A 57671-nucleotide genomic window follows, 5' to 3' on the forward strand; every position below is an offset into this window, starting at 1 on the left:
CCCCCCCCCCCCCCCCCCCCCCCCCCCCCCCCCCCCCCCCCCCCCCCCCCCCCCCCCCCCCCCACCCGCCCCCCCCCCCCCCCCCCCCCCCGGCGGGGGGGGGGGGGGCCCCCCGGGGCCCCCCCCCCCCCGCCGGCCATGCCGGACCGGTCACCCCGACCGGACCGCATCGTGTCTCACGCGGGAACGATGTTCACCAGCTTCGGCGCCCGCACGATGACCTTGCGGATGCCCGCGCCGGCCAGCGCGGCGACCACGCGCTCGTCGCCCAGGGCCGCCTTCTCCAGCTCCTCGTCGGAGATGGTCGGCGGGACCTCCAGGCGGGCCTTGACCTTGCCCTTGATCTGCACGACGCAGGTCACGGTCTCGTCGACGACGTACGCGGGGTCGGCGACCGGGAAGTCCTGGTGGACGACCGATTCGGTGCGGCCCAGCTTGCGCCACAGCTCCTCGGCGATGTGCGGGGCCAGCGGGGCGACCAGCAGCACCAGGCGCTCGGCGACGGACCGCGACACGGGGCCCGCGGCCTTGGTCAGGTGGTTGTTCAGCTCGGTGATCTTGGCGATGGCGGTGTTGAACCGCATGCCGTCCAGGTCCTGGCGCACGCCGTCGATCGCCTTGTGCAGCGCCCGCAGGGTGTCCTCGTCGGGCTCGGCGTCGGTGACGGTCACCTCGCCGGTGGCCTCGTCGACGATCAGGCGCCACATGCGCTGCAGCAGCCGGTACTGGCCGACGACGGCGCGGGTGTCCCAGGGGCGTGAGACGTCCAGGGGGCCCATCGCCATCTCGTACAGGCGCAGCGTGTCGGCGCCGTACTCCTCGCAGATCTCGTCCGGAGTGACGGCGTTCTTCAGGGACTTGCCCATCTTGCCCAGTTCGCGCTTGACCGGTTCGCCCTCGAAGAAGAACGTGCCGTCGCGCTCCTCGACCTCGGCGGCGGGGACCGGGAAGCCGCGGCTGTCGCGGTAGACGTAGGCCTGGATCATGCCCTGGTTGAACAGCTTGTGGAACGGTTCGGCGGACGAGATGTGGCCCAGGTCGAACAGGACCTTCGACCAGAAGCGGGCGTACAGCAGGTGCAGCACGGCGTGCTCGGCGCCGCCTACGTAGAGGTCGACGCCGCCGGTGGGCTGACCCTCGCGGGGGCCCATCCAGTAGCGCTCGGCGTCGGGGGCGACCAGCTGCTCGCTGTTGCGCGGGTCCAGGTAGCGCAGTTCGTACCAGCACGAACCGGCCCAGTTGGGCATGGTGTTGGTCTCGCGGCGGTAGCGGCGAGGTCCGGTGCCGTCGCCCAGGTCCAGGGTGACGTCGACCCAGTCCTCGTTGCGGGACAGCGGGGTCTCCGGAGAGGTGTGCGCGTCGTCCGGGTCGAAGGTGCGCGGGCTGTAGTCGTCGACCTCCGGCAGCTCCAGGGGCAGCATGGACTCGGGCAGCGAGTGGGCCACGCCGTCCTCGTCGTAGACGATCGGGAAGGGCTCGCCCCAGTAGCGCTGGCGGCTGAACAGCCAGTCGCGCAGGCGGAAGTTGACGGTGCCCCGGCCGATGCCCTTGCGCTCCAGCCACTCCGTGATGCGCGCCTTGGCCTCGACGACCACCAGGCCGTCCAGGGTGACGTCGGCCCCGGCGGAGTTGATGATCTTCGCTTCGTAGGAGTCGAAGGAGTCGTCCCATGTGGACGGGTCGGTGCCGCGATCGTCCGAGGGCTCGACGACGCAGCGCATCGGCAGCTCGAAGGCGCGCGCGAAGGCGAAGTCGCGGGAGTCGTGCGCGGGGACGGCCATGATCGCGCCGGTGCCGTAGCCCATCAGGACGTAGTCGGCGATGAAGACCGGGACCTGCTCGCCGCTGACGGGGTTCGTCGCGTACGCGCCGGTGAAGACGCCGGTCTTCTCCTTGGCGTCGGCCTGGCGCTCGACGTCGGACTTGGCGGCGGCGAAGGCGCGGTACTTGGCGACGGCTTCGGCGGGGGTGGCGTGGCCGCCCGTCCAGACGTCGTGGGTGCCCTCGGGCCAGGCGGCGGGGACGATGGTGTCGACCAGCTCGTGCTCGGGCGCCAGGACCATGTAGGTGGCGCCGAACAGGGTGTCCTGGCGGGTGGTGAAGACGGTGATGGCGTCGTCTACGGAGCCGACAGAGCCGACGGGGAAGTCGACGCGCGCGCCTTCGGAGCGGCCGATCCAGTTGCGCTGCTGCAGCTTGATGGCCTCGGGCCAGTCCAGCGCGTCCAGGTCGTCCAGGAGGCGGTCGGCGTAGGCGGTGATGCGCATGTTCCACTGGCGCAGCTTGGCCTTGAAGACGGGGAAGTTGCCGCGCTCGGAGCGGCCGTCGGCGGTGACTTCCTCGTTCGCCAGGACGGTGCCCAGGCCCGGGCACCAGTTGACGGGGGCGTCGGAGGCGTACGCCAGGCGGAAGCCGCTCAGGACGTCGGCGCGCTCCTTGGCGTCCAGGGCGTGCCACGCGCGCGTGGAGTCCGGTACGGCGCGTTCACCGCTGTCGAACTGGGCGATCAGGTCGGCGATGGGGCGGGCCTTCCTCGCCTCGTCGTCGTACCAGGAGTTGAAGATCTGCAGGAAGATCCACTGGGTCCACTTGTAGTAGTCCGGGTCGATCGTCGCGAAGGAGCGGCGCTTGTCGTGGCCCAGGCCCAGGGCGCGCAGCTGTGCCTTCATGTTCTCGATGTTGGCTTCGGTGGACACGCGCGGGTGCGTGCCGGTCTGCACGGCGTACTGCTCGGCGGGCAGGCCGAAGGCGTCGAAGCCCAGGGAGTGCAGGACGTTGTGGCCCGTCATGCGCTGGAAGCGGGCGAAGACGTCGGTGGCGATGTAGCCCAGGGGGTGGCCGACGTGCAGGCCCGCACCCGAGGGGTACGGGAACATGTCCATGATGAACTTCTTGGGGCGTGCGACGAGGGCCGGGTCGCCGGCCAGGTCGCCGCTCGGGTTGGGCGCCTCGTACGTGCCGTTCGCGTCCCAGAAGTCCTGCCAGCGTGCCTCGATCTCGGCTGCCAGGGCGGCCGTGTAGCGGTGCGGGGCGGCTGCCTCGGCGGCGGGGGCGCCTCCCGCGCCGGCCGCGCCCTCAGCAGTGGCGGAGGAATTCGTCTCGCTCATGGTCCTCAAAGCTCCATCGATCGTCTCTGCCTGCGGAAATGGCCGGACGGCCAAATAAAAATGCCCCTCGCACAGGAGGGGACGCCGCGCCGATTCCGACCGCGCTCACTGGGCGGTCGGGACTGATCAGCGCGGCCCGCTAAGCAGAAGGCGTACGGCACGCATGGCGTCAGGGTACCGCAGCGCTCCGGAGCCGGGCCACGCGCTTTGTCCGTATCCCCGGCACCCCCGACACCCCACCCATGGCCAAGGATTACTCCGCGTACCGCCCACTATCGGGGCAACACCAAGATCGAGTCGCGCTTTGATAACAACGCAATAACTCAAACCACGTACCCATCGGTATGGCTCGACTTAGCATGCGGCGACCGAACCATTTCGGAGTCGCCCCCATGAACCCTCTGAACCCGCACCGCAACAGCCGCACAGGCCCCGCGGCACCGGCAACACCGCCGCGGCGCTCCCCCTCGCCACGGCGTTCCGCCCCGGCGTCCGCGCCCTTCCCGCCGCCCGCACCGGACGCGGCACCGGCGTTCTCCCCCTTCCGCGCGCCGGGCAGAGCGGCCCGCGGCGTCGTCACCACGGCCGCGCTGCTGCTGATACCCCTGCTCGTGTTCGCGGGCGGCGACGACTTCCGCGCCGCACTGGACTTCACCACCGGCGTCCTGTCGCTGGTGGCCCTGACGGCGTCGGTGATGTGGGGCCTGGTCGCCTCCGACCGGCTCTTCCTGCGCTCGCGCCAGCGACTGCTCGCCCAGGCCGTGCACCGGGCCACGGCGGTCGCGTCCGTGGGCTTCCTGCTGCTGCACGGCACCGTGAAGCTCGCCCTGGACCATGTGTCCTTCGTGGGCGCCCTGGTGCCCTTCGGGCTCGGCTTCACGGGCGGCGACGGGCTCATCGGCCTGGGCTCGCTCGCCGGGCTCCTGATGATCACCACCAGCGTCACCGGCGCCCTGCGCAGCGCCTTCGCCTCACCGGTCCAGGTCGCCTCCCGGTGGCGCGCGCTGCACATGCTGGCCTACCCGGCCTGGTGCGCGGCCCTGATCCACGGCCTGTACGCGGGCCGCCCGCCGAAGCCGTGGGTGGTGGTCCTGTACTGCCTGTGCCTGATCGCCGTGGCCGGGGCGGTGGCGCTGCGCGCGGCGCCGCGTCCGGTCAAGCGCAAGGTGGCCGCCCGCATCTTCGCCCTCCTCGAACCCGACGCCCGGCCCGCGCCCGAGCGCGCCCGCCGCCGCGAGGCCCCCGCGCCCACCCGTGACACCGCGTCCGCACCGCTGCCCGGCACCGCGTCGGGCCGCGCCGCCCCCGCGGCCGACCAGCCCCCGGTCGTCGGCATCGCCGCCGCCTACCGCGCGCTGGCCGCCCCCTCCGACCCCGACTCCGCGCTGCCCCTGGACCTCCAGCCGACCGAGGTCCTGCCCACCATGACCCCCCGCTGGCCGGCCCCCTCCCCGCCCCCTCCGGCCGAAGCACCCTCGGCACCGTTGCCGTACGACTCCTTGGACGACGGCTACGACTCCGTAGACATCGGTTACGGGCCGGCGGGCAGTGGCGGCCGCCGCGACTTCCAGGACACACAGCACGACTACGGAGACAGGGGTTTCGGCTCCGGGGACACCGACCCGTACGGCACCTCGTACGACACCGGCCCTCAGCCCGCCTACCACCCGCCCGTGCACGATCCCCTGCCCGTGCCCGACCCCGTCCACGACGACGGCCCCGCCACCCAACAGCTCACCGGCCCCTTCCAGGCGCCCAGCACCGGCGAACCCTGGAACGCGTCCACCGGAGGCAGCAAGTGAACGCGTCACTGCCCGACGTCCCCGAAGTCCGCGTCGTCGGGCTTCCGCTGCTGACGTCGGGCTTCGATCTGGTCGAGCGGCTCGACCTGGCCATGCACCTGAAGGTGCACGGCCCCCTGGAACCCATCGCGGGCGAACAGCTCGCCACGCTGGCCGAGCAGATCTCGCTGCGCGGCCGCGGCGGCGCGGGCTTCCCGTTCGCCAAGAAGCTGCGGGCGGTCGCCGAGGCCGCGATCCGGCGGGGTGTGCGGCCCGTGGTCGTCATCAACGGCAGCGAGGACGAGCCGGCGTGCCGCAAGGACACCGTGCTGATCAACCGCGCCCCGCACCTCATCCTGGACGGCGCGCTGCTCGCCGCCGAGGCGCTGGGCGCGCGCACGCTCGTCGTCGGCGTGACCCGGGACTCCACGGAGGCCTCGATGCAGGCGGCGCTCGCCGAGCGCGGACTGAGCAACCGGCGCGGATCGATCCTCCGCGCGCGCGTGCAGCGCAATCCCGTGCGCATGGTCACCGGTGAGTCCTCGGCCCTGGTGCGCTCCGCCGACGGCGGGCCGCCGCTGCCTCCGGGGCGCAAGGTGCGCACGTCCGACTCCGGTGTGGGCGGCGCGCCGACGCTCCTGTCGAACGCGGAGACCTTCGCGCAGCTGGCGGTCGCCGCCCGCATCGGCGCGGAGCGCTACCGGCGCACCGGACTGCGCGACGAACCGGGCACGGTGCTTCTGACCCTCTCCGGAGCCGTCGCCCGGCCGATGGTCGTGGAGGCCCCGACGGGCGTGCCCCTCCGGTACGTTCTGCAGCTCGCCGGTGCTCCCCCGCTGCCGCAGGGCGTCCTCACGGGCGGGTATCACGGCAAGTGGCTGGACGCGGTCACCGCGCACGACGCGGTCGTGTCCAGGGCGTCCCTGGAGGCCTGCGGGGGCGCGCTCGGCGCGGGCGCGATCCTGCCGCTCGGCCCGGGCACGTGTCCGCTGGGCGAGGCCCTGCACGTGGCGAACTGGCTGGCCGCGGAGAGCGCCGGTCAGTGCGGGCCCTGCTATCTGGGGCTCCCGGCCGCCGCGCGGGGCCTCGCCGACGTCCTGGACGGTGGCGGGCCCACCGCTCTGGAGGCGCTGCGCGAGGTGACGCGGGCGGTGAAGCGGAGGGGTGCGTGCAAGCATCCGGACGGTTCGGCGGCGTTCCTGGAGTCGACGATCGCGGCGTTCACGGACGATCTCGCCGCGCACGTCCTCGGCGACGGGTGCGGGCGTCCCGTGGAGGGCGTTCTGCCGCTCCAGGACGACAGCCCTCAGGGGCAGGGGTCGAGCGGCCGCAAGCTCGCCGTCGACTGGACGCTGTGCCAGGGCCACGGCCTGTGCGCGGACATCGTGCCCGAGCTGATCCAGCTGGGCCCGGACGGCTTCCCCGCGGTCGCGGAGGCCGCCGTGCCGCGCTACTCCGAAGCGCGCGCCCAGCGCGCGGTGCGCCGCTGCCCCGCGCTGGCCCTGCGCATCGAGGAGGCCCCCGCGGCGATCCCGGCGCAGGCGCCGTCGCCGGGCCTGCCGATGCTGCCTCGGGGCCGCGGGCGCAGGGCGCTCGGCAGCGGGCGGTGAGGACGGCGAGGACGGCGAGGACGGCGATGACGGCGATGACGCGCTGAACGTTCTCTACGGGGAGGACCTGGGGTGTGTGCCCCGGGGGTTCTCCCCGTAGAGGCCCGAGTGCTCTCCGCACATGCCGGGCCGGCCCTCTCCGTACAAGCCCCGGGAACACGAAAAAGCGGGCCACCCGATCCGGGTGGCCCGCTCATTCACTGTGGAGCTAAGGAGAATTGAACTCCTGACCTCCTGCATGCCATGCAGGCGCTCTACCAACTGAGCTATAGCCCCTTGTTGCTGCTCCGCCCGGTTTCCCCGGCGGCTCCGCAAACATTACACGGTCACCCCCGGGGTCCACCAAATCGTTTCCGTCCCGGACACCCGAGGTCACTACGGTCCGGCCTCGTGTCCGTGATCGCCACCGCTGTCATACGCCGCCGGGTCCCCCTGGCCGCCGGGGTCTGTCTGCTCTCCTTCGTCTCCTTCTGGGCCGCGCAGCGAGCGGCCGACGTCTCGATGATCGACCTGTGGGTCTACCGCGCGGAGGGCCAGGCCGCGCGCGCGGGCGCCGACCTGTACGCGCTGCGCGCCACCGAGTACGACCTGCCCATGACGTACCCGCCGTTCGCGGCGTTGCTGTTCACTCCGCTGACGCTGCTGGATCCGGTGGACCTGCGGCCGCTCGCCACGCTGGCGAACCTGCTGCTCCTGTTCGCCGTCGTGCGGCTGTCCCTGCGCCTCGCGGGGGCGTGGCGGCACACGCGCGTGGAGACGGCTCTGTGGGTGTCGGCGGTCGCTGTCTGGGCGGAGCCGGTGTGGACGACGCTGCGCTACGGGCAGGTGAATCTGCTGCTCGCCGTGCTGGTGCTGTGGGGGCTTACGCGGCGCCCCGATCACCGGTGGGCGGGGGTGGGCATCGGGTTGGCCGCGGCGGTCAAGCTGACGCCCGGCCTGTTCGCGGTCTTCCTGCTCCTGGTGGGTGCCGTGGCGGGCGTACGCGGGGGTGTGTGGCGGCCCGCCGTGCGGCACGCGTGCGTGGCGGCCGCCGCGTTCCTGGGGGCGACGCTCGTCGCGGCCGTGGTACTGCCGGACGACTCCCGGAACTTCTGGACCCGGGTGGTCTTCGAGGCGGGCCGGGCGGGGCGGGCGGAGAACACCGCGAACCAGTCGGTGCGCGGGGTGCTCGCGCGGCTGCTGCACACCCCGGAGCCGGGCGTCTGGTGGGCGGCCGTGGCGGCGGTGGTCTGCGTGGCGGGGCTCGCCGTGGCGGTGGCCGCGGCGGCACGCGGGGAGCGGGCCTGGGGCGCGGTCGCCTGTGCGGCGACCGCGCTGCTCGTGAGCCCGGTGTCGTGGTCGCACCACTGGGTGTGGTGCGTGCCGATGGCGGTGCTGCTGTGGACGCGTGCGGCGCGGTGGGGCGGCCGGGGGCGGTGGGCGGCGGCCGGGGGCCTCGCGCTGGTGTTCTGCTCGTACGCGCTGTGGTGGGTGCCGCACCGCCCCGGGCGGCCTGAACTCGCCCAGAACTTTGGCGAGATGACGCTGTCGGCGGTCTATCCGCTGGCCGCTGTCGGCTTCCTGGCGGTCGCCGCGGCCGTCGCTCTGGGGTACCCGCGCTCGGACCGGGAAAGCCGCGCGCGGGGTCGGGGCGGCCCCGCGGAGGGCTCGGGCGGGGGCTCAGGGGCTCGGGGACGCCTCAGGCGGTGGCGAACGAGTAGAAGCGCTTGAGGGTGCAGTGCTCGTCGAGCAGGCGGCCGTAGATCGGCTCCCCTTCGAGTTCGCGGTACGTCTCGATGGGGTCGCCCTTTATGATCAGCGCCCGCGCGCACTCCTCGCACCAGTACTGGTAGTCCGGGTTGACCGGCTCCATGTCGCGGACGATCGGCGTACCGCTGCCGCACCAGTCGCATTTACGCCTGTGTGCACCCATCGATCAGCTCCAGCTGTGGCCGCAGGCGGTGCACACGTAACTGACTCCGCCGTTGTCACCGAGGACTTGAGCCACGTGGGCCGAACCGCAGGAAGGGCAGTGGAGGAGCGTGGCATCGCCGACCTGTATGTCCGCCACTTCGAAGAGGCCCCCGGCCTCTTCGAGGATGCTCGCAGGCATCGCGCTCTCCCTCCCGTCGGGTCACCGTCGGCGCTTTGGTGCAGTCCCCTTCCGGCCCCGTCGATTCTGCCACGACCACGGCGAGACGGTCAGCGACGCATACGTACCAGTCCGGACACGGCCCCCAGGGCGGCCGCCGCGGCGAGCGCGTAGAAGCTCACCAGGAGCGCGTCCGCCGATGAATACGCCCCAGGAGCCCCCTGTGACTCAATCCGGGCGAGGAAAATCGCGCCGAAGACGGCGACTCCGGTGAGCTGTCCGAGCTGGGTGACGGTGGCCAGGAAACCACTGGCGTCCGCCGCGTCCTCGGGCCGTACGGTCGCGAGGGCGCGCGTGAGGGTCGGGCTGAAGCCGAGCGCGAGCCCAAGGCCGCCGCCCACGAACGCCACGTACAGCCAAAGACCGCCGTCGCCGCCGTCCCGCAGCAGCAGGCCCACGGCGACGCACGACAGGGCCGCGAGGGCGAACCCGCCCGGGATCAGTGCCCGTTGCAGGGCCGCGGGCCACTTGCGCCACGTCAGACCGACGACTCCGAAGACGATCGCGGACGGGGCGAACGTCAGGCCCGCGCGCAGCGCGCTGTAGCCGAGGCCGCCCTGCACGTGCAGGGACAGCACGAACAGGAACCCGGAGTTGACCGCCATCACCGCGGCGAGCCGGAACACGGCGAGGCCCATGCCCGGCACCCTCAGGACCCGCGGCGAGATCAGCGGCGCCCCGCCGCGCCGGGCGAGCCGCGCCTCGTACCGGCAGAACAGCGCGAAGAGCACGACGGCGGTGCCGAGGGACACCCACGTCCACAGCGGCCAGCCCTCCTGCTCGCCGAGGACCAGGGGCACCGTGAACGCCGAGACGGCGGAGCCGAGCAGCACGAGTCCTGGCAGGTCGAGCCCGCGCGCCCGGCCCGCGTCACCGCGGTCGTCGCGGGGCAGCACGCGGGCGGCGACGAACAGCAGGGCCACGCCGACCGGCACGTTCACCAGGAACACCGGGCGCCAGCCGGTGCCGAACAGGTCGGCGCTGACGAGGACGCCGCCGACGACCTGCCCGGCGGCGGCGCCGGTGGCGAGGACCGCCGAGTACGCGCCGAGCGCCTTCATCCGGGCCTCGCCGGTGAAGTTCCGCTGGATGAGGCTGAGCACCTGCGGGATGAGGACGGCGGAGCCCGCGCCCTGCAGGAGCCGGAACGCGATCAGCTGGCCGGTGCTCTGGCTCAGCCCGCAGGCGAGCGACGCGGCCGTGAAGACGGCGAGCCCGACGAGGTAGACCCGGCGGTGGCCGAGCCGTTCGCCGAGGCGCGCGCCGGTGATCAGCAGGACGGCGTACGTGATGGTGTAACCGGCGATGACGAGTTGCAGCCCGGCGCCGGACGCGTGCAGTTCCTCGCGGATCGTGGGCGCGGCGACGTTGACGATGAACACGTCGAGCAGCGCCATGAACTGGGCGGTGAGCACGGCCGCGAGGAGCCGTCCGGGGCGGATGTCAGTGCCGGGGGCTTTACTGGATCCAGGAGTTGGGGCGGAGGTCGCCGCGGGTGGGGTCGTAGTGGTCATGCCCCCGAGCGTGGCCGCGGGCGGGTACAGGTAGTGAGAGCCCGCCGATGCTGGTACTGACAGCACCTGGCAAGGTCGGTGACGGGGACGCACGATGGGGGACGTGACGACGATGGACATGACGGGGACACCTCGCGCGGTGCCGTCCACCCGCGCGCCCTCCCGGCGGCGCCTCGAGCTGGCCGCGTTCCTGCGGGGCCGCAGAGCCCGGGTCACCCCGGCCGACGTGGGCATGCCGCCGGGCCCCCGGCGCCGCACGCCGGGCCTGCGCCGCGAGGAGGTCGCCCAGCTCTCCGGCGTCGGTGTGACGTGGTACACGTGGCTGGAGCAGGGCCGCCCCATCAACGCCTCCGCCCAGGTCCTGGACGCCGTCGCGCGCACGCTGCGCCTGGACACGGCGGAGCGCGAGCACCTGTACGACCTGGCGGAGGTGCCGTACGCCGCGCGGCACGAGGCGGCCGTGCGGAGCGTGGGCCCGGAGGTGCAGGGCATCATCGACGCCCTGGACCCGCACCCGGCGGTGGTCTACAACACGCGGTACGACATCCTCGCCACCAACCCCGCCTACAGAGACCTCTTCCTGGTCCCGCCGATCGAGGCGATAGGCGTGGAGAACGTGCTGTGGACGCTGTTCGTCGTGCCGGAGAAGCACTGTCCGCTGGTCTTCAGGGACTCGGAGCTGCCGGTGATGGTGGCGACGCTGCGCGGGGAGTACGGCCGGCATGTGGGCGAGCCCGCGTGGGAGAACTTCATCCGGGAACTGTCCCTGGCCAGCCCGGAGTTCGCGCGGATGTGGGCGAGCGGCTATGTGGTGCCGCCGGGGCCGCGGGTGAAGACGTTCTGGCACGAGGCGGTCGGTGAGCTGCGGATGACGTCGGTGTCGCTGTCGATCAACGGCATGCCGGACTGCCGCATCGTGGCGTACACGCCGGACGACGAGGAGACGAAGGAGCGGACGGCCAGGCTGCGCGGGCTGCGCCGCGACGACGCGTGAGCAGCGGGCGCGCGTGAGCAACGGGCACCGGACATGACGAAAGCGACGCGGCTCACGTTTCCCGTGAGCACACGCCGCTTCTCGTGTGAGTGGAGCTAAGGAGAATTGAACTCCTGACCTCCTGCATGCCATGCAGGCGCTCTACCAACTGAGCTATAGCCCCTTGCGTTCTTCCCGCTCGGCGGGCGAACAAGAAGAACTTTAGCCTGCGACCTGCCCGAATGTGAAATCCGGTCCCCGACCCCGGTGACCTGGGCTTCCGCCGGGACACGCCGGAGGCTAGTCGTCGTCTCCGAGCACCGGCTCGGGCAGCGTGCCCGCGTTGTGCTCGAGCAGGCGCCAGCCGCGCGCGCCCTGGCCGAGGACCGACCAGCAGCAGTTGGAGAGCCCGCCCAGGCCCTCCCAGTGGTGCGGCTCCAGGCCGAGGAGGCGGCCGATGGTGGTGCGGATGGTGCCGCCGTGGCTGGCGACGACCAGCGTGCCGTTGTCGGGCAGCTTCTCCGCGTGCCGCAGCACGACCGGGGCGGCGCGGTCGGCCACCTCGGTCTCCAGCTCACCGCCGCCGCGGCGCACCGGCTCGCCGCGCTTCCACGCGGCGTACTGCTCGCCGTGCCGGGCGATGATCTCGTCGTGGGTCAGGCCCTGCCAGGCCCCGGCGTAGGTCTCGCGCAGGGCCTCGTCGTGCGTGACGTCGAGGCCCGTGACGGCGGCCAGCTCGGCGGCGGTGGCCGCGGCCCGCCTGAGGTCGGACGCGATGATCGCGTCCGGCTTCAGGGAGGCGAGCAGCCGGGCGGCGCGCCGGGCCTGGCCGAGGCCGACGTCGGTCAGCTCGATGTCCGTGGTGCCCTGGAAGCGGCGCTCCAGGTTCCAGGCGGTCTGGCCGTGCCGCCACAGGATGATCCGGCAGCCGCGGTTGCTCACCGCAGCTCACCGCCCAGCTCGCGCAGGGCTCCGGCCTCCTCGGCGGCCTGCTGCCGGTCGGCGTACTCGGCGGCCTTGCCGCGGGTGGCCTTGGCCTCGGCGGGCAGCTCGATCTCGGGGCAGTCCTTCCACAGGCGCTCGAGGGCGTAGAAGACGCGCTCCTCGCTGTGCTGGACGTGCACGACGATGTCGACGTAGTCGAGGAGGACCCAGCGGGCCTCGCGGTCGCCCTCGCGGCGCACCGGCTTGGCGCCGAGCTCCTTGTTGAGGCGCTCCTCGATCTCGTCGACGATCGACTTGACCTGGCGGTCGTTGGGCGCGGAGGCGAGCAGGAAGGCGTCCGTGATCGACAGCACGTCGCTGACGTCGTACGCGATGATGTCGTGCGCGAGCTTGTCGGCGGCCGCCTGGGCGGCGACGGTGATGAGCTCGGTGGAGCGGTCCGTGGCGGTCACAAGAGAGCTTTCCTTCAGATGGGCAATACCCGTCAAGGGTCTCACGGACCGCCCATGGGTCCCCAGAAGATTGTTTCGACCACTCCGGGACCGCGCCTAGTAGTCCCCGCCGAGCACCACAGACACGTCCGCGTTCGGGGCCGTCTTGCCCTTGGTGACCGCGCCGGTGGGCAGGCCGAGGGTCTTGGCGACCTCCTGCGCCTCCGCCTTCTTGCCCGCGTCGGCGTAGGTGACCTGCGACGATGCCGCCGAGCTGGCGGAGCCGCCGTCGACGAAGGTGTAGCCGCCATTGACCAGTGCGATGCGGGCCTTCTCCGTGGAGTCCTTGTCGCCGGTGGCGTTGCGCACGCCGACCCGGACGGCCGCGCCCTGCTCGGGGCTCTTCACGGCGCCGCCGAGCACGTCCTTGACCACGCTGGTGCTGGCCTTCTCGGTCAGCGTCCCGTCGTCCTGGACGGGGAGGAGCGCGGTGGCGTAGTCGCCGCCCTTGGCGCGGTCGGCGAGCTTGGCGAGGAACGTGCCGAGGTCCTTCTCCTTCAGCGACGGGTCGAGGATCTGCGCGAGCGACTGCACGGTGACGGTCGCGGCCTGCGGGTCGGACGACAGCTTGCGCAGCACGCCCTGCATGACCTGCCCGAACCGGGTGAGCTGCGCGGTCTCGGCCTCGCCGGAGGCGCGGTAGGTGGCGTAGGCGACGGCCATCGGCCCGCTGAGGGTCTGCTGCTCGCCCTTCTTGACGAGCGGCGCCTCGCCCTTCTTCTTCGCCTTCGGGTCGGGGACGTCGGCGTTGGTGTCGATGTCGATGTTGCCGACGAGTTCGACGAGGTTGTTGAGGTAGGGGGTGTCCAGGCGCCAGGTGCCCTCGACGTGGGTGCCGAGTGCGGTGTCGATCTCCTCGCGGGTGCCGGTCGAGCCGTCGTCCTCGACGGACTTGGCGAGCGTCGTCGCGCTGCCGTCGTCGCCGGTCAGGGCCAGGGAGTCGGGGAGCAGGACGGTGCTGCCGCGCTTGGTGGTGGTGTTGTTCACGAGCAGTGCCGTGGAGGTGCCGCCGCCCTTGGTGTTGTGCAGGTGGACGACGATCACGTCGCGCTTCTGGGGGCCGGCGGCGGCCTGCCCGCCGGACTTCTCGTCCGAGCCGCCGGGCAGCTTGCCCGCGGACCACAGATAGCCGGCGCCGCCGACGACCGCCAGCGCGAGCACGGCGACCAGGGCGACCACGCGCGAGCGCCCGCGCCGCTTGGCCTCCTCGCGGCGCTCGGTGCGGCTCTCGGTGAACTTGAGCCAGTCGATGACGTCTTCGGATTCCTCGTCCGGCTCCTCTATGAACGAGAACTGCTCGGTGCGGTACTCGGGCGCTTCGCCGCCCTCGTGCGGCCGCTCCGGCCCGGCTTCCTGCTCCGGGGAAGGCTGTGGGGTCTGCTGTGGGGACGGCTGCGGGGACTGCTGTGCGTACGACGGCTGTTGATACGCCGACTGCTGCGGCTGCTGTGGCTGCTGCTGCGCCTGGGGCTGGTACGACTGCTGCTGCGGAACCCACCCGGTCTGCTCCCGGGTGTCGTACGCCGACGGCGGCACCGCCGCCTGCTGCCCGGTCGAGCCCTCCGCCGCGTACGGGTCGTAGCCGTACCCCTGCGGCTGCTGCTGCGGGGCGTACGTGTCATAGCCGGGCGCCGCCTGCGGGGGCACCTGGGGCTGCTGTTGCACCAGTTGGTACACCGGCCGCCCGTACTCGTCGTACCCGACGACCTCGTACTGGTCCGCCGCGTCACCCGCGTACTGACCCGCGTACGGGTCCTGGCCCGCGTAGGGGTCGTACTGTCGGTCGTTCACCGGTGCCCCTCTCGGCTCAGTCGCCGCGGTACAGCTCGCGCTTGTCGATATAACGCACCACGCCGTCGGGTACCAGGTACCAGACGGGGTCCCCCTTGGCGACTCGCGTACGGCAGTCCGTGGACGAGATCGCCAGGGCCGGTACCTCCACGAAGGAGACGCCGCCCTCGGGCAGGCCGGGGTCGGCCAGGGTGTGGCCGGGCCGGGTGACGCCGATGAAGTGCGCCAGCGAGAACAGCTCTTCGGTGTCGCGCCAGGTGAGGATCTGGCCGAGCGCGTCGGCGCCCGTGATGAAGAAGAGGTCGGTCTCGGGGTTGAGACGGCGCAGGTCGCGCAGGGTGTCCGTGGTGTACGTGGCGCCGCCGCGGTCGATGTCGATGCGGCTGACCGAGAACTGCGGGTTCTCGGCGGTCGCGATGACCGTCATCAGATAGCGGTCCTCGGCCGGCGAGACCTTCTTGTCGCTCTTCTGCCACGGCTGCCCGGTCGGCACGAACACGACCTCGTCGAGGTGGAACTGCGCGGCGACCTCACTGGCCGCCACCAGGTGTCCGTGGTGGATCGGGTCGAACGTTCCGCCCATGACGCCGAGTCGGCGCTTGGCGGTGCTGGCCGGTCCTGAGCCCGGGCCGCCCTGCGGGCCGGTAGGCATGTCCTGCTCTCCCATGCGTGCAGACACTACCGGCCCCGCCGACAGGCCCAGGTCTCAGCCGTCCGGGGCCCGGCGGCGACGGCTCAGCGGTCGCGGTTGAAGCGGGTGGTGATCCAGAGCAGCAGGAGCAGCACGACGAAGGCGCCGCCGCCGGTGACGTAGGGGCTGATGCTCGCGTGCTCGTCGGTGTGCTCGCCGCCCTCGGAGGCGAGAGTGACCAGCTGGGCGGCGGTGCTGTGGAGGATCATCGTCAGCAGGACCTATCCGTTATGGGATCGGGGTAAAGACTTGGGGGCCATCGTATGCGGGCGCCCGGCCGCCGAACACGCCGACTCCGCCGTTGCGGTACGTGGCGTCAGGCGTCGCGGCCGTCGGCGTCGGCGCGCTCGCGGTCCTCGCCGTCGCTCCCCCGGCTGTCGCGGGAGCCGTCGTCGGCGTCCCGGGAACCGTCCGCGGCGTCCCGGGAACCATCCGCGGACCCCTGCGCGTTCCCCTGTCGATAGCCCCGCAGCAGCAGCCACGCCACCAGGACGCAGCCCACCACCATCACGATCAGCACGACACGGAGCAGGTTGCCCGGGCCCTGCTTCTCGGCCGCCTCGGCGGCCAGGTCGAGGGATTGTGCTGCGGAGATGTGCTCCATGGCGGATGACTCCTTCTGTGTGCTGCCCTGTCACGGTATCTCCGCCTAGGCTGGGCCCCACCTCGGGGGCAGGAATGAGGACAAGACATGGGGGATGCGGCATGACCGACGGCAACCACAACGGCGCGGGGGACGGACAGGAGAACGTGCCGAGCCGGCAGCGCAGGCGCTTCCCCGGTATCTCCTCGCGGGCGTACGAGCACCCGGCGGACCGCTCGGCCCTGGTGGCCCTGCGCAAGCTGAGCGGCTTCGACACGGTCTTCAAGGCCCTCAGCGGGCTGCTGCCCGAGCGCAGCCTGCGCCTGCTGTTCCTCTCGGACTCGGTGCGGGTGTCCGACGCCCAGTTCGCGCACCTGCACACGATGCTGCGGGACGCCTGTTACATCCTGGACCTGGAGAAGGTCCCCGCGATGTACGTCCAGCAGGACCCCAAGCCGAACGCCATGTGCATCGGCCTGGACGAGCCGATCATCGTCGTGACGACGGGCCTGGTCGAGCTGCTCGACGAGGAGGAGATGCGCGCGGTGGTGGGCCACGAGGTGGGCCACGCCCTCTCCGGTCACTCCGTGTACCGCACGATCCTGCTGTTCCTCACCAACCTCGCCCTGAAGGTCGCGTGGATCCCGCTGGGCAATGTCGCGATCATGGCGATCGTGACGGCGCTGCGCGAGTGGTTCCGCAAGTCCGAGCTGTCCGCGGACCGCGCGGGCCTGCTCGTCGGCCAGGACCTGCAGGCGTCGATGCGCGGCCTGATGAAGATCGCGGGCGGCAACCACCTGCACGAGATGAACGTGGACGCGTTCCTGGAGCAGGCCGAGGAGTACGAGGCGGGCGGCGACCTGCGCGACTCCGTCCTGAAGATCCTGAACGTGCTGCCGCGTTCGCACCCCTTCACCACCGTGCGTGCCGCCGAGCTGAAGAAGTGGGCCGCGACCCGCGACTACCAGCGGATCATGGACGGCCACTACCCGCGCCGCGAGGAGGACAAGGACACGTCGGTCAGCGACTCCTTCCGCCAGTCCGCTTCGTCGTACGCGGAGAACGTCCGCACGAGCAAGGACCCGCTGATGAAGCTGGTCAACGACATCGCGGGCGGCGCGGGCGACCTGGGCGGCAAGCTGCGCGGGAAGTTCACCGGGCAGGGCGGCCAAAGTGGGCAGAGCGGTCAGGGCAGCGGCGGCGGTGACGGCGGCTCCGCGTCCAACGGCTCGTCGGACCGCCCGTCCGACAACTAGCCCGACCGCCGTCCCCCAACCAACCGTCCGGCAACCAACCGTCCGACAGCGCCCCGCCGGTAGGCCGGGCCGTGCTCACAGCGAAGGCTGGGCGGCTCCCGCGAGGGTCCCGCACAGCGCCGTGGCGTCTCCCGTCGCATAGGGGTCGGTGCCCGCGGGGCCGCCCGCCTTCGCCTTCTCGCCCGCGAGCAGCGGCCGCAGCTGCCGGGTGGTGTCGGCGGCGCAGGCGAGCGGCCCGGCCTGGACGGAGGACGTGAGCAGCTCTGCCTGGTGCATGCGCAGGTCGTCGCGGTCGAAGCGGAAGTGCAGCTCGCGCCGGACGGTGAACAGCGAGGCCGGTGCGCGGGCGTCCGCGCGGGCCGGGCGCAGCGCGTAGACGAAGGTGTGGTCCGAGGCGACCTCGAGGGTGTCCTTGTCGGTCTCGGAGGCGCGCAGGCTGCCCTGGACGCGCACGCCGGGGTCGGCGAGCGCCGTCCGGGCCCGGTCGAAGCGGACGAGCCAGCCGGTGGGGGCGTGCCGTCCGTCGGCCGCGGGGTGCCTGAAGCTGCGGTCGAACTGGTCGAGCTGGCCGGGGTCGAGCAGGATGCGGGCGGGGCGCACGGCGCGCCCCATGAGCACCTCGGGGTCGAGCGAGGACTGCACGAGGTAGTCCTTGGCGGTGGCGAGCGCGGAGACGACCTGGCCCTCGGAGAAGTGGTCGGTGCGGCGGGCGGCGGGCAGGTTGATGCCGCCCGCGCCGACGCGGAACTGTGCCGCGGGGCTCTTGGCGAACAGGTCGGGGATCTTCGCGGAGCCGGGCACGCGGCCCTGGGGGGCGAGCGGTATGACGGTCATCCGCAGGGGGTCGGGGCGTTTGGCCGCCGGGGTGCCGTACGGGTGGCGTACGCCCATGTAGATCGCGGTGCCGAAGGCGACGGCGATGAGGACGACGAGGACGACGACCTGGCGGGAGAGGCGGCGGTGGGGGGTGGGCCTGCGGCGCACGGCGCGCGCGTGGTCGCCCATGCGTTCCCGCGCGGAGAACTCCTGCAGTCGCGCAGCGCGCACGAACGACTCGTCGAAGACGACGGATCGGTACTCGTCCTCACCACCGGGAGCGCCCTCGGGTGTCCCCGCAGGTGGTTCTCCTGGCCCGCCCATACCTTCAGGGTAGGTCTCCGGGCTCTCAGGTAAACGCCCTGGTACACGACAACTTCTGACAACTCCTCACGCATGCTGCCCAGTTGGGAGCACCGGCGTGCGCGGGCGGTCGTGGTGGGTGCGGCCTGGGCGGATGCGCCCGGCGTTCAGGGGGTGCGGGGCTCGGCGGGGACCGGGGACTGGCCGAACTCCGCCGACGCGGAGGGGCTTGCGGCGTCGCCGGGGCCCGCGTTCTGTTCGACCTCGGTGGTGGCGGGCGGGGGTATGCGGTCCTGGCGGCCGGACGACGCGCCCCGGTACACCGCGGCGAAGGCGAAGGCCACCATGCCTATGCCGAGGAGGAGGGCGAGCATCCAGGCCACCGGGCGGTGCCAGCGGACCTTGGGGCCGCGGCGGCCGTAGCGCCCGCGGCGGTCCTCGAGGAACTCCGGGTCGCCGAGGTCGTCGTAGTCGTCGTAGTAGTCGGGGTCGCCGGGGTCGCCGTCGCGGCCGAACTCGCCGCTTCCGTAGCCCTCGTAGGGGTGGTCGTCGCTGTCGTCGTCGGGTCCCGAGCCGTGGGGTCCGCGGCGGCGGGCGCGGCCCCTGCGGGCCTCGGCCTCGGACGCCTCGGCGCGTGCCTGGGCGGCGGCGAGCAGCCGCTCCACCGCGGTGGGTTCATGGATCTCGGCGGCGCGCACGAAATCCTCGTCGAAGACCACGGAGGCGAACTCTTCGTCCGCACCCCCGTGGTCGCGGTCGTCGTCGGGTTCCCAGCCGTCGGGAAACGGCGAACCCCCCACGTCCTCCGGCACCCGTCCAGCGTAGACCTGGACGGGGCAATTTGGGCAGACGCAGAGGCGATTCGGGGGTTGTGACCCTCGACGCCCCACTACCCCGCGGCGGTCACGCGACGTGACGCGCGCCGCGCGCGACGGTCACCGGACGTGGCCGTCGCCGGTCACGATGTACTTGGTGGAGGTGAGCTCGGGGAGCCCCATGGGGCCGCGGGCGTGCAGCTTCTGCGTGGAGATGCCGATCTCGGCGCCGAAGCCGAACTGGCCGCCGTCGGTGAACCGCGTGGAGGCGTTCACGGCGACCGTGGTGGAGTCCACGAGCTGGGTGAAGCGGCGCGCGGCCTGCTGCGAGGTGGTGACGATGGCCTCGGTGTGCCCGGAGGTCCACAGCCTGATGTGCTCGACGGCCTGTTCGAGGGAGTCGACGACGGCGGCGGCGATGTCGTACGAGAGGTACTCGGTCTCCCAGTCCTCGGTGGTCGCGGGGACGACGGTGGCCTTGGAGCCGGGGGCGTACGTCTGGACGCGTTCGTCGGCGTGGACGGTGACGCCGGCGTCGGCGAGGGCGTCGAGGGCGCGGGGCAGGAAGGCGTCGGCGATGTCGGCGTGGACGAGGAGGGTCTCGGCGGCGTTGCAGACGCTGACGCGCTGGGCCTTGGAGTTGATCAGGATGTCGACGGCCATGTCGAGGTCGGCGTGCGCGTCGACATAGACGTGGCAGTTGCCGGTGCCGGTCTCGATGACGGGGACCGTGGACTCCTCGACGACGGTCCTGATCAGGGAGGCGCCACCGCGCGGGATGAGGACGTCGACGAGGCCGCGGGCGCGCATCAGTTCGCGGACGGACTCGCGGCTCTCGCCGGGGACGAGCTGGACGGCGTCGGCGGGCAGTCCGGCGCCGTGCACGGCGTCGCGCAGGACGCGGACGAGGGCGGTGTTGGACTCGTACGCGGAGGAGGAGCCGCGCAGGAGCACCGCGTTGCCGGACTTCAGGCAGAGCGCGGCGGCGTCGACGGTGACGTTCGGGCGGGCCTCGTAGATGATGCCGACGACGCCGAGGGGGACGCGGACCTGGCGCAGGTCGATGCCGTTGGGCAGCGTGGAGCCGCGGACGACCTCGCCGACGGGGTCGGGCAGGGCGACGACGTGGCGGACGTCGGCGGCGATGGCGCGGACGCGTTCGGGGGTGAGGGTGAGGCGGTCGACGATCGCCTCGCTGGTGCCGGCCTCGCGGGCCTTCGCGATGTCCTTGGCGTTGGCTGCCACGATCTCCGCGGTGCGCACTTCGAGGGCGTCGGCGATGGCGAGCAGCGCGTCGTCCTTCTCGGCGCGCGGCAGCGGCGCGAGGGTGGCCGCGGCGGCGCGGGACCGGTAGGCGGCCTGGGCGACCGGGGACATGTTGTCGTAGGGCGAGAGCGCGGTCATGAGGGCAGCGTAACGGCGCGTCGGAGGGCGTCCAGACGCTGTTCCGCAGTACGAGACGTGGGGCGGGACCGGGCGGGGTGGCCGCCGGGGCGGGCCGGCGGGCGCCGGACGGAGATGGCTGGAATTGACACGCGCTTCCTGGTGCCACGTGTCTGCCCCACGCACGAACAGCAACCATCAATTGAGCAACCACAACGGCGACCGACCACGTCCGCGAGAGCGGCGCCGGTTCAGGCGCACTAAAAGGGGTGGACGCCGACGGGGGTCGCGGGCAGGGGCCCGTACCCCTCCGCGATCCGGTGGTGATACGTGTCGCGGTCGATGACTTCGAGGCCGACGATCTCCCACGGCGGCAGCTGTGCGCTCTGCCGGTGCTCGCCCCACAGGCGCAGCGCGACCGCGGCGGCGTCGTGCAGGTCACGGGCCTCTTCCCAGTAGCGGATCTCCGCGTGGTCCTGGGCGTAGCGGCTGGTGAGCAGGAAGGGGTGGTCGTGGGCGAGCTGTTCCAGGCCGCGGCGGACCTCCTGGAGGGGGGCCTTGGCTCCGGAGACGCTCAGCGTGACGTGCCAGAGGCGGGGTGCGTCGGCGGGCTCGCCGCCGTCGCCGTCCCGCGCCTGGTGCTCGCGTGCCTCCCGGTCGTGGCCCTCGGCCGCGTCGCCGCCGTACGCCGCCCCCGCGGCGACGCTCGTCAGCGCGCGCTCAGCCGACCCGCGGGACGCCGCCCCTGGGCGCACTCGTCTCACGACGGCCTCCTTCAACCAGTGGTGGTGCGGATATGCAGCGGTCGTGCGGAACTGCCTTGCAACAAAGTTGAGCAGGACAAGCGGTCCCGCGGGGCGGTTTTGCGGAGTTTCACCTCGGGCGAGCCAGCCGTGACCCGGCGTTCGCGCCTGTTTTCGGCCTGATTTGCGCTGGTGTCGCCGAGGCGGCCGGGACTAGGGATGCACCGTCGGGCGGGGTGGATGGTGCACGGCCCGTCGGGGTGGTGGTGCACGGCCCCGGGATGGTTCAGGGGTGCAGGACCACCAGGTCGTCGCGGTGCACCACTTCGCGTTCGTAGGCGGGGCCGAGTTCGCGGGCGAGCTCGCGGGTGGAGCGGCCGAAGAGGCGCGGCAGTTCCTTGGCGTCGAAGTTCACCAGGCCGCGGGCGACGGCGCGGCCCGCGGTGTCGCGCAGCTCGACGGGGTCGCCCGCGATGAACTCGCCCTCGACCGCGGCGATCCCCGCGGGCAGGAGCGACTTGCGGCCCTCGACGACCGCCCGGACCGCCCCGTCGTCGAGCGTGAGGGAGCCGCGGGGCGCGGAGGCGTGCTGGAGCCACAGGAGGCGGTCCGCGGAGCGGCGTCCGGTGGGGTGGAAGTAGGTGCCGGTGTCGCGGCCCGCGAGGGCGTCGGCGGCCTGGCTGGCGGAGGTGAGGACGACGGGGATGCCGGCGGCGGCGGCGATCCGGGCGGCCTCGACCTTGGTGACCATGCCGCCGGTGCCGACGCCCGCCTTGCCCGCGCTGCCGATCTTGACGTGCTCGATGTCGGCGGGGCCCGCGACCTCGGCGATGCGGGCGGTGCCGGGGGCGGCCGGGTCGCCGTCGTACAGGCCGTCGACGTCCGACAGGAGCACCAGGAGGTCGGCGCGGACCAGGTGGGCGACGAGGGCGGCGAGGCGGTCGTTGTCGCCGAAGCGGATCTCGTCCGTGGCGACCGTGTCGTTCTCGTTGACGACGGGCAGGGCGCCCATGGCGAGGAGCTTGTCGAGGGTGCGGGAGGCGTTGCGGTGGTGAGCGCGGCGGCTGGTGTCGTCGGTGGTGAGCAGGACCTGGCCGACGCGGACGCCGTAGCGCGCGAAGGAGGCGGTGTAGCGGGCGACGAGGAGGCCCTGGCCGACGCTGGCGGCGGCCTGCTGGCGGGCCAGGTCCTTGGGGCGGCGGCGCAGGCCGAGGGGGGCGAGGCCGGCGGCGATGGCGCCGGAGGAGACGAGCACGATCTCGCGCTCTCCTCCGCTCCGGCTCTTCGCGAGCACGTCGACGAGCGCGTCCACGCGGTCCGCGTCGAGCCCGCCCGAAGCGGTGGTCAGGGACGAAGAGCCCACCTTCACGACGACCCGGTGGGCCCCCGCGACGTCCGTCCGTCCCCTTGCCCCTGTCACGGCCCTTGTCACGTACATCCCCAATGGTCCCCATGTGCTGTGGACCAGCAATGTACGTGAGGACGCGGCGGGAGCGCCCGCGCGTTTCGCCGACCGGACCGGCGTACGGAAGTACAGGGGCCCTAAGTCGTCAAGAGGCCCGATTCAGGCCTCCGAGTTCCATTACCTTTGCCCCTTTATCCGGTGATTAGCGTCACGGAAGATTGCTACCGAGGCACCGAGCGTCATACGGTCAGGGGTCTTCCACTAATCCGGATGAGTGTCGACCACTTATCCGGATGGGTGTTGTCCGCACTTGTCGGACCCCGCACAGCCCCGCACGCCCCGCACCGCCCTCCCTCCGTCCGTAACGCCCCCCGCCAGGAGCCCAAGCCCGTGCCCTCCGCCGGACTCGCCCCCCGCCGCCGCGTCGTACAGCTCACCGCCCTGCTGTCGATGGTCGCGCTCTTCACGGCACAGCTCGTTTCCGCGCTCGTCCCGTACGTCCCGGTGTTCGTCGCCGCGGCGGCGGCGAACCTCGCGCTCGACATCTATCTGCAGTACAAGCAGCCGGGTCTGCTCTCCCTCCTGAGCAAGATCCGCTTCGATGTCACCGTCCGGCAGCTCCTGCGCGACATGCTGGTCCTCGTCGGCCTGCTGCGCATCGACGGCATCGAGCCGCTGGCCGAGCAGTCGCCGCTGACCGTCACGCTGCTCGCGTTCTACGCCCTGCACTTCTTCTGCCAGGCCGTCGCCGTCATGGTCCGCCGCGCCCGTACGCTGCCGATCGTCACGCGCAACATCGACGCCTCCGCGCTGCACCTGAGCGCCGCGCCGCCGCGCATCCTGGCCCGCCAGCAGGCCCGCCGCCTGCTCACGTTCTCGGTGCCCGCGACGGTCGGCCTGCTGCTCACCGCGGCCACCACCGACGCGTACTGGGGCGGCGCCGGGCTCGGCGTCTCCGTCGTCCTCATGGGCGGCGGCGCCGCGTACCTGGCGACCTGGATGCTGCCCAAGAAGCGGGCGAAGAGCGACCAGGCCGTCATGGAGTGGCTCGACCAGTGGCTGGCCCGGTACCAGCCGACGGTCGCCATGTACTTCTCCGGCGGCACCACGTCCGCGTACCAGGCGAACATGTGGCTGTCCACGCTCTCCCAGCTCGACGGCAACCCGCTGATCGTGCTGCGTGAGCGCTTCATGGTCCAGAAGATCGACTCCACGGACGTGCCGATCATCTGCTTCCCGAAGGTCGCCACGATGTTCTCCCTGGAGACGTCGACGCTGAAGATGATGCTGCACCCGGCGAACGCCGCGAAGACCTCCCAGGTCCTGCGCATCCCCTCGCTCAAGCACGCCTTCATCAACCACGGCGAGAGCGACAAGCTGTCGTCCTGCAACCCGTACGCGAAGGCGTACGACGAGGTGTGGGTCGCGGGCCCCGCGGCGCGCGACCGTTACCAGCTCGCCGACATCGGCGTCGAGGACAAGGACGTGGTCGAGGTCGGCCGCCCCCAGCTCTCGCCGATCCGGCCGTACGCGGGCCCGCCCACGGGCGCGTACACCACCGTCCTGTACGCCCCGACCTGGGAGGGCTGGGACGGCAACCCCGGCAACACCTCGGTCGTCCTCGCCGGCGAGAACATCGTCCGGCACCTGCTCGCCGACCCGGCCGTGCGCCTCATCTACAAGCCGCACCCGATGACCGGCTCGCAGAACCCGGCCGCGGGCGCCGCCAACGAGCGCATCAAGGCCATGATCCGCGACGCCGCCGCGAAGCGTTCCGGCGCCCGCCCCGGCCTCGAGGCCGCGGCCGAGCTCGCCGCCCGCACGGACGCGCTGAGCCTGCTCACCGCCAAGAAGTTCCGCAAGAGCGTGGACGAGCAGGAGCGGATGATGCTCCAGGGCGCGCCCGACGGCGACAGCCGGGCCGCGATCGCGGAGGCGACCGCGGCGTGGGAGTCGGCGTACTGGGCCTCGCTGCCCGAGTGGGAGCACCAGATCGTCACCGAGTCCCGCCCGGCGATCTTCTCCTGCTTCAACCAGGCCGACCTTCTGATCAGCGATGTCTCCTCGGTCGTCTCGGACTGGCTGAGCAGCGAGAAGCCGTACGCGGTGGCCAACACCTCCGGGATGAGCGAGGCGGACTTCCGCTCGGGCTTCCCGACGGTGCGCGCCGCGACCGTCCTCGCGCCCGAGGCGGACGGCGTGCCCGCCCTCCTGGAGGCCGTGCGCACCCCGGAGAAGGACGCGTACGCGGAGGCCCGCGCCGAGCTGAAGGAGCACCTCCTCGGCCCGTCCGACCCGCCCTCCATCGTCCGCTTCAACGCGGCGGCCCTGGCCCTGTCCGCCAAGTCCGACGCCCGCCGCGCCCGCGCCGCGGCCCGCCAGGAGGCGGAGATCCCGGCCCAGCGCGACGAGTCCACGGACACGGTGGACGCGGCGGAGGCCGCGATGGACGCGGACCCGACGGAGGAGCTGGAGTCCGCGTAGCGGCCGGGGGCGGCAGCCGTTGAGCCCCTTCGGGGCTCCTCCCACCCGCCCGCCCGTGACGGTCGAACCCGCCTCACCGTAGAAGCAGCGAAGGGCCCCGGAGCAGTTTGCTCCGGGGCCCTTCGTCGTCAGCCGAGGGTCGTGCTTCGGCGGCGAGGCGGGTCTGACCGTGACGGGCGGGGGTGGGAGAGTTCCGGGCGCGAAGCGACGGGACAGCGGATGCCGCCCTCGCACGGGGCCCCCGGCACCGCTCCCGGCGGTGAGACGGGGCCGAGAGTCACGGGCCCCCGCGGTGAGACGGGGCCGAGAGCCACGGGCGGGCGGGTGGGAGAGGTCCCGGCGCGAAGCGACGGGACAGCGGATGCCGCCCTCGCACGGGGCCCCCGGCACTGCCCCCGGCGGTGAGACGGGGCCGAGAGCCACGGGCCCCCGCGGTGAGACGGGGCCGAGAGTCACGGGCGGGCGGGTGGGAGACCCCCGCCGCGGAGCGGCGGGGAGGGCTGCCGCCGGGGGCAGGCGGCAAGGCGGGTCCGACAGCAGCGGGCCGGGGGCAGCCGCCCCCGCCCAGGGCCTCCGGCCTAGAACGGCTCGAAGTCGTCGTAGGCCCGCTCCGCCTCGTCCCGCTCCGCGTCGCGGTCCCTGCGGCGCTGCGCGGCCGGGCGGGGCGCCTCGAAGCGGTGGTCCTCGCCACGCCGTCCGAGCATCTCCGCGCCCGCGGACATCGAGGGCTCCCAGTCGAAGACGACCGCGTTGTCCTCGGGGCCGATGGCCACGCCGTCGCCCGCGCGGGCCCCGGCCTTCATCAGCTCGTCCTCGACGCCGAGGCGGTTGAGCCGGTCCGCGAGGTAGCCGACGGCCTCGTCGTTGTTGAAGTCGGTCTGGCGCACCCAGCGCTCCGGCTTCTCGCCGCGTACGCGGTACACGGCCTCGCCCTCGTCCTCCTCGCGGGTGACGGTGAAGCCGGCGTCGTCGACGGCCTTGGGCCGGATGACGATGCGCGTGGCCTCTTCCTTGGGCTTGGCAGCCCGCGCCTCGGCGACGAACTCGGCGAGCGCGAAGGACAGCTCCTTGAGGCCCTTGTGGGCGACCGCGGACACCTCGAAGACGCGGTAGCCGCGCTCCTCCAGGTCGGGCCGCACCAGGTCGGCCAGGTCCTGCCCGTCGGGGATGTCGACCTTGTTGAGGACGACCAGACGCGGCCGGTTCTCCAGGCCCGCGCCGTACTCCCGCAGCTCCGCCTCGATGACGTCGAGGTCGGAGACGGGGTCGCGGTCGGACTCCAGGGTGGCGGTGTCCAGGACGTGCACGAGGACGCTGCACCGCTCGACGTGGCGCAGGAACTCGAGGCCGAGGCCGCGGCCCTGGCTGGCGCCGGGGATGAGGCCGGGCACGTCGGCGATGGTGTAGACGGTGGAGCCAGCGGTGACGACGCCGAGGTTGGGCACGAGCGTCGTGAACGGGTAGTCCGCGATCTTCGGCTTGGCGGCGCTGAGCACCGAGATCAGCGAGGACTTGCCCGCGCTCGGGTAGCCGACGAGCGCGACGTCCGCGACCGTCTTGAGCTCCAGGACGACATCGCCGCCCGTACCGGGCTCACCGAGCAGCGCGAAGCCGGGCGCCTTGCGGCGGGCGGAGGCGAGCGCCGCGTTGCCGAGGCCGCCGCGGCCGCCCTGCGCGGCCACGTACGTGGTGCCGTGGCCGACGAGGTCCGCGAGGACGTTGCCCTGCTTGTCGAGGACGACGGTGCCGTCCGGCACCGGCAGGACCAGGTCCTGGCCGTCCTTGCCGGAGCGGTTGCCGCCCTCGCCGGGCTTGCCGTTGGTGGCCTTGCGGTGCGGGCTGTGGTGGTAGTCGAGCAGCGTGGTCACGGACTGGTCGACGACCAGGATGACGTCGCCGCCCCGGCCGCCGTTGCCGCCGTCGGGGCCGCCGAGCGGCTTGAACTTCTCACGGTGGACGGAGGCACAGCCGTGGCCCCCGCTACCCGCGGCGACATGCAGCTCGACGCGGTCCACGAAGGTGGTCATGGTTCAGTGCCTCCAGAAACGTGCGGGAATGTCATACCTGTAACACACGAAGGGCGGACCCGCTTCCCGCACTCCCAGGAGCACGAGAAGTCGAGGTCCGCCCTCGCGAAGAACTGTGTTCTACGGAACCTGAGTGATCAGGCGACCGGAACGATGTTCACGACCTTGCGGCCGCGGTGGGTACCGAACTCCACCGCACCGGCGTCCAGCGCGAACAGGGTGTCGTCCTTGCCGCGGCCGACGCCCGTGCCCGGGTGGAAGTGGGTGCCGCGCTGGCGGACCAGGATCTCACCGGCGTTGACGGTCTGACCGCCGAAGCGCTTCACACCGAGCCGCTGAGCATTGGAATCGCGCCCGTTCCGAGTGGACGATGCGCCCTTCTTGTGTGCCATCTTGTCTCAGTCCCTTACTTCGCAGCCGTGGGGATGCCGGTGATCTTGATCGCCGTGTACTGCTGGCGGTGACCCTGCCGACGGCGGTAGCCGGTCTTGTTCTTGTACCGAAGGATGTCGATCTTGGCACCCTTGTGGTGGTCCACGACCTCGGCGGTGACCTTGATGCCGGCCAGGACCCACGGGTCGCTGGTCACGGCGTCGCCGTCGACAACGAGCAGGGTCGAGAGCTCGACCGTGTCGCCAACCTTGGCGGTGGAAATCTTGTCAACCTCAACGATGTCGTCGACAGCAACCTTGTGCTGGCGACCACCGCTGCGCACGATGGCGTACACGCGGATCTCTCTCTCGCTCGGAACGGGACCCCCGCAGTCCAGCCGCCCCGCGCCGATGGCGCGAACGGCCTCTCCCCGATGTCACGCGGAATTCCGTGCGACGTCCGGGAGGAATGAGGTTTACAGGGGTTGGGCGTGCATACGAACACGCCGACGGTCAAGGTTACGGGGCTCGCCCGGACGGGTCAAACCGGGCCCCCGCCGCCCTACCGGGTGGGCTTCTCGCCGTCCGGCGGCAGCGGCTTCACACCCCGGCACAGATCGGTCTTGTCGCTGGTCCCCGGCCAGGCCACCTTCTTCACCCGGTCGAAGTGCCTGCGGTAGGTGTCGTGCACCGAGTCGTCGTCGACCTTCACGATGACCTCGTCGTTCTCGCGCAGCGCGGGCGCCGTGTAGTTCTGCGAGCCGGTGAAGGAGACCTTGTTCCGCTTGCCGTCGTACACGCCGTCGATGAGGACGTACTTGCTGTGGATGATGTACGGCGTGGTCAGCTTCTGGCCGGGCACGAGCGGGTCCCGGTCGTCGTTGTAGCAGCGCAGCGAGGGGCCGCCGGGCTTGTGCAGGGCCTCCCAGGTGCCGGGGGTGCCGCCCTGGCTCTTGGCGGAGTCCGTCTCGGCGTACACCAGGTCCACCGCGCAGCCCGCCTTCTTCAGGGAGACCAGCTTCTCGGCGATCTGCTTGCGCGTGATCTTGAAGATGGAGGCGCGGACCTTGGTCTGGCGCTTCACACCGTTCGCGTCCTTGTAGCTGCACGCGACGTTGTTGAGGACCGAGTAGATGGTGTCGGTCTCGTTGACCGTGCCCTCGCGCGGGAAGAAGTACGCCTTGTAGAGGCCGTTGCTGACCGTGCGGTAGTCCCAGTGCCGCCAGTCCTTGCGGACCATGTCGTCGAAGTAGTCGGCGAACGCGTCGTACATCGTCGGGTTGTCGGGGAGCAGCAGCGCGTCGTTGAAGAACTTGGTGTGCGCCGACGGCGTGGAGTTCGACGTGGTCTGTACGACGACGTCACGGGCGCCCTTGACCTCGGAGAACAGCCAGAACTTGTTGTGCATGATCGACTTGCCGTGGCGCGGGTCGCCCAGGCAGGACTTGTCCGTGGGGCACAGCGCGACGAACGACGGCTTGGCGCTGTTCGTGCCGAGGGAGGTCGCGAGCTTCGCGTACGAGGGGTTGTCCGGGCGGTCCGTGCGGCTCGTGGAGTCGAGCAGGATCTGTACGTTGACGCCGCGCGCGCGGGCGTTCAGGAGCGCGTCGACGACCGGGGCCTCCCACACGTGGTAGACGGCGACCTTGATGGTCGAGCCGGGCACGGCCGCGTCGGTGAGCTGGATCAGGCGGGTGCGGATCGCGTGCTGTGCCTCGTCCGTGCCGAGCGGGTCGTTGAAGACCGGGCCCTCGGTCCAGGTGGGTGTCGTGCCGGTGGGTCCTTCGGCGGGCGCGGCCCCGGCGATGCCCGTGGCCTGCAGGCTCGCCGCCGAGAGCACGGTGGCGAGCGCCGCCGCCTGCCGTCCGCCCTTGACCTGTTTCACGGCGCGGTGGCGGCCCGTGCCTCTGAGGCGCAGCTGCGCCATGGTGCATCCCTCCCCTGACCCGGCGCGCGGTCTCCCCACGGCACGCCGGTGTCCCGTCCTCACGGTCGACTCTTCGTCAACTCTTCACGACAACAAACCGCATGAGTCTTACAGGCAAAGCCTCGACGATCCAAGTGGGGGGTGAAAACGCCGCATTGAGGGCGCCGACCCGGCACCCTGCGCGCGGACGCGCCGGTGCCCCCGGCACGGCGAACTCGCCGTGCCGGGGGCACCGTTGCTGCGGTGACGCCCCACGACGTCAGCCGGTGCGTCCGGCCGTGTCACGGCCGGACGCGCGTCGGACCGGTCTCAGCCGGTCTCAGCCGACCTCAGCCGGCGTCGGCCGGGGCGGTGACCGTGGCGCCCGACTGCTCGGCGGCCGCGGCCTTCTTGGTGGTCTTCGCCGCCTTCTTGGCCGTCGTCTTCTTGGCGGCCGTCTTCTTCGCCGTCGTCTTCTTGGCCGCGGTCTTCTTCGTCGCGGCCTTCTTGGCGGTGGCCTTCTTGGCCGTCTTGCGCGCCGCCTTCTTGGCGGCCGGAGCGGCTGCTTCCTCGGCGTCGGCTGCGGGAGCCTCCGGCGCCTGCTCGGCGGCCGCCTCGGACGGCTTGTCCGCCGCGGGGACGACCAGGACGGCCGTCTCCTCGGACGCGGTCGGCGCGGTGGCCTTGCGCACGGCACGGCGGCGCGGGCGCGCGGGGGCCTCGGGGGCTGCCTCCGCGACCGGCTCGGCCTGCGCGACCGGCTCGGCGACCGGGGCCTCGACGACCGGCTCCGGCTTGGCCGCCTCCGCGATGATCACCTCACCGCTGTCGGCCGCCGCCTTCGGCGAACCGGCCGGAGCCGTCGCCTTGCGGGTCGCCCGACGCCGCGTACGCCCCTTGGGAGCCGCGTCGTCCTCGACGGGAGCCTCGGCGGCGGGGGCCTCGACGACCTCAGCGACCTCGGCGGCCGGGGCCTCCGCGACCTCAGCGGCCTCGGCACCCGACTCGACGGGCTCCGCCTTGGCCCTGCCCGCACGGGACTTGGCCTTCTTCTCGGCGCGCCCCGCCTTGTCGGCCTTGGCCGCACGCCCGGGCTTCGTGGCCTTCTCGGCCTGCTCGGGCTGCTCCGCCTGCACGGCGCTCTCGGGCGCCTCGACCTCGGCCGTCTCCGACTTCGGCGCGCCCGCGGGAGCGGACGCCCGCCGCGTGGCACGGCGCCGCGAACGGCCGCGGGAAGCGGCGGCCTCGGCCTCGGCCGGGCTGCTGTACAGCTCCTCGTCGGGGACGAACGCGGGCTCGGGCAGCGCCACCGGCTCGGCGACCTCGGCGGCGACCTCGGCCGCCGTCTCGACGGCCTCGGCACCGGACTCGACGCCCTCGTGCGTGTGGTCGTGGCCGGCGCCCTGGTCGGCGCCGCCGCGGCCGCGCTTCTTGCGCTTGCCGCCGCCACCGGCGGTGGTCGCCTGGTCCATGTGCACGATGAGGCCGCGGCCGTTGCAGTGCACACAGGTCTCGGAGAACGACTCCAGGAGGCCCTGGCCGACCCGCTTGCGGGTCATCTGCACGAGACCGAGCGAGGTGACCTCGGCGACCTGGTGCTTGGTCCGGTCCCGGCCCAGGCACTCCAGCATCCGGCGCAGGACCAGGTCCCGGTTGGACTCGAGGACCATGTCGATGAAGTCGATGACGACGATGCCGCCGAGGTCGCGCAGGCGCAGCTGGCGCACGATCTCCTCGGCCGCCTCGAGGTTGTTCCTCGTCACGGTCTCTTCGAGGTTGCCGCCCTGACCGGTGAACTTGCCGGTGTTGACGTCGATGACGACCATGGCCTCGGTCTTGTCGATCACGAGGGAGCCGCCGGAGGGCAGCCACACCTTGCGGTCGAGGGCCTTGGCGAGCTGCTCGTCGATCCGGTACGTCGCGAAGACGTCCACCTCGGACGTCCACCGCGAGAGGCGGTCGGCGAGGTCGGGGGCGACGTGCGAGACGTAGCCGTGGATGGTCTCCCAGGCCTCGTCGCCGCTGATGATGACCTTCGAGAAGTCCTCGTTGAAGATGTCGCGGACCACGCGGACGGTCATGTCCGGCTCGCCGTAGAGCAGGCTCGGCGAGCTGGTGGTGGTCATCTTCGACTTCTTGAGGATGTCCTCCCACTGCGCCTGCAGCCGCTCGACGTCACGGCGCAGCTCGTCCTCGCTCGCGCCCTCGGCGGCGGTGCGCACGATGACGCCCGCGTCCTCGGGGACGATCTTCTTGAGGATGGTCTTCAGACGCGCGCGCTCGGTGTCGGGCAGCTTGCGGCTGATGCCGGTCATCGAGCCCTCGGGCACGTAGACCAGGTAGCGGCCGGGCAGCGAGACCTGGCTGGTCAGGCGGGCGCCCTTGTGGCCGATCGGGTCCTTGGTGACCTGGACGAGGACGGACTGGCCCGACTTCAGGGCGGACTCGATGCGGCGCGGCCCGTTGGCCATGCCGAGCGCCTCGAAGTTGACCTCGCCGGCGTACAGGACGGCGTTGCGGCCCTTGCCGATGTCGATGAAGGCGGCCTCCATCGACGGCAGGACGTTCTGCACCTTGCCCAGGTAGACGTTGCCGACGTACGAGGTCGACTGTTCCTTGTTGACGTAGTGCTCGACGAGGATGTTGTCCTCGAGGACGCCGATCTGGGTGCGGTCGCCGTTCTGACGGACGATCATCTCCCGGTTGACCGCCTCGCGGCGGGCCAGGAACTCGGCCTCGGTGATGATCGGCACCCGGCGGCGGCCCTGCTCGCGGCCCTCGCGGCGGCGCTGCTTCTTGGCCTCCAGACGGGTCGAGCCCTTGATGGACTGCACCTCGTCCGAGGGCGAGTCGTCGCCCTTCTTGCGCGGCTCGCGGACCTTGACGACCGTGCGCTCCGGGTCGCCGTCGCCCGGCTCGGCCTCGCTGGAGTCACCGGCGCGACGGCGACGGCGACGGCGGCGACGGCTGCTGCTGGAGCCGGAGCCACCGGAAGCCTCGGCGTCGTCGGAGTCGTCGTCGGACCGCTCGGCGGCGGCCTCGTCCGAGTCGTCGGTGTCGTCGGACTCGCCGGACTCGCCGGACTCGTCGGAGCGCTCGGCGTCGTCCGACTGCTCGGCGCCGTCGGCGTCGGCGGACTCGCCACGACGGCGGCGGCGGCCACCGCGGCGGCGGCGACGGCCGTGGCGCTCACCGGCGTCCTCGCCGTCGGCGGCCTCGTCGGCGCCTTCGGTGTCGACGTCGGCCTCCGCCTCGGCGGGCTCGGCCTCGACGGTCCCCTCGGGCTCCGCCGCGACGGGCACGGCGGGCTGCTCGTCCGCGGCACGGCGGCGGCGACGGCGGCGCGGCCCCGTCTCCTCCTCGGCGGCGGGCGCGGGCGCGGCCTCGACGGGCTGCTCGGCGGCCTCGGCGGCGGCAGCGGCAGCGGCGCGCTCCGGGGTCTGGAACATCGGCTCGGCGAAGACGGGCGCCTGGAACACGGCCACGGCGGGCCGCGCCGGACGGCGGTCGTTGTCGTCGTCGGAGCGCGCCCCGCCGCAGCGGGCGCGGTGAATCCGGCGGCGGCCTTGCGGGTGGCGCGGCGGCGGGTGCGGCCGCGCGGGGTGTCCGCGTCGGCCTGCTCGGCGGCCTCGGCCGCACGGGCGATGCGGCCACGCGGGGCGGCATCGGCCTGCTCCGGCGCCTCGGCCGGGGTGTCGTCGGCGGCCGGGGCCTCGGCGGGCCGGGCGTCGGCCGCGGGGGCGGCGGCGCGGGTGGCACGGCGGCGGGCGCGGCGCGGAGCGGCGTCGTCGGCCGGGGCCTCGACAGCATCCTCGGTGGCCTTGGTGGCCTTGGTGGCCTCGGTGGCCTCAGTGGCCTCGGCGGCCTTCGGTGCCGCGGCTTCGGCGGTCTCGGCGGTCTCGGCGGTCTCGGCGGTCTCGGCGGACTCCGTGGCCGGGGCGGCCTGCGCATCGGCGGCCGGGGCGGACACGGTGCGCGTGGCCCGACGGCGGGTGCGACGCGGCGCGGCGTCGGCCTCGGCGGCTTCCGGGGCCTTGGCGGGCTCGTCCGTGATGGTGGCGGGCTCCGTGGCCGGGGCGGCCTGCGCATCGGCGGCGGGCGCGGAGACCGTGCGCGTGGCCCGACGACGGGTGCGACGCGGCGCGGCGTCGGCCTCGGGGGCCTCGGCGGGCGCGGCGTCGGCTGCGGCCGGGCTCTCGGCGACGGCGGCCGACGGCTGCTCCGCCTCGGCCGCCTGCGGGGCACCGGCGGGCGCGGAGGCGCCGCGGGTGGCACGGCGACGCGTACGGGCGGGGGCGGCCTCTTCGGCGGCGGGCTCTGCCACGGCGGGCTCCTCGGCGGCGGGCGCGGCGTCGGCGGCGGCCGGGGCGGCCGACGCGGCGGACTGCGGGCACCGGCGGGCGCGGAGGCGCGGCGGGTGGCGCGGCGGCGCGTGCGAGCGGGGGCGGCCTCTTCCACGGCGGGCGCGGCTTCGGCGGCCTCGGCAGCTTCGGCGGCCTCGACGACGCCGGCCTCGGCGTCCTCGTCCGTCTCCGCCAGGGCCTCGGCCTCGTCGTCGACGTCGGTCGCGGCGGCGGGAGCGCTGTCCACGGCGGTGGCGGGGGTGGCCGGTATGGCCGGCCCGGCGTCCGTGGTGGTGCCCGCGGGCGGTCCCGCGGGACGCGACGCGGCCCGGCGCCTGCGGCGCGGGGGCAGGGTGTCGCTGGGTGTGCTGTTGTTGTTCGAACCCTCAGTGGGGTCGTTCGGCTCAAGCATGCGGGCGGTTCTCCCGTCACGCTCCCGGGCGCCGCGCCTGTACCGGACATGTCCGCGGCTCTCGCTTGCTGCGCGGGGCCGCCATCCGGGGGCGTGGGCGCCGCACGGGAGCTCTCTGTGTCTTGTCTCGCCGGTTCCGTACGCCCCTTGGTGCGGACGGCCTGGCGAAAGTCTTCTGGTCAGTGCGCCGCCCGACCCAGGTGGCTCCCGAGTACGAGGGCGGCGCTGCGGTGTTCTCGGCGAACGCCCCTGCGCGGGACCGTCCCTACTCCGGCGCCGTCGCGGCGGCAGGTGCGGCGTCCCCTGAACGATCGGGACGATCGGCCGGGGCGGCCATGTCTGCCTCGCGGTCGGGCGCGAGCGGGTCGGTCACCGTGCCGGTCTCTTCATCGAAAAGCCCCTGCGCCAGCCTGGTCACCGCTGCGGGGACCGGCGGCGCCAGGTCGGCCACAGCTCGGAGACCGGACAGGACGTCGTCGGGTCGGACGGCAGGTGTCACGTGCCGTACAACCAGCCGCAGTATCGCACAGGGCTTGTCGCTCGGCCTATCGGCGCGGGAGGCGAGCGCCTCCGGACCGAGTCCGTCGAGACTGACGACGGCCGCGCGGGCGTCGAAGGTCCGCATGCCGTTCTTCGTGCGGCGCTGGACCTCGACGGTCTCGGCGGCGCGGAAGGCGGCGGCGGCGCGCTCGGCCGCCTCGGGCTCCACGCCGTCCAGACGCAGCTCCCACACGGAGGCGGTGAGCCGGTCGGCGAGCCCCGATGTGCGGGCCTCGACGGCGTCGGTGATGTCGAGTCCTTCGGGCAGTGACTCGTCGAGCAGCGCCCACAGGGTGCGCGGGTCGCGGTGCTCGGTGAGGGCGATCTCCAGATACTCGGCCTCGCTGCCCGTGCCGGTGGGTGCGGCATTGGCGTACGACACCTTCGGGTGCGGGGTGAAGCCGGCCGAGTACGCCATGGGCACCTCGGCGCGGCGCAGCGCCCGCTCGAAGGCGCGCTGGAAGTCACGGTGGCTGGTGAACCGGAGGCGGCCGCGCTTGGTGTAGCGCAGTCGGATGCGCTGCACCGCGGGTGCGGGCGGCGGGCCTTCGGGCTGTCGCTTGCCCAGGGGAACTTCTCCTCGTGTACGCGGCCCGTGCCGCCGTCCCCGCTTCGGTGGGGAGGGCGTCCGGGCTTGCGCTGCCGTGTGTCGTGGTCCGGATCGTCCCTGCGGCTGCGGGGACGTCTCACACCGGACCCTCAGCCTCAGAATACGCGCTTCACGTGCGCAGGTTTCCTTCGGCCTCGGGGCCCTGTGTGACGGGCACCTTCTCACGGGGCGCGCCGAGGAGCAGCCGCCGGACGTCGGCGCGGGCCGCGCGCACGCTGTCGCGCACGGATCCGAGCGCCTGCCTCGTGGTGCGTCCCGCGGCCCGTACCGCCGCGGCGGCGGGGCGCCACACCAGGTCGCGGACGGCGTGCCCGGCCGGGGTGAGGACGCTCCGGTACACCCGGCGCGCGGGGCTCACGAAGATCCACCGAAGGAGCTGCCCGAGGAACCGCCACACGGCCCGCGACAGATGCCCGGCGACCCGCCACGCGTGCCCGAGCGCGTCCCCGATCTCGCGCCCCACGACGGCGGCGCCCCGCCCGACCGGCGCGAGCACCCACCGCCACACCGCCACGGCCGGCACCACGAAGAGCCACCGCAGCAGCGTCCAGAGGACGAACCCGATGCCCCGAAGGAGCCACATGACCCCGGCCCCCGCGACCCGCGCGAGCCACACGACCCCGGCGGCGACCCCGAGCGCCACCCAGGCGATGCCGTGCCCGATCGGCGTGAGCACCCGGGCGTACGTCCACACGGCGGGCACCACGAACAGTGTCCGCAGCAGCCACCGCACCCCGCGCCCGACGGCCGACGCTCCGGCGCCGACACCCCGCGCGGCCCAGGCGAGCGCGTGCCCGACGGGCGTCAGGACGTACCGGTACAGCCACACCGCGGGCACGACGAGCAGCATGTGAAGCAGCCGGCCGAGGCCGAGGCCGACCGGCACGGCCACGTACCGCCAAAGCCCCACCCAGGGCCAGACGAACAGGCACTTGCCGAGGAACAGGCCGGCCGCCGCGAGACCTCGGCCGACCGGAGCGAGGACGTACGTCCACAGCGCGCCGAGGGGCCGCAGCACGAGGGTGCGCCCCAGCCAGGCGAGCGCGCGGCCGACGGGACGCAGCGCGGTGTCGAGCAGGAACCGTCCGGCCACCACGAGCGCGTCCCACACCAGGCGCACCGGCAGCACGACGACGAGCGCCACGATCCGCACCGGCAGTCTGATGGCCACCACGAGACAGCCCTCCGCCTGTGCGGGAGGCCGCCTCGGTGCGGGCTGCGGCGCGGGGGCCGCCGGGTGCTGCGCGGCCCGCTCCACGGGAGGTGTCGCGGGCCGTTTCTCCAGGTCCATGTGGTGCTAGACGCACGCGGGGCCGTCGCGGCTCCCGATTTCGGCGGTCTGCTCGGGCACCCGGTCTACTCGACGGCGATGCCGTAGTCGGGCAGGAGCTGTTCCAGGCCGCCGGTGTAGCCCTTGCCGCCGAGCACGAAGTCCCAGTCGCCGCCCGCTCTGCGCCGGAACGAGCCGAGGACCAGGGCGGTCTCGCCCGCGCGGCCCTCGGAGACGTCGAGCGTGCCGAGCTCGGTGAGGGACGGGTCGAGGAGCCGGATGCGGGCGTCGGTGAAGCCCGACAGGTCGGCGTGCGGGTTGGCCTCGGGGTCGATCGCGGCGACGAGCGCGAGCCGGTCGGCGGCCGCGGGCAGCGACTCGAAGGCGACCCGCACCGCTGCCTTGTCCGGTGGGCTCGCGGGCTCCGCGCGCACCGAACCGTCCGGGGTCCGGGAGTTGTTGAAGAACACGAAGTGGTCGTCGCTCAGGACGCGGTTGCCCGCGCAGACCAGCGCGCAGACGTCCACGACGACGCTGCCGGACCAGGACATGCCGAGGACGTTGTAGTCGCCGGCGTCGTCCTGCCGGGGCGCGGGCGCCGGGGCGGGCGCGGGCGCCGCGCCCGCGCGGTCCCCGAGACGGCCGGAGAGCCCGTGCCGGTGCAGCAGGTCGACCAGCTCGGGGCCCGATATCAGCTCCAGGGGCTTGCCGTTGGCGAAGGTGTACGAGCCGGGGCCGAAGCCCGACGTGGTGACCAGGACGCCCTTGTTGGCGCCGCAGTCCTGCACGGTGCCGTAGAGGTCGCGGACGGCGGTCGGCGGGACGGTGTTGCGGTAGCGCTTCACCTGGACGACGATCTTGCCGCCGCGGATCGGGGTGGGGTCGAGGGCGTCGACGTCCACGCCGCCGTCGTTCGAGCGCTGCGTCATCACGGCCTGCATGCCCATGGCCCGGAACAGCTCGGCGACCAGGGACTCGAACACGATCGGATCCATCTCCCGCAGGTCCGGCTCGTCGCCCGCCCCGGCGCCGCCGTGGCTCGCGATGTGCTGGCCCACGTCGTCCGGTCTGCGCGCGGGCCGCACCGGCGAGAGCTGGTCGGGCCGCGCCGCCAACTGGCCCCTGAGGCCGTCGGTCAGGCAGCTGACCGGGTCCACCTGCTCCAGGCGGAGCTCGGCGAAGGGGCCGCGGGAGGCCATGACCGACGCGAGGAAGATATGGGTCCGTACGCCGGTCGCCGGGTCGTGGTCGTCGACGAACCCGTTCAGCGCCACGGATTCCAGGGCGCCGTGCTGGTCGGCCGCGAACAGGTCGTGCAGCACCAGGAGCACGCACTGGGCGATGACGCCCCGGTACAGCGACCGGCGCTGGGTCACCGGGCGCGGGGCTTCCTTGTCCTCGTCGGCGTTGATCAGGTAGCGCACCGACTTCGCCTCGGGGACGACGTCCTGGCCGGGGAGTTCCCAGTCGAGCACCAGCTGGCGCGAGGCCGGGTCGTAGGCCGCGGCGACCTGCCGGGGAAAGCCCTCGGGCCAGGCCGTCGAGGCGTACAGGGCGGCGGTGAAGTACTCGACGACGGCTTCCGCGTCACCGCTCCTGACGCCCGCCGCGGCCTCGGCGATGCCCGCGTTGTGGCGGCGCACCTCCGCCAGGTGGCCGGTGACCCACGCGTCGTACTGGCGCCGCAGCTCCGCCAGTCGGCGCTGCCGCTGGGCCTCCGCGGCCTGCGCCGCCCGCCAGTCGTGTTCGTAGCGGGCCCGCGCCTCCGCCTGCGCCTGGGCGCGGCGGCCGGGCATCCAACCGCCCTGTGCCTGATAGAGGTTCGGGTCGGGCATGGGCACCGGCACCGCGAGCTGTCCGGGCGAGAACGGCAGTACGTCCTCGGTCCGCGTCAGGGCCTCGGCGCGGAAGGCGGGGGCACGGCAGCCGGCCGCTAACAGGCCCTGCAGGGCCTCCACGCGCGCGTCGAGTTCCTGGGTCCGGCGCCGGGCCTCCGCCTGGCGGTACTCGCGGTAGTCCCGCTCCATCCGGCGCTGCTCGGCACGGGCCTGCCGCTCCTGTTCCCGGCGCCTGCGGGCGTCGGCCTCCAGCTGGCGTTGCTGCTGCCGCTGGACCTCGGCCCAGACACCGACAAGACCACTTGAGCGACGACTCATGCGTGCAGGCCCTCCCCAGGACGCCGACCTCTCCCACAACCGCCGGCCGGCCCTCCAACCAGCGGTTATGAGATGACTTTAGCCAGCATCCGGCGCCGCGCCCACGGCGCCGGGGGGTCTCACTTCGCGGCGGGCGTCTTCACCGAGAGCGGCAGCAACTTCTTGCCCGTCGGCCCCACTTGGATCTCCGTCTGCATGGCCGGGCACACCCCGCAGTCGAAGCACGGCGTCCAGCGGCAGTCGTCGACCTCGGTCTCGTCGAGCGCGTCCTGCCAGTCCTCCCAGAGCCAGTCCTTGTCGAGGCCGGAGTCCAGGTGGTCCCAGGGCAGCACCTCTTCGTAGGTGCGCTCACGGGTGGTGTACCAGTCGACGTCGAGACCCACATCGGGCAGCGTCTTGTCGGCGCACCGCATCCAGCGTTCGTAGCTGAAGTGCTCGCGCCAGCCGTCGAAGCGGCCGCCGTCCTCGTAGACGGCTCGGATGACGGCGGCGAGGCGGCGGTCGCCGCGGGAGAGCAGGCCCTCGACGATGCCGGGCTTGCCGTCGTGGTAGCGGAAGCCGATGGAGCGGCCGTACTTCTTGTCGCCGCGGATCTTGTCGCGGAGCTTCTCCAGGCGGGCGTCGGTCTCCGCGGCGGAGAGCTGCGGGGCCCACTGGAAGGGCGTGTGCGGCTTGGGCACGAAGCCGCCGATGGAGACCGTGCAGCGGATGTCGTTGGAGCCGGAGACCTCGCGGCCCTTCTGGATGACGTTCATCGCCATGTCGGCGATCTGCAGGACGTCCTCGTCGGTCTCGGTGGGCAGACCGCACATGAAGTACAGCTTCACCTGGCGCCAGCCGTTGCCGTAGGCGGTGGCGACGGTGCGGATCAGGTCCTCTTCGGAGACCATCTTGTTGATGACCTTGCGCATGCGCTCACTGCCGCCCTCGGGGGCGAAGGTGAGGCCGGAGCGGCGGCCGTTGCGGGTCAGCTCGTTGGCGAGGTCGACGTTGAAGGCGTCCACGCGGGTGGAGGGGAGGGACAGGCCGATCTTGTCCTCCTCGTACCGGTCGGCGAGGCCCTTGGCGACGTCCGCGATCTCCGTGTGGTCGGCGGAGGACAGCGAGAGCAGGCCCACCTCCTCGAAGCCGGTGGCCTTCAGGCCCTTCTCGACCATCTCACCGATGCCCGTGATGGAGCGCTCGCGCACCGGGCGGGTGATCATGCCCGCCTGGCAGAAGCGGCAGCCGCGCGTGCAGCCGCGGAAGATCTCCACCGACATGCGCTCGTGCACCGTCTCGGCGAGCGGCACCAGGGGCTGCTTCGGGTAGGGCCACTCGTCGAGGTCCATGACCGTGTGCTTGGACACGCGCCACGGCACGCCCGACTTGTTCGGTACGACACGGCCAATGCGGCCGTCCGGCAGGTACTCCACGTCGTAGAACGCCGGGATGTACACGCTGCCGGTCCTGGCGAGGCGGAACAGGACCTCCTCGCGGCCGCCGGGGCGGCCCTCGGCCTTCCAGGCGCGGATGATCTCCGTCATGTCGAGCACGGCCTGCTCGCCGTCGCCGATGATCGCCGCGTCGATGAACTCGGCGATCGGCTCGGGGTTGAACGCGGCGTGGCCGCCCGCGAGCACGATCGGGTCGTCGATGCCGCGGTCCTTGGACTCCAGCGGGATGCCCGCGAGGTCGAGGGCGGTCAGCATGTTCGTGTAGCCCAGCTCCGTGGAGAAGGACAGGCCGAACACGTCGAAGGCGCCCACGGGCCGGTGCGAGTCCACCGTGAACTGGGGGACCTTGTGCTCGCGCATCAGCTCTTCGAGGTCCGGCCAGACGCTGTACGTGCGCTCGGCGAGGACGCCGTCGCGCTCGTTCAGGACCTCGTAGAGGATCATGACGCCCTGGTTGGGCAGACCGACCTCGTACGCGTCCGGGTACATGAGCGCCCAGCGGACATCGCAGTCGTCCCAGGGCTTGACGGTGGAGTTGAGCTCACCGCCCACGTACTGGATCGGCTTCTGCACATGCGGGAGCAGGGCTTCGAGCTGCGGGAAAACCGACTCGACAGACATCGCTGGACCTTCGTGAGCTGACAGGGGTGACCCTCAAGCCTAACGTGGCCCGGACCCCGCCCCGTACCTCGAACGGCCGACCCCCGCGCCCGGCCCTAGCCGCCGAGCGCCGCCCGTGCCTTCGGCCGCGACGCGCGCTCCCACACGCCCACCAGCTCCCGCTCCCGTGCCGCCGCTGCCGCCTCCTCGCGGCCGTACAGCAGGCCCCACACGAACACGGACTCCCCCGCCGCGTGCGCCTGGATCGCCAGGTCGCGCAGGGCCTCGCGGGCCACCACCGAGTCCTGGTGGTCGCCGAGCACCTTCTGCACGGCCTTCATGCGCTTGGCGAAGGTGGCCGCGGGCTTGCCGAGGGCCGGGGTGGCCGCCTCGCCCGCGTACCGGGCGCGCTTCGCGGCCTTGCGGGCCTCGTGCATCGCCAGGTCCCTGTCCGTGCCCGGGTCCAGGGCCAGGGCGTGGTCCACGCGGGTCGCCAGGCGGTCGTAGTCCTTCAGGACCGCCGCCGGCAGGGCCTGTGCCGCGGGGGTCCGTGCGGCCTTGCGGAGCGGGGGGTCGGCCAGGAGGGCGTCCAGGCTGTCAAGGAGCGCGAGGTAGCGCTTGCTGTCCAGGACGGCGACCGTCCTGCGGCGGGAGCCCGCGCGGCCCGCGACCTTCCAGATCTTCAGGCGGCCGCGGACGGGGCCAAGGAGGAGGGTCCTCGGGACCGCCGCGATCGCCGCCGTGAGGCGCTCCGTGAGGACCTCGCGGTCGCGGTCCACGCCCAGCTCGGCGGCCAGCCACTTCAGCTCCTCGCCGATCGGGTCGGTGACCGTGCGGTCGAGGATCTTTCGGTACGTCTTGAAGGCGCTGCGGGTGCGGCGGGTGGCCACGCGCATCTGGTGGACGGAGTCGGGGAGGTCCTGGCGGACTGCGGGGTCCAGGTCGACCAGAGCGTTGCGCTGCTCGCGGAGGTACGTGAGGACTTGGGCGCCCGCGGTGTCGGGGTCCAGGTCGGCCGGGGGCCGCACCGCGGCGGGAGCGGTCTCACTCCCCGCCGTCTCGCCCAGGGCCCGTGCCAGCTTCGACGTGGACGTCGACCTCTGTACGCCCGCCTTGCGCAGCTTCTTCTCCACCTTGTCCAAGAGGTGGGGGTCGCCGTTCGGGGCCAGTTCGACCTCGATCTCCGTCCAGGAGGCTGTGGCCGTGGCGCCGTCGAGGCGGTCGGCGCGGACGCCGTCGATGCTGACCTCGGCGAGGAGGGTGCCGTCGGCGTCGACGAGGTGGCGCAGGTCGCGGGCCGAGCGGAGGCGGACGACGGGGGTGAGGTCGGCCTCACGGACGCGGGAGCGGACCAGGCCGAGCAGGGCGCGGGGCACCTCGTCGGACAGGGGGGCGTGGACCTCGTCGCGGGCGCCCTCGATCTCGGGCACGGGCAGTTTCAGGTGCCAGCCGGCGTCGTGGCCGCCGGTGCGGCGGCGCAGCGTGACGGAGGCCGCGGCGAGGCGCTGGTCGGCGGTGTCGTAGTACACCGCGTCCAGGTCGGCGACGCCCTTGTCGATGACGTCGGCCACCCCGGCGACTCCCCTGAGGTCGGGGAGCCCGCCGGGGGCTTCGGCGTCGTACTTCCGCTCGATCTCGCGTTCGCGCTTCGTGTCCGCCATGAACCGAATCTAGACGCGATCGGCCGACTTGGGCAGACCCCGGCGCTACGCCGACAGCGGTCTTTCCACCTTGATCGACTGGAGCAGGCCCACGGCGAGCCAGACCGCGAACATGGATGTGCCTCCGTACGAGACGAACGGCAGGGGCAGACCGGCGACCGGCATGATGCCGAGCGTCATGCCGATGTTCTCGAAGGCCTGGAAGGCGAACCAGGCGATGATCCCGGCGGCGACGACCGTGCCGTACAGCTCGGTCGTCTCGCGGGCGATGCGGCAGGCGCGCCACAGGACGACGCCGAGGAGGAGCAGGATGGCGCCCGCGCCGACGAAGCCCAGTTCCTCGCCGGCGACCGTGAAGACGAAGTCCGTCTGCTGCTCGGGGACGAACTGGCCGGTGGTCTGGGTGCCGTTGGTGAGGCCGGTGCCGGTGAGGCCGCCGGAGCCGATGGCGATGCGGGCCTGGTTGGTGTTGTAGCCGACGCCCGCCGGGTCGAGCGCGGGGTTGGCGAAGGCGGCGAAGCGGGCGATCTGGTAGTCGTCGAGGACGTGCAGCTGCCATATGGCGACGCCGCCGAGCGCGCCCGCGCCGATCAGGCCGAAGATCCAGCGGTTGGAGGCGCCGGAGGCGAGCAGGACGCCGAGCACGATCATCACTATGACCATGACCGAGCCGAGGTCGGGCATCAGCATGATGATCATGACCGGGACGGCGGCGAGGCCGAGGGCCTGCACGACGGTGCGGTGGTCGGGGTGCTCCTTGTCGCCCGCGTCGACGCGGGCGGCGAGCATCATCGCCATGCCCAGGATGATGGTGATCTTGCAGAACTCGGAGGGCTGGAGCGACTGGCCCGCGATGACGATCCACGCGTGGGCGCCGTTGATGGTGGCGCCGAGCGGGGTGAGGACCAGCAGGATCAGGAAGACCGAGACGCCGTAGAGGATCGGCACGGCCGTGCGCAGGTTGCGGTGGCCGAGCCAGACCGTGGCGATCATCAGGGCGAGGCCGATGCCGATGTTGATGACGTGCTTGATCAGGAAGGAGTACGGGTCGTCGCCGACGAGTTCCGTGCGGTTGCGGGTCGCCGAGTAGACGAGCGCGGAGCCGATCACGGAGAGCGCGAGGGCGGCGAGCAGCATCACCCAGTCGAGCCTGCGCAGTATCGAGTCGCGGGCCAGGAGGCGGGACAGCGTGGAGCGCTCGGGGCCGTAGCCCGAGACGGAGAAGCCACCGGTGCCGGTCATCAACTAGTCACGCCTCCCGGTGGCCGGGGGGCCGGCCAGTTGGGTCTCCTCGTTCGGCGGCTTGGGCTTGCCGGGCTTGAACGGCTTGATCTTCGGGGCGTCGATGGAGCCGTCGGGCTCGATCTTGGGCAGGGACTTCTGCGGCTCGGGCAGCAGGGCCTTCTTCAGGTCCTGGTTGCCGCTGTCGTCCAGGCCGTAGATGGCGTCGTAGATCTTGCGGACGGCGGGACCTGAGGCACCGGATCCGGTGCCGCCCTGGGAGATCGTCATCACGATCGAGTAGTCCTTGGTGTACGTCGCGAACCACGACGTCGTCTGCTTGCCGTAGACCTCGGCGGTACCCGTCTTGGCGTGCATCGGGATCTTGTCCTGGGGCCAGCCGCCGAAGCGCCAGGCGGCGGTGCCCTTGGTCGCGACGTCCGCGAGGGCACCGTCTATGTCCTTGCGCAGCGCCGCGTCCATGGGCAGCTTGCCGTGGGCCTTGGGCTTGATCTCCTCGACGTGCTTGCCGTCGCCGCTGATGATCGCCTTGCCGACGGTGGGGTTGTACATGGTGCCGCCGTTGGCGATGGCCGAGTAGATGGTGGCCATCTGGATCGGCGTGACGAGGGTGTCGCCCTGGCCGATGGAGTAGTTGACGGAGTCACCGGCGCGCATCTTCATGCCTTCGAGGCAGTTCTCGTACGCGATGCGCTCGGCGTACTCGCCGTCCTTCTTGCCCTGCTTGCACCAGGCGTCCTTGTTGGCGCCCCAGTAGTCCTTCTTCCACTGGCGGTCGGGGACGCGTCCGGTGACCTCGTTGGGCAGGTCGACGCCGGTCTCCTTGCCGAGGCCGAACTGGTGGGCGGTCTTGTAGAACCAGTCCTTGGGGTCCTTCTTCGGCTTGTTGCCGCCGTCCTTGCGCCACTCGTCGTGCGACAGCTTGTAGTAGACGGTGTCGCAGGACACCTCCAGGGCCTGGCCGAGGGAGATGGAGCCGTGGCCCTGGGACTCGAAGTTCTTGAAGACCTGGCCGCCGATCGAGTACGAGCTGGGGCAGGGGTAGCGGCCGTTGAACTCGTAGCCCGCGTTGACGGCGGCGGTGGTCGGGATGACCTTGAAGATCGAGCCGGGGGCGGCCTGGCCCTGGATGGCCCGGTTGAGCAGCGGGTAGTTGGACTTCTTGCCGGTGAGGCGGGCGTAGTCCTTGCCGGAGATGCCGCCGACCCAGGCGTTCGGGTCGTAGTGGGGGTTGGAGGCCATGGAGACGATGCGGCCGGTCTTGTTCTCCATGACGACGACGGCGCCCGCGTCGGCCTTGTAGTTCTCGCCGGTGTTGTCGTCGAACTCGTCGCGGGCCTTCTTCATCGCGTCGTTCAGCCAGTACTCGGACACGGCCTGGACGCGCGCGTCGATGCTGGTGACGACGTTCGAGCCGGGCTGGGCCCGGTCGGAGTCGGCCTTCCCTATCACCCGGCCGAGGTTGTCGACCTCGTAGCGGGTGACGCCGGCCTTGCCGCGCAGCTGCTTGTCGTAGGTGCGCTCCAGGCCGGAGCGGCCGACCTGGTCGGAGCGCAGATAGGGCGATTCGCTGTCCTTGGCCTTGTTGATCTCGTCGTCGGTGACGGGCGAGAGGTAGCCGAGGACCTGCGCGGTGTTGGACTTTCCGGGCGCGGGGTAGCGGCGCACGGCGGTGGGCTCGGCGGTGATGCCGGGGAAGTCCTCGGAGCGCTCCCGGATCTGCAGGGCCTGCTTGGGCGTGGCCTCGTCGGTGATCGGGATGGGCTGGTAGGGCGAGCCGTTCCAGCAGGGCTGGGGCGTCTTGGAGTCGCAGAGGCGGACCTTGTCGGCGACGTCCTTGGGGGCCATGTCGAGGACCCCGGCGAGCTTGTCGAGGACGCCCTTGCCGTCGTCCTTCATCTTCATCAGGTCCGTGCGGGACGCGGAGACGACGAGGCGGGTCTGGTTGTCGGCGATGGGCACGCCGCGGGCGTCGAGGATCGCGCCGCGCACGGCGGGCTGGACGACCTGCTGGACGTGGTTGCCGGAGGCCTCCTCGGCGTACTCGGCGCCGTTGCGGACCTGGAGGTACCACAGGCGGCCGCCGAGGGTGAGGAGCAGCGAGACGACGAGGATCTGGATGATGACGAGGCGGACCTGGACGCGCGGGGTGCGTCCGGTCTCCGGAATGTTGGTCACTGCCGCACCCCTCCCCTTGTGTCCCTTCCGTACGTCGGTGTGCTTGCGCTCACAGGCGCTTGACCCCCTTGATGCGTCCGGCGCGGGCCACCCGGGCCTTGGCCGCCTTCATGCGCAGTCCGCTGCCGCGCTGGTTGCCGATGCTCAGGCCGGTGCCGGAGGAGAGCCAGCCGGAGGAGACGTCGGCGGCCTTGGCGTTGGCGCCGGTCTCGCCGAGCGGGTCGTTCTCGGCGCGCCGGGCGAGCGCGATGATCAGCGGGATGGTGAACGGCGCGAGCAGCAGGTCGTACAGCGCGGCCGTGAAGAGCAGTCCGCCGAGGCCGACATGGCGGGCCGCGTCGTCGCCGACGAGGGCGCCGACGCCCGCGTACAGGAGGGTGGAGCCGACGGCGGCGCTGACCACGACGACGAGCGGGCCGCTGGCCGAGCGCAGCCGGCCGGTCTCGGGCTTGGCGAGGCCTGCCAGATAGCCGATGACGCACAGGACCAGGGCGTAGCGCCCGGCGGCGTGGTCGGCGGGCGGGGCGAGGTCGGTGAGCAGGCCCGCGCCGAAGCCGATCAGGGCGCCGCCGGTGTGGCCGTAGACGAGGGCCAGGGCGAGGACGGTGAGCAGCACCAGGTCGGGCACGGCGCCGGGCAGCTGGAGCCGGGCGAGGACGCTGACCTGGATGACGAGGGCGACGACGACGAGGGTGCTGGAGAGCAGGATCCGGTTGAAGCGCATGGGGGTGTCAGTGCTCCTACTGCTCGTTGCCGTTGTCTGCGCCGTCGGCCGGGGCGTCCCCGGACGGCGTGGCCGTGACCGTCACCGTGGGTGCGGGTTTCGGCTTGGCGGGCTTGGGCGGCAGGACCGTGTCGCGGGGGTCCTCGCGGGGGGCCTCGACGACGACGCCGACGACGTCGAGCTTGGTGAAGCCGACGTAGGGGCGGACGAAGACGTTGCGGGTGAGGTCGCCGCCGGAGGGGTCGACGCGGACGACCTCGCCGACGGGGACGCCCGGCACGAACGGCTTGTCGGCCTGGGAGCCGAAGGTCACCAGGCGGTCGCCCTTCTTGACCTTGGCCTTGCCGTTGAGGAGCTGGACCCGCAGCGGGCGGTCGCCCTGGCCGGAGGCGAAGCCGAGCTCGTCGGTCTTCTCCATGCGGGTGCCGACGGTGAAGTCGGGATCGTTGGCGAGCAGCACGGTGGCGGTGGAGGGGCCGACGGTGGTGACGCGGCCGACCAGGCCGTCGCCGTTGAGCACCGTCATGTCGCGCTTCAGGCCGTCGCCCGCGCCGGCGTCGATGGTGACGGTCCAGGAGAAGCCCTGGGCCGCTCCTATGCCGATGACCTCCGCGCCCTTGATGCCGTACTGTCCGGCGCCGGCTTTCTTCAGCATCGAGTCGAGCTGGGCGACGCGGCTGCGGTTGCGGTCGTCGCTGCCGAGTTTGGCCTTCAACGCGGCGTTCTGGCGCTCCAGTTCGGCGATGCGGTCGTGCCGGTCGCCGGAGTCGCGGACCGCTCCGATGGCGTTGCCGATCGGGTCTACGGCGGAGGACATGCCGTCCTCGACGGGGCCGAAGACCGTGGCGGCGGCCTGGCGGGCACCGTCGACCGGCGAGTCCTCGCCGCCGCGGATGTCCACCGTGATCAGAGCGAACGCGATGGCGATCAGCAGCACCAGGAGCAGCCGGCTCTCTCGTGTGTCCCTCACGTGCGGCGGCCGTGCCTTCCTCAAGTAGGAATCGTCGGAGATCTACTGAACAGAACGGAAATCTACTGAACAGAAATCTATGAAACCGCGAGCAGGCGAGTGCTCGCGGAATTGTGGGTTCTCTCAGTGTTGCGTCTATATCAACGATCCGCCGCACGAGGTGGCAGGCACTCGTACGGCGGAACTCGTCGTGTCACATCATCTGCGCGGCTGGGCGTCGAGGACCTGCTGGAGGGCCTCGAACTCCTCGACACACTTGCCGGAGCCGAGCGCCACGCTGTCCAGCGGGTCCTCGGCGATGTGGATGGGCATGCCGGTCTCGCGGCGCAGGCGCTCGTCGAGGCCGCGGAGCAGGGCGCCGCCGCCGGTCAGGACGATGCCGCGGTCCATGACGTCGCCGGAGAGCTCGGGCGGGCACTTGTCGAGGGTCGTCTTGACCGCGTCGACGATGGCGTTGACGGGCTCCTCGATGGCCTTGCGGACCTCGGCGGCGGAGATGACGACGGTCTTGGGCAGGCCGGAGACCAGGTCGCGGCCGCGGATCTCGGTGTGCTCGTCGGCGTCCATGTCGTACGCGGAGCCGATGGTGATCTTGATCTGCTCGGCGGTGCGCTCGCCGAGGAGGAGGGAGTACTCCTTCTTGATGTGCTGGATGATCGCGTTGTCCAGCTCGTCGCCGGCCACCCGGATGGACTGTGCCGTGACGATTCCGCCGAGGGAGATGACGGCGACCTCGGTGGTGCCGCCGCCGATGTCGACCACCATGTTGCCGGTGGCCTCGTGGACCGGCAGACCGGAGCCGATGGCCGCGGCCATGGGCTCCTCGATGATGTGCACCTGGCGGGCGCCGGCCTGCGAGGAGGCCTCGATGACCGCGCGGCGCTCGACGCCGGTGATGCCGGAGGGCACACAGACCACGACGCGCGGGCGGGCCAGATAGCGGCGCTTGTGGATCTTCAGGATGAAGTAGCGCAGCATCCGCTCGGTGATCTCGAAGTCGGCGATGACGCCGTCCTTCAGCGGGCGCACCGCGACGATGTTGCCGGGCGTGCGCCCGATCATCTTCTTCGCTTCTGCGCCGACCGCGAGGATGCCGCCGGTGTTGGTGTTGATCGCGACGACGGACGGTTCGTTGAGCACGATCCCCCGACCCCTGACGTACACCAGCGTGTTGGCGGTCCCGAGGTCGACAGCCATGTCACGGCCGATGAACGACATGTTGTTCCCCATGAGGATGCGTCTGGCCTTCCCTAGTGGAGCGTGTGATGGCTTGTTAGGTAGGCGAGGTGGGTGCTGAGTGGCGTGGAGGCTTCCATCGTAGTCTCGCCCGCACGGACACGGCGCGAGGGTCTGCGCCATTGTCAGCAGATGATGAGCCGCCCCGCTTCTGGAGACGTGCCATCAGGGGCACGGGTTCCCCCAATCGGGCCGCATATGCCAAGGGACGGCCGGATTCCTCCGGCCGTCCCTCGCTTGCTCCCGGCCCGTCAGGGGCTGTTTTGTCGGCCGCGTGTCCACGGCCGCGTCAAGGAATCCTGATGGAGTACCGGGGGATTCCTGACGCCGTCGGCGGCCGCGCGCGCGGCGCCTTCGGCGACCGCTCAGACGGCGGCCGGGAAGAAGATCTTCAGCTCGCGCTCGGCGGACTCCGCGGAGTCGGAGGCGTGGATCAGGTTCTCGCGCACGATCACGCCGAAGTCGCCGCGGATGGAGCCGGGGGCGGCGGCGATCGGGTCGGTGGGCCCGGCGAGGGCGCGCACGCCCTCGATGACCCGCTCGCCCTCGACCACGAGGGCGACGACGGGGCCGGACAGCATGAACTCGACGAGCGGCTCGTAGAAGGGGCGGCCGACGTGCTCGGCGTAGTGCTGCTCCAGGGTGGCGCGGTCGAGGGTGCGCAGCTCCAGCGCGGTGATCTTCCAGTCGGCCTTGCGCTCGATGCGCCCGACGATCTCGCCGACCAGCGAGCGGCGGACGGCGTCCGGCTTGAGGAGGACGAGGGTGCGCTGGGTCATGGGTGCGGCTCCTTGCGGCATGCGGGTGCGGGAAACCCGAGATTACAAGGCTCCGCCGAGCGAGTGGCACCCGGACCTGATCACCGATCAGGCCACGCCGAACGGCGTCGGGCGGCTCACCTCCGCTCTCGCGGAGAACGGCCCGGGTGCCACCATCGGTGAAGCACCCAGCACCGACAGCGGCCGCTACGGCTGCGCCGCCGCCCCGCCCGCCGGTGCCGCCTCCGCGCCGTCCCCCTCCGCCATCGCCGCGAACCGGGCCTTGGCCTCGTCGATCTTCCGGCCGAAGTGCACGGACGCCCACCACAGGGCGGCGAACATCGCGCCCATGAAGAACATCATCGGGACCACGACGCCGCTGGCGATCAGGGCGATCTGCAGCGCCCAGCCGAGCTGGACACCACCGGGCCGGGTGACCATGCCGCACAGCAGCACGGAGAGGCCCATGGCGATGCCGCAGACCGTCCAGACCGTGCTCATCTCCAGGTCCGGGTCCTTCATGGCGACGAGACCGGCGAAACCGATGACGAAGAACTCGCCGATCAGCGTCGACGAACAGAGCGTACGCACAGCTGTCAGCCCCTCCCCAGGAGCAGTCGGGCCTCGCCGACGGTGATGACGGAGCCGGTGACGAGGACGCCGCCGCCGGCGAACTCCCCCTCCTCCTCGGCCAGGGTGATCGCGGCCTCCAGGGCGTCCGGGAGGCGCGGCTCGACCTGCACCCGGTCCTCGCCGAAGACCTCGACGGCGAGCCCGGCGAGCTCGTCGACGTCCTGGGCGCGGTGGCTGGAGTTCTGGGTGATGACGACCTCGGCGAAGATCGGCTCGAAGGCTTCCAGGATGCCGCGGGCGTTCTTGCCGTCGCTGACGCCGACCACGCCGATCAGGCGGCTGAAGTCGAAGACCTCGCCGATGGCCCCGGCCGCGGCGCGGGCGCCCGCCGGGTTGTGCGCGGCGTCCAGGACGACGGTGGGCGAGCGCCGGACGACTTCGAGGCGGCCGGGCGAGGAGACCGTGGTGAAGGCCTTGCGGACGGTCTCGATGTCCAGCGGGCGGGCGTGCTGGGCGCCGATGCCGAAGAACGCCTCCACGGCGGCGAGGGCCACCGCGGCGTTGTGCGCCTGGTGCTCGCCGTGCAGGGGCAGGAACACCTCTTCGTACTCCCCGCCGAGGCCGCGCAGGGTGAGCAGCTGGCCGCCGACGGCGATCTGGCGGTTCACGACGCCGAACTCCAGGCCCGCGCGGGCGACCGTCGCGTCCACCTCGACGGCCTTCTTCAGGAGCACCTGGGCGGCCTCGACGGGCTGCTGGGCCATGATGACCGTGGCGTCGGGCTTGATGATGCCGGACTTCTCGACGGCGATCTCGGCGGCCGTGGTGCCGAGGCGGTCGGTGTGGTCCAGGTCGATGGGGGTGACGACGGCGACGGAGGCGTCGATGACGTTCGTCGCGTCCCAGGTGCCGCCCATGCCGACCTCGACGACGGCGACGTCGACGGGGGCGTCCGCGAAGGCGGCGTACGCCATGCCGGTCATGACCTCGAAGAAGGAGAGCCAGTGCTCCTCCTTGGCGTCGACCATCTCCACGTACGGCTTGATGTCCTCGTACGCCTCGATGAAGCGCTCGGCGCTGATGGGGGCGCCGTCCAGGCTGATGCGCTCGGTGATCGACTGGACGTGGGGGGATGTGTACCGCCCGGTGCGCAGTTCGAAGGCGCCGAGGAGGGCCTCGATCATGCGGGCCGTGGACGTCTTGCCGTTCGTCCCCGTGATGTGGATCGAGGGGTACGCCCGCTGGGGCTCGCCGAGGACGTCCATGAGCAGGGCGATGCGCCGCAGGGACGGGTCCAGCTTGGTCTCGGGCCAGCGGGCCATGAGCTCCTGCTCGACCTCGCGCAGGGCCCTGTCGACCTCGGGGTCGGCGGGGCGGGCCGGGACGTCGCTCTCGGGCGGGCCCGCCTGGGTGCGCAGGGTGCGGCTGCCCGCCTCGATGACGGCGAGGTCGGGATCGCGCTCGGTCTCGGCCCCGACGAGTCGGTCGAACTCGTCGTCGTCGCGCTGGCTGTCGTTCGGAGGGAGGTCGCTCACGTACGCCAGTCTACGGAGGAGTGCTGACAGCGGCCGTCGGGACCGGTCCCGCACGGGCTCCGCACGGGCTCCGCAGGGGTGCCCGGGCCCCTCAGGACCTTCGGCCCGTCCGATTCGGGACCTTGGTCCCTCCGTGTCCCCTTCCCGCCGGGCAAACTTGGCGATCATGGACATAGGCATCGACCTCGGCACGGCCAACACCCTTCTCTACGTACGCGGTCAGGGCATCGTGCTCAACGAGCCGTCCGTGGTCGCCGTCAAGGCGGGCGCGCGCCACGCGCTGGCCGTCGGGACGGAGGCCAAGGAGACCATCGGGCGCACCCCGGGCTCCATCACCGCGATCCGGCCCCTCAAGGACGGCGTGATCAGCGACTTCGAAGCCGCCGAGGAGATGATCCGGCACTTCGTGCGCAAGGCCGTGCCCGGGCGCAGGCCGCGTACGCGCATGGTGATCTGCGTGCCGAGCGGCGTCACGCAGGTCGAGCGGCGCGCCATCGTGCACGCCTCGCAGCGGGCCGGGGCGCGCGCCGTGCACCTCGTCGAGGAGCCGATGGCGGCGGCGATCGGGGCGGGCCTGCCGGTGGCGGAGCCGCGCGGGTCGATGATCGTGGACATCGGCGGGGGCACCTCCGAGGTCGCCGTCATCTCCCTCGGCGGGATCGTGACGGCGCAGTCCCTGCGGGTCGGCGGGGACCGGCTCGACACGGCCATCACGGACTACGTACGCCGGGAGCACTCGCTCCTCGTCGGCGAGCGGACCGCCGAGGACGTCAAGGTCGCCATCGGGTCGGCGTGGCCCGTGCCCGGCGCGGAGGACTTCGAGGAGCGGACGTTCACCGTGCGGGGGCGGGAGAAGGTCGGGGGGCTGCCCAAGACGGTGGAGCTGACCGTGCGGGAGGTGCGGGCCGCGCTCGACGAGCCCGTCGAGGCGATCATCGCGGCCGTGCGCGCCACCCTGGAGGAGTGCCCGCCGGAGCTGTCCGGCGACGTCATGGAGCACGGCATCGTCCTCACCGGCGGCGGCGCGCTCCTGCCCGGCCTCGACCTCCGCCTCGCCTCCGCCACCGGCATCCCCGTCTTCGTCGCCGACGATCCCCTGGACAGCGTGGCGCTGGGCTGCGGGAAGTGTGTCGAGGACTTCGACGGGCTCGAGCGGGTGATGTCCGCGGCGTAGGCCTCCGGCCGGGGCGGGGACGGGGGTGCCCCGTGGGCCGGGGTGGCCGCCGATCGCGCTCCGCGCTCGTCCTCAATCGCCGGACGGGCTTTCCCCCACCCACCCGCCCTTTCGGCGCTGCGCGCACAGATGCTCGCGGCGGAGGTGCCCCTGCCGGGGGGGCGAGTCCGAGGCCTGCTGGGGGCTGGTGGGTGAGGCCTCCTGAGGGTTGGTGGGCGAGGCCAAGGCCGGGCGGGCGAAGGTTTCAGCCCGTCCGGCGCTTGAGGACGAGGCGCGGAGCGCCGATACGGGGGTGCCCCCTGCGGGGCTGAGGGTGCCGGGCTTTCGGGCAGGCCGGTGCGAGTCCGGGCGGGCGGGTGGGAGAGAGCCCGTCCGGCGCTTGAGGACGAGGCGCGGAGCGCCGATTCGGGGGCCACCCCGGACGGGGCTCAGCCGAGGTCGCCGGTGGGGAGGTCGGCCTCCACCACGTACGCACCCGCACGAGGCCCCGCAGTGAACGTCCCACCCACCGCACGGACCCGCTCCGCCATCCCGACGGTCCCGATCCCGGCCGACACGGGCGCAACCCCCGCGGCACCGACACCGACGCCGACACCGGCACCAGAAATCCCGGCACCCGAGGCCCCCGAGAACCCACCACCCGAAAGCCCGGCATCCCCACGCCCGGCCCCCGGCGAGGCCCCGACAGACCCGGCGGACCCAGCTGATCCGGCCGACCCGGCCACCCCACCCACCCCCGCCGGCAAGGCGTTGCGCACCCCCACCCGAAGGCGGCCCCCGGCCACCCGCACCCGCACCTCGACCACCTCCCCGGGCGCATGCTTCGCCGCGTTCGTGAGGCACTCCTGCACCACCCGGTGCACCGCGGCCTGCCGCAGCGGCGAGAGCCGGTACGCGGCGCCGTCGACGAGCAGCTCCACGGGACTGCCCGCGCGCCCGCTCGCGGCGGCGAGCTCGGGCAGGGCCTCCAGGCCGGGCGTCGGCGCCCCGTCCACGCCGCGCTGGACGATGATCTCGTTGAGCATCCGGTGCGCCGACCGCGCGGTCTCCGACAGCTCGTCGAACCCGGCCGCGTACGGCGTCGCCCCGGCCCGCCGGCCGAGGACCTGCGAGCGCACGCTCAGGAGCGTCAGCTCGCGCCCGACGAAGTCGTGGACGTCCCGCGCGATCCGCAGCCGCTCCTGCTGGACGGCTTCGAGGGCCTGCGTCGCGGCCCGCTGCGCCTGGAGCTCCCGCACCAGGTCCTGCCGGTTGGCGGCGACCCCGACGCCCGCCGCGAGCGCCCCGATCGGCACGACCAGGCTGAGGAATTCGCTGAGGGTGTCCCCGCGGTGCACCGGCCAACCGGGCAGCGTGAACATCACGTACGCGAACGAGACGTACCCGACGACCCCCACGGCCCCGGCGAGCCGCCCCCGGTACCGCCCCAGCGAGTAGAGCGCGAACTGCGCGAGCGTCAGCTCGTGCAGCCACCCGAGCAGCACCAGCGCGACGAGGAAGGGCACCCAGGGCGTGACCCTCCGCAGCAGCAGCGACGACGCGCCCGCCGCGAGGACGACGGCCGCCATGACGCCGTTGAGGGAGTTGTCCTCGGCCGCGAGGCCCGGGACGTCGAGGGCCATCAGGGCGAGGCAGGCGAGGGCGGTGAGCACGTCCAGAGCCCGCGGTTCGCGGGCGCAACGCCGAGCGAGGCGACGGGCCGCGGCCGCCGCCTTGCGTAGCGCCTCGGCGGCGGGCAGGTCGTACATAGCCCTTCCATCATCCCTGGACTCTCGTCCGCGACACATCGGACTTTTGGCCTTGATGTCCCCCGGCGGCACGCCCCGCACCGCCGCCACGGGCCATCGGACCACCGGACAGAGGCCCGGGGCACCCGGCGATTCGGGTGTACCCACGGCGCGGCTGACGCGCCGCCGCGCGTACCGGAGTTCCAATCGGACCATGTGGTATGCCCAGAATCCGGGTCGACGGACCCGCCAGCTCGCCGGTGACGCCGCGGTCCTGCTGTGGACCGCGGCCTGGACCGCCGCCGCGGTCGTCGCGTACCGCCTCGCCGTCCTGCTCACCCGCCCGGGGCCGGACTCGGGCGTCGCCTCCTCCGGCTCGCCCGCCGCACGCCTGCCCCTCGTCGGCGACGACGTCGGCGCCGCGCTGCGCTCCGTGGTGGGCGTCGTCGACGACATCGACCCGGTGACGATGCGCGCCGGGCTCGTGGTGAGCGCGGTCGCCCTGCTCCTGGTGCCGGTCGGCCTGGTCCTCGCCCGCTGGCTGCCGCGCCGCCTGCGCTGGGTCCGGCAGGCCGCCGCCGCCCGGGACCTCGCCGAGTCCGACGACGGCCGCGAACTCCTCGCCCTGCGCTCCCTGCTCCGCCCCCTGGACGAGGTGGCCGCGACCGCCGCCGCCCTCGCGGACACCCCCGGCCTCGCGGACGCCACCCCCGGCAGCCTCGCCGAGGGCTGGCGCAGCGCCGACCCGCGCGTGCTCGACGCGCTCGCGGACGCCGAGCTGGAGCGCCTCGGCCTCGCGCCCGGACCGGGCCCGGCACCGGTGGGGCTGCCGGTGGCCGAGCCCGCCGCATGACGGCTGAGCCGCGCGGCCTGCACGCCCCGTACAGCGACGCGGTGCTGCGCGCGATCCCGCTCGGCGCGCTGCTCGTCGGCGAGGACGGCCGGGTCGTCGCGGCCAATCCGCAGTTCGCGACGGTGTGCGGGATCGAGGGCGTCGACCTGTCGACGGGCGCGTCGGCGGAGCCCATCGCCGAGGCGATGGCGCACCAGCTCCCGGACGTGGACGTCGCGAAGGCGGGCGCGCTGCGCGGCCAGTTCGTGCGCAAGGCGGAGCTGCGCCTGACCGACGGCCGCACCCTGCGCCGCAGCCGCCAGCCGATCGACGCGGGCGACACCCGCCTCGGCGTCCTGTGGCTGGTCGAGGACATCACCGACCAGCTCCGGTACGAGGACGACCTGCACCGGCACATCGACTCCCTCGGCGAACTGGCCCGCGACCGCGCCGAGTTCGCCGCCCGCACCTCGCACGAGCTGCGCACCCCGCTCGCCACCGTGCTCACCTTCTGCGAACTCCTCGCCGACCCCGCCGCGGGCACCCTCACCGTCGCCCAACGCGAGTACGTCGACACCATCCGGCGCGGCGCCCAGCGCATGCACGACATGGCCGACGGCCTCCTGCACCGCTACGCCCAGGCCGCCGGCGCCGCCCCGCCCGCCTACGCCCCGCTCGACCCCGGCCCCCTCCTGGCCCGCCTCGTCGCCGACGCCACCCCCCTGGCCACCCGCGGCGGCGTCTTCGTCGGCCTCGACCTGCCCGCCGCCCGCCCCCCGCTCGTCGCCGACGCCGACCAGCTGGAGCGGGCCCTCGCCGCGCTGCTCGACAACGCCGTGAAGTTCACCCCCGCGGGCGGCGCCGTCACCGTCACCGGACGCCTGTCCGAAGACGACTCCGCCGACTCCCCCGGCTGGGAGTTCACCGTGCGCGACGACGGCATCGGCATCCCCAAGGAGTTCCACGAGGAGGTCTTCACCGAGTTCGTGCGCGCCCCCAACGCCCGCCGCGGCCCCTACCCCGGCACCGGTCTCGGCCTCAGCGTCGTGCGCGACGCGGTACGGCTGCACGCGGGCACCGTCACCCTGCACAGCTCCGAGGGCCACGGCACCGCCGTCGAGGTGCGGCTGCCCGCCGCGGGACCGCCCGGGAGCGGCCCGGCATGACCTGTCTGCTGCTCGTCGAGGACGACCCCGACCTCGGGCTCGCGCTGCGGGTCCTGTTCACCCGCGCCGGGTACGAGGTCGTGACCGCCGACGACGGCCAGGCCGCGCTGCGGCTCCTCTTCGCCCGGCGGCCCGCCCTGATGGTCCTCGACCTGGTCCTGCCCGGCCTCGACGGCTGGGAGGTCCTCGACCGCACCCGCGACCTCACCGACCTGCCCGTCCTCATCCTGTCCGGCCGCACCAGCCCCGCCGAACGGGTCCGCGGCCTGCGCTCCGGCGCCGACGACTACCTGTGCAAACCCTTCGACCACCTGGAGCTCCTCGCCCGCGTCGAGGCGCTCCTGCGCCGCAGCAACCCCGAGCAGTGGCGCGGCGACTACGTCGAAGCGGGCCTCCGCCTCGTCCCCGAACGCCGTTCGGCCGTCTGGCAGGGCCACGAGACCCGCCTCAGCGCCATCGAGTACCGCCTCCTCGAAGTCCTCGTCCGCAACCGCGGCCGCGTCGTCACCACCGAACAGCTCCTCGACCTCGTCTGGGACGACCCCGACGCGACGGGCCGCGAACGCGTGAAGTTCGCGGTGCTGCGCCTCCGCAGAAAGCTGGCGGTCGGGGACAACGAGGACCCCTTGGAGTCGGTGCGGGGCCTGGGCTACCGGTACCGGGATTCAAGCCCGTCCGGCGCTTGAGGACGAGGCGCGAAGCGCCGATACGGGGTCCGGGGCGGAGCCCCCGCGCGGCGGAGCCGCAAATTGTCACAGCCGGGAAGGGGCGGGCACGGGGAGCCCCCGGCAGGGCCCCAAGGGCCATAAGTCCCACCCGCCCGGGACCCATGGGCCAGGGCCTAAGCCCTGAACCAGCCTCGGCCGAAGGCTCGCAACCGTGGAGCAACCGAGGACACCCCACCCCGGCAACCCACACCCCCCACGCTCCTGAAAGTCCGCACCGCACCCCGCACCTGCCAGGAGCCCCCGTGACGCCCGCCGCCCCGGTGACCCAGCTGCCCACGCCCTCACTCCCCCACCGCTCCGTGGCCATCGTCCTCGGCACCCGCCCCGAGCTGGTCAAGCTCGCCCACCTGGTCCGTCTCCTCGGCCCCGCCGCGCACCTGGTCCACACGGGCCAGCACTACGACGCCGACCTCTCGGGCCGCTTCCTGACAGAGCTGGGCCTGCCCGAGCCGACCCTCCTCGAAGGCGTCGGCGGCAAGCCCCGCGCCGTACAGATCTCCGCCGCCCTCACCCAGCTCGACGCGCTGTTCGCGGCCGAGCCCCCGCTGGCCGTGGTGGTGCAGGGCGACACGAACGCCTCCCTGGCCGGGGCCCTCGCGGCGAACTCCCGCGGCATCCCCCTGGTGCACGTCGAGGCGGGCCTGCGCAGCCACGACCGCGCGATGCCCGAGGAG

At 72.6% G+C, this 57671-nt stretch carries 44 protein-coding genes, 2 tRNA genes and 1 pseudogene (1 of these 47 running past the window's edge); 11 read left to right on the forward strand and 36 right to left on the reverse strand.

Annotated features, from left to right (window positions below):
- Positions 1-176: 176 nt before the first annotated feature.
- Positions 177-3107 carry a leucine--tRNA ligase gene (leuS, locus tag AB6L24_RS37655; RefSeq protein WP_405663645.1) on the reverse strand — a complete coding sequence of 977 codons (2931 nt, stop codon included), beginning with the start codon at positions 3105-3107 and terminating at the stop codon, positions 177-179.
- A gap of 392 nt (positions 3108-3499) precedes the next feature.
- On the opposite strand from leuS, the gene AB6L24_RS37660 reads away from it, so the two are divergent.
- Both AB6L24_RS37660 and AB6L24_RS37665 read left to right on the forward strand, forming a co-directional pair.
- On the forward strand, positions 3500-4909 hold the full coding sequence (locus AB6L24_RS37660; protein WP_405663648.1) for a cytochrome b/b6 domain-containing protein: 1410 nt from the start codon (positions 3500-3502) through the stop codon (positions 4907-4909).
- Entirely contained in the window at positions 4906-6498 is a 1593-nt protein-coding gene (locus AB6L24_RS37665) for an NADH-ubiquinone oxidoreductase-F iron-sulfur binding region domain-containing protein (RefSeq protein WP_405663650.1), read from the forward strand. Before AB6L24_RS37660 ends, AB6L24_RS37665 begins: the two co-directional genes overlap by 4 nt.
- A 203-nt stretch (positions 6499-6701) precedes the next feature.
- Here AB6L24_RS37665 and AB6L24_RS37670 read toward each other — a convergent pair.
- Positions 6702-6774, reverse strand: a tRNA-Ala gene (locus AB6L24_RS37670).
- A 114-nt stretch (positions 6775-6888) separates the two neighbouring features.
- On the opposite strand from AB6L24_RS37670, the gene AB6L24_RS37675 reads away from it, so the two are divergent.
- On the forward strand, positions 6889-8208 hold the full coding sequence (locus AB6L24_RS37675) for a glycosyltransferase 87 family protein (RefSeq protein WP_405663653.1): 1320 nt from the start codon (positions 6889-6891) through the stop codon (positions 8206-8208).
- Here the strand turns inward: AB6L24_RS37675 and AB6L24_RS37680 are convergent.
- The 3 genes from AB6L24_RS37680 to AB6L24_RS37690 all read right to left on the reverse strand — a co-directional run bounded on the left by AB6L24_RS37680 (position 8177) and on the right by AB6L24_RS37690 (position 10143).
- Positions 8177-8410 carry a hypothetical protein gene (locus tag AB6L24_RS37680; protein WP_016643127.1) on the reverse strand — a complete coding sequence of 78 codons (234 nt, stop codon included), beginning with the start codon at positions 8408-8410 and terminating at the stop codon, positions 8177-8179. The two genes, AB6L24_RS37675 and AB6L24_RS37680, sit on opposite strands and share 32 nt — an antisense overlap.
- 3 nt (positions 8411-8413) lie before the next feature.
- The gene (locus AB6L24_RS37685; protein WP_169786645.1) at positions 8414-8590 is read right to left on the reverse strand and encodes a hypothetical protein; all 177 of its coding nucleotides are present in this window, start codon (positions 8588-8590) and stop codon (positions 8414-8416) included.
- 89 nt (positions 8591-8679) lie between these two features.
- A complete protein-coding gene (locus AB6L24_RS37690) occupies positions 8680-10143 on the reverse strand; it encodes an MFS transporter (protein ID WP_405663659.1) in 1464 nt (487 codons plus the stop codon).
- Between the two features lie 94 nt (positions 10144-10237).
- Between AB6L24_RS37690 and AB6L24_RS37695 the strand changes: the two genes are divergently transcribed.
- Complete coding sequence (locus AB6L24_RS37695) at positions 10238-11137, forward strand: helix-turn-helix transcriptional regulator (protein ID WP_405663662.1); 900 nt, start codon at positions 10238-10240, stop codon at positions 11135-11137.
- Between the two features lie 90 nt (positions 11138-11227).
- On the opposite strand, the gene AB6L24_RS37700 is transcribed toward AB6L24_RS37695, so the two are convergent.
- From AB6L24_RS37700 to AB6L24_RS37730, 7 genes are all read right to left on the reverse strand, one after another.
- Positions 11228-11300, reverse strand: a tRNA-Ala gene (locus AB6L24_RS37700).
- 116 nt (positions 11301-11416) lie between these two features.
- Positions 11417-12058 carry a histidine phosphatase family protein gene (locus AB6L24_RS37705; protein WP_380856968.1) on the reverse strand — a complete coding sequence of 214 codons (642 nt, stop codon included), beginning with the start codon at positions 12056-12058 and terminating at the stop codon, positions 11417-11419.
- A complete protein-coding gene (gene rsfS, locus AB6L24_RS37710; RefSeq protein WP_030362627.1) occupies positions 12055-12513 on the reverse strand; it encodes a ribosome silencing factor in 459 nt (152 codons plus the stop codon). The genes AB6L24_RS37705 and rsfS overlap by 4 nt, the downstream gene beginning before the upstream one ends.
- A 96-nt stretch (positions 12514-12609) precedes the next feature.
- Positions 12610-14343 (reverse strand): LCP family protein, encoded by a 1734-nt coding sequence (locus tag AB6L24_RS37715; RefSeq protein WP_405663667.1) that lies wholly within the window; start codon positions 14341-14343, stop codon positions 12610-12612.
- A 16-nt stretch (positions 14344-14359) separates the two neighbouring features.
- The gene (nadD, locus tag AB6L24_RS37720) at positions 14360-15010 is read right to left on the reverse strand and encodes a nicotinate-nucleotide adenylyltransferase (protein ID WP_030362625.1); all 651 of its coding nucleotides are present in this window, start codon (positions 15008-15010) and stop codon (positions 14360-14362) included.
- Positions 15011-15078: 68 nt separating this feature from the next.
- Positions 15079-15243: a hypothetical protein gene (locus tag AB6L24_RS37725; RefSeq protein ID WP_380856962.1), complete on the reverse strand. Its 165-nt coding sequence runs from the start codon at positions 15241-15243 to the stop codon at positions 15079-15081.
- Positions 15244-15350: 107 nt separating this feature from the next.
- Positions 15351-15638 (reverse strand): hypothetical protein, encoded by a 288-nt coding sequence (locus tag AB6L24_RS37730; RefSeq protein ID WP_405664554.1) that lies wholly within the window; start codon positions 15636-15638, stop codon positions 15351-15353.
- Positions 15639-15739: 101 nt separating this feature from the next.
- On the opposite strand from AB6L24_RS37730, the gene AB6L24_RS37735 reads away from it, so the two are divergent.
- Positions 15740-16873 (forward strand): M48 family metallopeptidase, encoded by a 1134-nt coding sequence (locus tag AB6L24_RS37735; protein WP_405663671.1) that lies wholly within the window; start codon positions 15740-15742, stop codon positions 16871-16873.
- Positions 16874-16948: 75 nt separating this feature from the next.
- Here AB6L24_RS37735 and AB6L24_RS37740 read toward each other — a convergent pair whose 3' ends face one another.
- The 5 genes from AB6L24_RS37740 to proB all read right to left on the reverse strand — a co-directional run bounded on the left by AB6L24_RS37740 (position 16949) and on the right by proB (position 22371).
- Complete coding sequence (locus AB6L24_RS37740; RefSeq protein ID WP_405663674.1) at positions 16949-18013, reverse strand: hypothetical protein; 1065 nt, start codon at positions 18011-18013, stop codon at positions 16949-16951.
- Positions 18014-18159: 146 nt separating this feature from the next.
- Complete coding sequence (locus AB6L24_RS37745) at positions 18160-18804, reverse strand: hypothetical protein (protein ID WP_405663676.1); 645 nt, start codon at positions 18802-18804, stop codon at positions 18160-18162.
- Between the two features lie 123 nt (positions 18805-18927).
- Positions 18928-20211, reverse strand: a complete 1284-nt coding sequence (locus tag AB6L24_RS37750; protein WP_405663678.1) for a glutamate-5-semialdehyde dehydrogenase — start codon at positions 20209-20211, stop codon at positions 18928-18930.
- A 239-nt stretch (positions 20212-20450) separates the two neighbouring features.
- Positions 20451-20954: a hypothetical protein gene (locus tag AB6L24_RS37755; protein ID WP_405663680.1), complete on the reverse strand. Its 504-nt coding sequence runs from the start codon at positions 20952-20954 to the stop codon at positions 20451-20453.
- Between the two features lie 265 nt (positions 20955-21219).
- A complete protein-coding gene (proB, locus tag AB6L24_RS37760) occupies positions 21220-22371 on the reverse strand; it encodes a glutamate 5-kinase (protein ID WP_405663683.1) in 1152 nt (383 codons plus the stop codon).
- 357 nt (positions 22372-22728) lie between these two features.
- Here proB and AB6L24_RS37765 point away from each other — a divergent pair, with 357 nt between their 5' ends.
- Positions 22729-24822: a hypothetical protein gene (locus tag AB6L24_RS37765; RefSeq protein ID WP_405663686.1), complete on the forward strand. Its 2094-nt coding sequence runs from the start codon at positions 22729-22731 to the stop codon at positions 24820-24822.
- Between the two features lie 578 nt (positions 24823-25400).
- On the opposite strand, the gene obgE is transcribed toward AB6L24_RS37765, so the two are convergent.
- The 18 genes and pseudogenes from obgE to AB6L24_RS37855 form a co-directional block, all read right to left on the reverse strand.
- A complete protein-coding gene (gene obgE / locus AB6L24_RS37770) occupies positions 25401-26849 on the reverse strand; it encodes a GTPase ObgE (protein WP_405663688.1) in 1449 nt (482 codons plus the stop codon).
- Positions 26850-26986: 137 nt separating this feature from the next.
- Positions 26987-27241: a 50S ribosomal protein L27 gene (rpmA, locus tag AB6L24_RS37775; protein WP_030362615.1), complete on the reverse strand. Its 255-nt coding sequence runs from the start codon at positions 27239-27241 to the stop codon at positions 26987-26989.
- A gap of 14 nt (positions 27242-27255) precedes the next feature.
- Positions 27256-27576: a 50S ribosomal protein L21 gene (gene rplU / locus AB6L24_RS37780; protein ID WP_030362614.1), complete on the reverse strand. Its 321-nt coding sequence runs from the start codon at positions 27574-27576 to the stop codon at positions 27256-27258.
- Positions 27577-27782: 206 nt separating this feature from the next.
- The gene (locus tag AB6L24_RS37785) at positions 27783-29147 is read right to left on the reverse strand and encodes a phospholipase D-like domain-containing protein (RefSeq protein WP_405663691.1); all 1365 of its coding nucleotides are present in this window, start codon (positions 29145-29147) and stop codon (positions 27783-27785) included.
- A 329-nt stretch (positions 29148-29476) separates the two neighbouring features.
- Positions 29477-33881 (reverse strand): annotated as a pseudogene (locus tag AB6L24_RS37790) (ribonuclease E/G).
- Positions 33882-34146: 265 nt separating this feature from the next.
- On the reverse strand, positions 34147-34947 hold the full coding sequence (locus AB6L24_RS37795; RefSeq protein WP_030362611.1) for a TIGR03936 family radical SAM-associated protein: 801 nt from the start codon (positions 34945-34947) through the stop codon (positions 34147-34149).
- A gap of 193 nt (positions 34948-35140) precedes the next feature.
- The gene (locus AB6L24_RS37800) at positions 35141-36322 is read right to left on the reverse strand and encodes a hypothetical protein (protein ID WP_405663694.1); all 1182 of its coding nucleotides are present in this window, start codon (positions 36320-36322) and stop codon (positions 35141-35143) included.
- Positions 36323-36387: 65 nt separating this feature from the next.
- Positions 36388-38457 (reverse strand): restriction endonuclease, encoded by a 2070-nt coding sequence (locus AB6L24_RS37805; protein WP_405663696.1) that lies wholly within the window; start codon positions 38455-38457, stop codon positions 36388-36390.
- Positions 38458-38576: 119 nt separating this feature from the next.
- A complete protein-coding gene (locus AB6L24_RS37810; protein ID WP_405663698.1) occupies positions 38577-40514 on the reverse strand; it encodes a TIGR03960 family B12-binding radical SAM protein in 1938 nt (645 codons plus the stop codon).
- Positions 40515-40609: 95 nt separating this feature from the next.
- The gene (locus tag AB6L24_RS37815; protein WP_405663700.1) at positions 40610-42154 is read right to left on the reverse strand and encodes a CHAD domain-containing protein; all 1545 of its coding nucleotides are present in this window, start codon (positions 42152-42154) and stop codon (positions 40610-40612) included.
- A gap of 45 nt (positions 42155-42199) precedes the next feature.
- On the reverse strand, positions 42200-43396 hold the full coding sequence (gene rodA / locus AB6L24_RS37820) for a rod shape-determining protein RodA (protein ID WP_405663702.1): 1197 nt from the start codon (positions 43394-43396) through the stop codon (positions 42200-42202).
- Between the two features lie 3 nt (positions 43397-43399).
- Positions 43400-45574 (reverse strand): penicillin-binding protein 2, encoded by a 2175-nt coding sequence (gene mrdA / locus AB6L24_RS37825; protein WP_405663704.1) that lies wholly within the window; start codon positions 45572-45574, stop codon positions 43400-43402.
- 49 nt (positions 45575-45623) lie between these two features.
- The gene (mreD, locus tag AB6L24_RS37830) at positions 45624-46298 is read right to left on the reverse strand and encodes a rod shape-determining protein MreD (RefSeq protein ID WP_385724968.1); all 675 of its coding nucleotides are present in this window, start codon (positions 46296-46298) and stop codon (positions 45624-45626) included.
- Positions 46299-46314: 16 nt separating this feature from the next.
- Entirely contained in the window at positions 46315-47268 is a 954-nt protein-coding gene (mreC, locus tag AB6L24_RS37835) for a rod shape-determining protein MreC (RefSeq protein ID WP_380855289.1), read from the reverse strand.
- A gap of 198 nt (positions 47269-47466) precedes the next feature.
- Entirely contained in the window at positions 47467-48486 is a 1020-nt protein-coding gene (locus tag AB6L24_RS37840; RefSeq protein ID WP_030362602.1) for a rod shape-determining protein, read from the reverse strand.
- A gap of 383 nt (positions 48487-48869) precedes the next feature.
- The gene (gene ndk / locus AB6L24_RS37845) at positions 48870-49283 is read right to left on the reverse strand and encodes a nucleoside-diphosphate kinase (protein ID WP_405663707.1); all 414 of its coding nucleotides are present in this window, start codon (positions 49281-49283) and stop codon (positions 48870-48872) included.
- Between the two features lie 186 nt (positions 49284-49469).
- On the reverse strand, positions 49470-49853 hold the full coding sequence (locus tag AB6L24_RS37850) for a DUF4233 domain-containing protein (RefSeq protein WP_405663710.1): 384 nt from the start codon (positions 49851-49853) through the stop codon (positions 49470-49472).
- Positions 49854-49858: 5 nt separating this feature from the next.
- A complete protein-coding gene (locus tag AB6L24_RS37855; RefSeq protein WP_405663712.1) occupies positions 49859-51370 on the reverse strand; it encodes a bifunctional folylpolyglutamate synthase/dihydrofolate synthase in 1512 nt (503 codons plus the stop codon).
- A 166-nt stretch (positions 51371-51536) separates the two neighbouring features.
- Between AB6L24_RS37855 and AB6L24_RS37860 the strand changes: the two genes are divergently transcribed.
- Positions 51537-52544 carry a rod shape-determining protein gene (locus AB6L24_RS37860; protein WP_380855277.1) on the forward strand — a complete coding sequence of 336 codons (1008 nt, stop codon included), beginning with the start codon at positions 51537-51539 and terminating at the stop codon, positions 52542-52544.
- A gap of 428 nt (positions 52545-52972) precedes the next feature.
- Here the strand turns inward: AB6L24_RS37860 and AB6L24_RS37865 are convergent, their stop codons facing one another.
- A complete protein-coding gene (locus AB6L24_RS37865) occupies positions 52973-54292 on the reverse strand; it encodes a sensor histidine kinase (RefSeq protein WP_405663715.1) in 1320 nt (439 codons plus the stop codon).
- A gap of 193 nt (positions 54293-54485) precedes the next feature.
- Between AB6L24_RS37865 and AB6L24_RS37870 the strand changes: the two genes are divergently transcribed.
- From AB6L24_RS37870 to wecB, 4 genes are all read left to right on the forward strand, one after another.
- On the forward strand, positions 54486-55124 hold the full coding sequence (locus tag AB6L24_RS37870) for a hypothetical protein (RefSeq protein ID WP_405663718.1): 639 nt from the start codon (positions 54486-54488) through the stop codon (positions 55122-55124).
- Positions 55121-56269 (forward strand): ATP-binding protein, encoded by a 1149-nt coding sequence (locus tag AB6L24_RS37875; RefSeq protein ID WP_405663720.1) that lies wholly within the window; start codon positions 55121-55123, stop codon positions 56267-56269. The genes AB6L24_RS37870 and AB6L24_RS37875 overlap by 4 nt, the downstream gene beginning before the upstream one ends.
- Entirely contained in the window at positions 56266-56955 is a 690-nt protein-coding gene (locus tag AB6L24_RS37880) for a response regulator transcription factor (RefSeq protein ID WP_380855265.1), read from the forward strand. The genes AB6L24_RS37875 and AB6L24_RS37880 overlap by 4 nt, the downstream gene beginning before the upstream one ends.
- Positions 56956-57239: 284 nt before the next feature.
- On the forward strand, positions 57240-57671 hold the 5' portion of the coding sequence (gene wecB / locus AB6L24_RS37885) for a non-hydrolyzing UDP-N-acetylglucosamine 2-epimerase (protein WP_405663722.1). 741 nt of this gene lie beyond the right edge of the window; only the first 432 of its 1173 coding nucleotides appear in the window; the start codon lies at positions 57240-57242; its stop codon lies off the right edge, out of view.

The organism is Streptomyces sp. RK9 (genome assembly GCF_045070545.1).
Classification (GTDB): domain Bacteria; phylum Actinomycetota; class Actinomycetes; order Streptomycetales; family Streptomycetaceae; genus Streptomyces; species Streptomyces alboflavus.

Excerpts from the sequence above, each read along its gene's own strand:
- leuS (WP_405663645.1), bottom strand. The coding sequence starts at position 3,107 with ATGAGCGAGACGAATTCCTCCGCCACTGCTGAGGGCGCGGCCGGCGCG.
- AB6L24_RS37660 (WP_405663648.1), top strand. The coding sequence starts at position 3,500 with ATGAACCCTCTGAACCCGCACCGCAACAGCCGCACAGGCCCCGCGGCA.
- AB6L24_RS37680 (WP_016643127.1), bottom strand. The coding sequence starts at position 8,410 with ATGGGTGCACACAGGCGTAAATGCGACTGGTGCGGCAGCGGTACGCCG.
- AB6L24_RS37685 (WP_169786645.1), bottom strand. The coding sequence starts at position 8,590 with ATGCCTGCGAGCATCCTCGAAGAGGCCGGGGGCCTCTTCGAAGTGGCG.
- AB6L24_RS37690 (WP_405663659.1), bottom strand. The coding sequence starts at position 10,143 with ATGACCACTACGACCCCACCCGCGGCGACCTCCGCCCCAACTCCTGGA.
- AB6L24_RS37695 (WP_405663662.1), top strand. The coding sequence starts at position 10,238 with ATGGGGGACGTGACGACGATGGACATGACGGGGACACCTCGCGCGGTG.
- nadD (WP_030362625.1), bottom strand. The coding sequence starts at position 15,010 with ATGGGAGAGCAGGACATGCCTACCGGCCCGCAGGGCGGCCCGGGCTCA.
- AB6L24_RS37725 (WP_380856962.1), bottom strand. The coding sequence starts at position 15,243 with ATGATCCTCCACAGCACCGCCGCCCAGCTGGTCACTCTCGCCTCCGAG.
- AB6L24_RS37730 (WP_405664554.1), bottom strand. The coding sequence starts at position 15,638 with ATGGAGCACATCTCCGCAGCACAATCCCTCGACCTGGCCGCCGAGGCG.
- AB6L24_RS37735 (WP_405663671.1), top strand. The coding sequence starts at position 15,740 with ATGACCGACGGCAACCACAACGGCGCGGGGGACGGACAGGAGAACGTG.
- AB6L24_RS37740 (WP_405663674.1), bottom strand. The coding sequence starts at position 18,013 with ATGGGCGGGCCAGGAGAACCACCTGCGGGGACACCCGAGGGCGCTCCC.
- AB6L24_RS37750 (WP_405663678.1), bottom strand. The coding sequence starts at position 20,211 with ATGACCGCGCTCTCGCCCTACGACAACATGTCCCCGGTCGCCCAGGCC.
- proB (WP_405663683.1), bottom strand. The coding sequence starts at position 22,371 with ATGTACGTGACAAGGGCCGTGACAGGGGCAAGGGGACGGACGGACGTC.
- obgE (WP_405663688.1), bottom strand. The coding sequence starts at position 26,849 with ATGACCACCTTCGTGGACCGCGTCGAGCTGCATGTCGCCGCGGGTAGC.
- rpmA (WP_030362615.1), bottom strand. The coding sequence starts at position 27,241 with ATGGCACACAAGAAGGGCGCATCGTCCACTCGGAACGGGCGCGATTCC.
- AB6L24_RS37785 (WP_405663691.1), bottom strand. The coding sequence starts at position 29,147 with ATGGCGCAGCTGCGCCTCAGAGGCACGGGCCGCCACCGCGCCGTGAAA.
- AB6L24_RS37800 (WP_405663694.1), bottom strand. The coding sequence starts at position 36,322 with ATGGACCTGGAGAAACGGCCCGCGACACCTCCCGTGGAGCGGGCCGCG.
- AB6L24_RS37805 (WP_405663696.1), bottom strand. The coding sequence starts at position 38,457 with ATGAGTCGTCGCTCAAGTGGTCTTGTCGGTGTCTGGGCCGAGGTCCAG.
- AB6L24_RS37810 (WP_405663698.1), bottom strand. The coding sequence starts at position 40,514 with ATGTCTGTCGAGTCGGTTTTCCCGCAGCTCGAAGCCCTGCTCCCGCAT.
- AB6L24_RS37815 (WP_405663700.1), bottom strand. The coding sequence starts at position 42,154 with ATGGCGGACACGAAGCGCGAACGCGAGATCGAGCGGAAGTACGACGCC.
- rodA (WP_405663702.1), bottom strand. The coding sequence starts at position 43,396 with ATGACCGGCACCGGTGGCTTCTCCGTCTCGGGCTACGGCCCCGAGCGC.
- mreD (WP_385724968.1), bottom strand. The coding sequence starts at position 46,298 with ATGCGCTTCAACCGGATCCTGCTCTCCAGCACCCTCGTCGTCGTCGCC.
- AB6L24_RS37840 (WP_030362602.1), bottom strand. The coding sequence starts at position 48,486 with ATGTCGTTCATCGGCCGTGACATGGCTGTCGACCTCGGGACCGCCAAC.
- ndk (WP_405663707.1), bottom strand. The coding sequence starts at position 49,283 with ATGACCCAGCGCACCCTCGTCCTCCTCAAGCCGGACGCCGTCCGCCGC.
- AB6L24_RS37860 (WP_380855277.1), top strand. The coding sequence starts at position 51,537 with ATGGACATAGGCATCGACCTCGGCACGGCCAACACCCTTCTCTACGTA.
- AB6L24_RS37865 (WP_405663715.1), bottom strand. The coding sequence starts at position 54,292 with ATGTACGACCTGCCCGCCGCCGAGGCGCTACGCAAGGCGGCGGCCGCG.
- AB6L24_RS37870 (WP_405663718.1), top strand. The coding sequence starts at position 54,486 with ATGTGGTATGCCCAGAATCCGGGTCGACGGACCCGCCAGCTCGCCGGT.
- AB6L24_RS37875 (WP_405663720.1), top strand. The coding sequence starts at position 55,121 with ATGACGGCTGAGCCGCGCGGCCTGCACGCCCCGTACAGCGACGCGGTG.
- AB6L24_RS37880 (WP_380855265.1), top strand. The coding sequence starts at position 56,266 with ATGACCTGTCTGCTGCTCGTCGAGGACGACCCCGACCTCGGGCTCGCG.